The following is a 57,671-nucleotide window of genomic DNA, read 5'->3' on the forward strand; positions in this document are numbered from 1 at the left end:
AGTTATCGCGCAGCTGGCACTGTTTACCTTGCTGCTGCCTTTTGTGATTGTCGCCATCATAGGGGATGGACTCAAGGCGATACGGGGAGTGTTTGGCATTACGCTGGTATGTGGAATTGCAACACTGCTGCCGCAGTACTTTGTCGCCATTCATCTGGGAGCTGAGTTGCCCGCCTTTGCCGGCAGTTTGGTCAGTTTGCTGGTGGTGGCCTTGATGGCTAAAAAACGCCAAAAGCCCACCCCTGCCGCTTATCGTATCGACAATGACCAGTGCCGCATCACGGGCCACTACAGTGGCGGACAAATCTTCAAAGCCTGCGCCATCTATCTGCTGATCTTTGTGTTTATTCTGCTGTGCTCGCCGCTGTTTCCGGAAATCAAGAGCCTGCTGACTCAGGTGTCTTCCAAGCCGGTATTTCCGCTTGCCAATGGGGTGGAGCTGAGTTTGACCATTGACTGGATAGCCTCGCCGGGGGTCTTGATCATTCTGGCGACCCTTATCGGCGGCTCCCTTCAGGGAGCTTCATTGGCCAGCATGTTAAAGGTGTTCAGCGCGACGTTAAAGCAACTGAAAAACTCCATCATAGCCATCACCGCCATAGTGGCGATGGCAACCGTGATGGATGTCAGCGGTCTGATAACAGATATGGCCCATACCCTGGTGAATATTACCGGAGGGGCGTACCTGTTTATCGCCCCCTTGATTGGCGCGTTGGGGACTTTTGCCACCGGCAGCGATACCAACTCCAATGTGCTGTTTGGTAAGTTGCAGACAGTGGCTGCGGAAAAGCTGCAGGTGGATCCGCTGTGGCTGGCTGCCGCCAATACCTCCGGAGCCACGGGCGGGAAAATGATCTCGCCCCAGAGCATAGCCATTGCCGTGTCGGCGGCCCGGATGGAGGGCCAGGGCAGCGCTATCATGTCCGGTACCATCAAATACTGTATGGCTTACATCTTGATCCTGGGGCTTAAGGTGGGCCTGGTGTATTACCTGTTTATGAGCTGATGTCAGAGAGTTTCTTCGACGAGGAGTTTACGCGAGGAGTTATTGTCTCGCGTACTCTTTGTGCAAAGAGAGCTTGCCACTAACAGGCCTGAGTAGTGGCTGTATGCTTGTTACTTGCCCGCCTGCTTACAGCCAGCCCTTTTGTTTGGCGATTCGGGCGGCATCGATACGATTGGAGGCTCCCAGCTTGTTGATGGCTTCCGACAGATAGTTGCGCACTGTGCCTTCACTGATAAAGAGAGCGGCGGCAATCTCGCCGCTGCTCTTGCCCTCGGCGGCCAGTCGCAGGGCACGGCGTTCCTTGTCGGAGAGTGGGTCTTGCTCCCCAAGAGCCAGCATGGCCAGTTCGGGGGCAATGACTTTTTTACCCTGCATCACCTTGGCAATGGCCTCGACCAGTTCCTCCACCGGGGCATCCTTTAGCAGGAAGCCGCAGACACCGGCCTCCAGCGCCCGTTTGATATAGCCGGCGCGGCCAAAGGTGGTGATGATAATGGTCTTCAGCGCAGGTTGCTCTCGGGCGACCCAGGCAGCCAGCTCCAGCCCCGAAGTGCCGGGCATTTCGATATCTGTCAGCAGCAGTTGAAAATCCTCGGTCTTGAGCAATGCCAATGCCTGGTCGCCATCCGTGGCCTGGGTGACGCTGAAGTCCCCGGACAGTTGCAGCAGGCCGGCAAGCGCGCCGCGAACCATGGCCTGATCTTCTGCCAGCAATATCTTCATACCTGGCCCTCCTGGGGATTTTTATGTTGCTCTTGGGCGAGCTTGTCCATGTTCTCGGTACTCTCGGTCTTCACTGTGCTCTTTGCTTTCTCAATGCCCTCTCCCTGGGCCGATAACAGCTGTTGTCTGGGCAGCAGTAAAAGAGCGCTGAAACCCTTTGCTGTATCGATTTGCAGTTCGCCACCCAAGAGGGCAAGCCGCTCGGCTATGCCTTTGAGGCCGTTCCCCGGAGTGGGTTTGAGCCTTATCGTGCCGTTGTCTCGCAGGCAAATAGTAAGTTGAGGCTCCAGGGTAAAGCTCAAGTGTGCCTCTGTGGCATCACTGTGCCTGAGAATATTGCTCACCAGTTCGGTCAGGATCAGTATCAGTTGGCTTTCTGCCAGTGGCGACAGCACAGGCAGTTCCCCCTCCAGGCTGACCGCCAAGCCTTTTTCGCGCAAGCGCCGACAGAGTTGGGCGCAGCAGCTATCCAGCCCCTGATGCCGATAGTCGGCCACAGCCCGGCGAATTTGGCTCAGGCTGTCACGGGCAATCTGCGCCAGTTCAGTGAGTTGTTCCCGACTGGCTTGCAGATCATTTTTTTGCAGCAGCTTGTTTGCCAGCTCGGCCTTGAGGGCGATGGAAGAAAGTTGATGTCCCATGAGGTCGTGCAAATCTCTTCCGATACGCTCCCGCTCCAACATGGTCGCCAGGGCACGGATCTCCTCTTCGCTACGGCGGGCTTGTCGTTTGGCCTGTTGGCGTTTGCGTTCGGCGACCCCAAGCAGAGAGATAGCGGCTGTCAGGCCGCAGCCATAATAGACAAAATAGAGGCCGTTAAAACCCAGCAATAGATTCAATGCCAGTAGCACCAGGGCGATCAACAATAATGCCGGCAAGAGCAGCCTGAGAGGATAAAAAAAGCCGATAAAGAAGGCGGCGAAGGTAAACAGCGACAAAGAACCCGGATTGGCGGGGGTGATCAAGATAGCCAGTAGGATGATCCCCAGAATTGGCCAGTGCACTTTAGCCCTATCGGCGCCATAGGCGCAAAAATAACAGTAGATAAAGGGCGGCAAAACCAGCAGACTGGCGAGCCATTGCCAGGGCGACACCGGCATAATAAACAGTGGGATAAAGTAAAAGGCCAGATTGACCAGATAGTATTTGGCCAGTTTGAGTTCGGTTTGAGTCTGTGGATCCTGCATCGGTTGTCCTCGCATCTCCAGCGCAAATAATGGCGTGTATCGGTGCACAAGTAAACCGGATCCCCGGGCGGAGATCCGGTCGAGACCTTAAGGTGGTGCGAATAAGCCCCAGTGGCACTCTGGTTCGCACCTTCCCTTATTGCTGCGTTTGTTTTGACAGAAGAAAACCCGCCCAGGTGTAGTCAGGATCCAGTGCCAGCGCTTGTTGCCAACTCCGGCTGGCGGCTTTGGATTGCCCCAGCTGTTGCTGTATCACTCCCCGCCAGGTGTAAGCTTCGGCCTGACCCCAGCAGATATCGCTGCAGGGATTGGCATAGAGTTTCAGGGCGCGTTCAATTTCCTGCAGGGCTCTGTCACTGCTGCCACCATACTCGACAGGCGTATAGAAACTGGAGATGGCGCCAATGAGCGCGACTCTGGGGCTGTTGGGCGCCAGTTGTCTGGCATTTTGCAGAGACTTGCCTGCAGCTTTCCCCAAGGTTGCCGATTGGCTTGGATTGGCGGTTATCTGCATACCATAAACGGCAGACAGAAGTGCCAGAGCTTCGCCGTCATTGTTGAAGTTCGGTTGAGCCAGGCTTTCGGCCGCAGTGGCCAAGGCCTGATCCCGGGTCTGAAGCTGGCCAAGTATATTGGCGCTGACAGCCAAACGATAGTTGGCGTAGGCCTGTTGATATCCCTGACTGTTGTCGGCGTAGAGGCTCAAGGTGTCAATGTCGATTTGATTTGCAGCGGCATCAATTTCATCAATGGTGGCTGCCTGGGTTGAGAGGGCCAGACTCAGGCCCAATAACAGTGTGAGTTTACGCATCATTCGCTCCTTGGATGAACAGACTCGAATCTGAGTCGGGTTTAGTATTCCCGAGAGCCTGAATTGGCGGTATTCACAAAGGTCATAAGTTGCAGGTGACAAATGTCATCATTACCGGCAAGTCACCGGCCTTGGTGGATATGCCGGCCGATGCCGTCTTCAAGATCAATCATAAACTGGATAAGGAACTGACCACTGCACCGGTAAAACTGAGCCGTGCCAGCATGTCAGCCATAGATGACAATACCCTGGCGATGACGTTGAGCTATGAAGATGGCACCAAGCAGGTAATGCTGGGGCGCAAGCAGGGGGAGATGGTGGACTTCTACCTGGATCAGCAATTCATTGCCAGTGTCAGCATAGCTGAAATGGAGAGTTATCTAGCGGCTCGCTCCTGAGCGCTCTTGGGCTGCTTGAGCCCTTAACTTGATGATATCCCGGGTTTTTGACTATCCATTCTTGACGTCAAAACCCGGGATTTTTTTATGCTACTGCGGCTTGGCAACAAAGCTTTTCAGAAGCATTCAGTTGCCAGTGGCGTACTCAGATTCAGGCGCTGGCGTGGGTAACCAGATAGCCCATATAGCCGCAGTAACCCAGCAATAATATGGCGCCTTCGCGGCGACCGATACGAAAACCGCTCCAGGCAAAGGGCAACACCAACAGTGCCAGGGTTAGCATCACGCTGAAGTCCAGGCTACTGAAACCGGCTGAGCTGATAGGATGCACCAAGGCCGTGACCCCGAGGATCCCCAGCAGGTTGAACAGGTTGGAGCCAACCACATTACCTATGGCGATATCGCTCTGGCCCTTGAGAGCGGCCAGAATCGAGGTCACCAATTCCGGCATGCTGGTGCCTATGGCAATAATGGTCAGGCCGATCACTACTTCGCTGATACCGAAGGTACGGGCCAACTCGACCGCGCCATCGACAAACAGTATGCCGCCGCCCACCAACATGCCGATACCGGCGATGATAAACAGCAGCGACAACAGAGGGTTCTTGGGGCCTTCAATAGGCTCGTCAGTATCTTCGCCCTTGCTGCTGAAATAGCTGAGCAACAGGTAGCCTACCAGTAAGCTGGTCAGTACGGCGCCGTCAATCAGGCTCAGTTCACCGTCGAGTACCAGCAGCCACATCAAAATAGAGGCGCCTATCATCAGCGGAATGTCGCGTCTGACCATCTGTGACTGTACCCCTATCGGGCGGATCAGTGCGGTCAGGGCCAGGATCAGACCGATATTGGCGATATTGGAGCCCACCACGTTACCCAGGGCAATGCCTGGGCTACCGGCCAGTGCTGACTTAACGCTCACTGCCAGCTCGGGCGCGCTGGTGCCGAAGGCGACGATCGTCAGGCCGATCACCAGCGGGGTGATCCCCAGGCGCAGGGCGATGACGCTGGCGCCGCGAACCAAGGCTTCTGCTCCCAGAGTCAGGATCAAGAAGCCGCCGAGAATAGAGAGTGCAATCAACATTGAAAACCGCTTTTCCTGTCAGTAAGGTGCCATGCAGAACGGCACCGATGAATGTGTTTGGGCTGCCAGCATAAGGGTTTCCCCCCCGAAGGCAACCTCTTTTTGACAGAATATGTCACAAAAATCCCGGCCGAAGCCGGGATGATCAGATAAACCAAGGTGCGTCGGCTCTAGATTTCATCTTCCCAAACGACCTTGGCACCGCGGATGCCTTCCATCCGGCTGGCGTATCTGTTCTCCAACACATGACGCTTGATTTTCAGCGTTGGGGTCAGCACGTCGTTCTCTATGGTCCAGGGCTCCTTGACCACCAGAACCGCTTCCACGGTTTCATGGGATTCCAGGTTGGGGTTAACCGCATCCACAGTGGCCTTGAGCGAGGCGCGCACCTCTTCTCTGGCTTGCAGCGCCGCCCCTTCAGAGAGTTGCACCAAAGCCACAGGGTGAGGCAGTCCCAGGCCGATGACACAGATGAGTTCCACATGGGGATCCTGCGCCAGCTTACGTTCAATCGGCACTGGCGCCACATACTTGCCCTTGGCGGTCTTGAAGTTATCCTTGACCCGGCCTGTGATGCTGACGCAACCGTCGGCATCTATGGCGCAGAGATCGCCGGTGAGGAAGAAGCCCTCTTCATCGAAGGCGGCGGCTGTGGCTTCCGGCGCCTTGTAGTATTCACGCATCAATCCCGGGCTCTTCACCAGCAGTTCGCCATTGGCCGCCTGCTTGACTTCGCAGCCGATCACCGGCTTGCCGACAGTGCCTATCTTGCTGGCATCGAAGGGAAAGTTGATGATTGAGTAGGCGCAGTTTTCTGTCATGCCCCAGGCTTCGCAGATATCCAAACCTATGCTGTGATACCACTCCACCAGTGATGGCGGTATCGGCGCCGAACCTGAACCGAGCAAACGACACTTGTCCAGCCCCAGCCCTTTATGGATCTTGCGTTTGACCAGATGGCTGATGAGGGGGATCTTCAGCAGCAGATTGAGTCTGGCGTAGCCGACCTTATCGATAATGTTCTTCTGGAACAGGGTCCACAGCCGAGGTACCGAGAAGAACACCGTTGGCCGCATTCGCTGCACATCGGCAACAAAGCTGTCGAGGGTTTCGACAAAGGCAACGCAGGAGCCGGAATAGAAGGAGGAACCCTCTATCGCCACCCGCTCTGTGATATGGGCCAGCGGCAGGTAGGACAGCAGTCTGTCTTTCCCATCTGTCTTGAGATCGCGCACCACGGCATTACAGGTCCAGCCGTAGCTGCCGAAGGTTTGGATGGCGCCCTTGGGCTTGCCGGTGGAACCTGAGGTGTAGATCAGCGTCATCACCTGCTCGGCCTCGGGATAAGGGGCATCCACCAGAGGTGTACCGAGATTCAACAGCTGCTGCCATTGATACTGAGCCGGCATTGTGTCATAAGGCATTGCCAGGCGCAGAATATCACCGCCGACACCGGCTTCCTGATCGGCCCAGTGATCCAGCTTACCCAGCATGATGGCCTTACAGCCACTGTGTTCTAGCACGTAGCGTATGGTATCGGCATTGGCCGTGGGGTAGATGGGCACACTGATATAGCCGCCGTGCATCAGCGCCAGATCGGTAATGAACCATTCGGCGCAGTTTTTTGACAGCACGGCTATCTTGTCGCCGGGATGCAGCCCCAAGTGACGCAGGCCGCCGCAGAGTTGTTGCACCTTGGCCTGTACCTGACGCCAGGTCAGATCCTGATATTGGCCGTTGATCGGCTGCCTGAGATAGATCTCATCGCCTTGAGTCTCTACCCAGTGGTCGAGCATTTCCACCGGGCTCTTGAATGATGCTTCCATGGGGTGTCCCCTTTACTGTTCTTGTTATCTGCGTAGCTGCAGCTTCCCCCACGGCGGCTGCAACGATCTGATTATCTGTTAGTTTCGCTATGCAGTGGCCAAACCAGTATGGCGATAATTGTGATCTGGCGCAATATTTAATCGGTTGTTTGAAAAGCTTCACAGTTCGGGGACGGGTTCACGCATCCGTTGCCACCAGTCGGCAGCGGCGACTATTTGGCCCTGCGCGTCTATGGCCGGGTAGGGAATACCTTTGCGCCGACAGGCTTTGGCATAAATGGGGTGGCCTTGCTCAAACAACATGGTCTGGCAATAGTCATTGTCCAGCTTGCGGGCGCCATAGAGCCCGGCCTCCTGCCGCTGACGCTGCGCCTCATACAGCAGCAGCGCCGACGCCACCGAGACATTGAGGGATTGCACCATGCCGACCATGGGGATCACTACCTGCTCGTCGGCGGTGGCCAGGGCTTCGGCGCTGATACCATCACGTTCATTACCGACAATAAAGGCGGTGGGGCGGCGGTAATCCAGCTCCCTAAAGTCACGGGCCTGAGGGCCGAAATGGGTGGCGACCAGCTGCATCCCGCGCGCCTTGCAGGCCTTGGCAGCCGAGGCGAAGTCATAGTGTTTAATGGTTTTGACCCACTGCTGACTGCCGGAGGCGGTATTGCCGGACAGGCGCATATCGGCATCGGGCCAGACCGCATGGATTTCGTGGATACCCACAGCATCGGCACTGCGCAGCGCGGCGGAAATATTGTTGCTCTTGTGGACTCTGTCCAGGATCAGGCTCAGATCCGGCTGGCGCATGTCCAGCATTTGGTTGATGCGAGCGAAGCGTTCGGGGCTCATTGGCGGGGGATCCTATATGAAAAAGGGCGCCGTAGCGCCCTGTATTGGGGAGGGAACTCAGAGTTCCATCACACCGTCCATCTCGACCAGAGAGCCCTTTGGCAGCTCTTTCACGCCGATGGCGGCGCGGGCCGGGTAAGGCTGGTTAAAGTAACGGCTCATGATTTCGTTGACCGTGGCAAAGTTGCCCAGATCCAGCATATAGATATTCAGCTTGACGATATCGGCCATGGAACCGCCGGCGGCTTCACAGACGGCCTTGAGGTTGTCGAATACCCGTACAACCTGGGTTTCAAAGTCGTCACCGGCCAGTGCCATGGTGGCTGGGTCCAGCGGGATCTGCCCGGACAGGTAGACTGTGCTGCCCACTTTGACTGCCTGGGAGTAGGTGCCGATAGCGGCGGGAGCCTTGTCTGTTGCTATGATGATCTTCTCTGCCATAACGCTCTCTCTTTTTTCTGTTATCAACGGTTACGGGATGTACGCAGAACCTCGGGCAGTACCCTGATTCGGCGCATAACATTTGCCATGTGGATCCGGTCGCGAACCGAGATGCGCAGGTTGATCAGATAGACGCGGCCATCGCGCTCTTCGGTGCTGAGATTGTGAATATTGGAGCCTTCGGCGGCAATGATATTGGTGATCTTCGCCAGCGCGCCCTGATGGTTGACGATTTCGACCCTCAGGTTGGCCTGGAATTCGACGCCATCGACGGCATCCCACTGCACCGGAATATACTTGTCCGGCTCGCCCTGATAGCCGCGGATGTTGGCGCAGTTTTCCATGTGCACCACCAGGCCCTTGCCCGGGCTCACGTGAGCAATCACGGCATCCCCAGGAATGGGGCGGCAGCAGTTGGCGAAAGTAACCAGCATGCCTTCGGCGCCGCGGATCGGCATCAGCTTGTGCTCATCATGCTGCTTCTGCGGCTCTATCTTGTCGCCCTTGAGGCGTTGGGCTATGACTATGCTCATGGCATTGCCAAGACCTATGTCGGCCAGCAGTGACTGCAGATCGGCGTGTTTGGTGTCTTTGACTACTTTGTCTATTTGCGCCGGATCTATCTGTTCCAGCTTGGTTTCGCCCAGTGCATGGTTCAGCAGACGCCTACCCAGGGTGCTGGCTTCGTCCTGCTTGAGGCTCTTGAGCACCTGACGGATTTTGGCGCGGGCCTTGCCGGTAACCACGAAGTTGAGCCAGGCGGCGTTGGGGCGGGCACCCTTGGCGGTGATGATCTCGACCGTTTGCCCGGAAATCAGTGGCTGACTCAGGGGGTAGGCCTGGCGGTTGACCCGGGCGCCGACACAGGTGTTGCCTACATCTGTGTGCACCTCATAGGCGAAGTCTACCGCGGTGGCGCCTACCGGCAGTTCCAGAATGCGGCCCTCGGGAGTGAACACATAGATCTCTTCCGGGAACAGCTCTGTCTTGACGTTTTCAACAAATTCAAACGAGGTGGAAGCACTCTGCTGCAGTTCCAGCAGGCTTTGCATCCATTTGCGGGCGCGCAGCTGGGTAGTGGTACCCGAGGCGCCGGTCTGGCCACTCTTGTACATCCAGTGGGCAGCAACCCCTTTATCGGCCATCTGGTCCATGTCTTCGGTACGGATCTGAATTTCCACCGGTACCGCATGGGGACCAAACAGCGAGGTATGCAACGACTGATAGCCGTTGGCCTTGGGAATGGCGATATAGTCTTTAAATCTGCCCGGACGCGGCTTGTAGAGGCCGTGCATCACCCCGAGCACCCGATAACAGGTATCTATGGAGTCCACTATCAGGCGGAAGGCATAGATATCCATCACTTCCTGGAATTGCAGCTCTTTGCTGCGCATCTTGTTGTAGATGGAATAGAGGTTCTTTTCCCTGCCCTTGACCTTACCCTTGATACCCACATCTTCCAGGCGGGTACGAATGGCGGTTTCTATGCTTTGGATCAGTTCCTTGCGGTTACCGCGGGCGGCACGAACCACCTCTTTGAGTACCCGATAGCGCATGGGGTAATAGGCCTGAAAGCCGAGATCTTCCAACTCTGTCTTGATATTGTGAATACCCAGACGGTTGGCGATGGGGGCGTAAATTTCCAGGGTTTCGCGGGCAATGCGGCGACGTTTGTCGGGCCGCAGGGCGCCCAGGGTGCGCATATTGTGGGTGCGGTCGGCCAGTTTGATGAGGATCACCCGGATATCCTGAGTCATGGCCATCATCATCTTGCGGAAGTTTTCCGCCTGGGCCTCTTTCTTGTCGCGGAATTTGATCTTGTCGAGCTTGGAGACACCTTCCACCAGCTCCGCCACCGAGGCGCCGAACAGTTCGGCCAGATCCTGATGGGTAACTTGGGTGTCTTCTATGGTGTCGTGCAACAGGGCGGCCATCAGCGTCTCGTGGTCGAGACGCATTTCGGCCAGGATGCGGGCAACCGCAACCGGATGGGTAATATAGGGTTCGCCACTGGTGCGCATCTGCCCTTCATGGGCATCACGCGCCACCTGATAGGCCTGCTTGAGTAATTCTACCTGCTCCGGCTCCAGATAACTGGCGGCAGACTCCTTGAGACCTTCAAACAGATACAAGTGGCTGTTCTCCTAAGAATATGCCTTAGAGTGAAGAGTTACCTTCTGCAATCGCTGCCACGGCAGCAATTTCAGCTGCTTCGCGCTCACGTACGCTCTGACGCTCATCGGCATCCAGAGTCGCTGAGTTAACCAGTCCCTGTTCGATTTCGCGCAGTGCGATAACAGTGGGTTTGTCGTTTTGCTCTTCAACCAAAGGATCTTTACCCTGGACGGCGATCTGACGGGCACGACGCGCCGCAACCATGATCATATCAAAACGGTTGCCGATTTGTTTAACGGCGTCTTCTACAGTAACGCGAGCCATGTGTTGAAACTCCAGTGATTTGAATGGAAAAAATGACGCAAAATTGTACACGAAGGCAATTAATCTGCCAACAGACCCTTAAGCATATCATTGTGAGTATTAATTTGACTAGCACGAGTCAGGCGTTGCGAGCGAATGATCGCACTCAGATCCCCCAGTGCAGTCTCAAAATCGTCGTTGACTATGATGAAATCATACTCTTTGTAGTGCGACATTTCTGACACTGCCTGTGCCATGCGGGAGGCGATGACTTCGCTGCTGTCCTGACCGCGGCCGGTCAGACGGCGCTCCAGTTCTTCGCGGGACGGTGGCAGAATAAAGATGCCGATGGCCTCGGGCATCAGTTTCTTCACTTGCTGGGCACCCTGCCAGTCGATATCCAGGAATACATCTATGCCCCGTTCAAGCGTCTCTTCAATGACCTTGCGGGAAGTGCCATAAAAGTTACCGAAGACTTCGGCCCACTCGAAGAAGGCTTCTTCGGCAATCAGCGCCTTGAACTCCTCCACCGACACATAATGATAGTGCTGGCCGTGAACCTCTCCCGGACGGGGCTGGCGGGTGGTGTGCGATACGGAAACTTGTTTGTCGGCCGGTTTATTGGCCAGTAGGGCTGCAATCAGTGACGATTTGCCCGCTCCACTGGGGGCCGAGACAATAAAAAGGTTTCCGCGTGCACTCATAATATTTGGGTTCCAAGTCTTTGGCTGTAAAAAGCCGGTGGCTGATGAGGGAAGCTGCGAACTATGCCCTGTCGGCACTCTGGCTTGCGCCAGCTACAGGTGTTCAAAGCAGCTTCCTTAAGGGCAGCTATTATATAGGCAGGCAATGCTGCCATGCCAGTGGCGCTGACAATTGCCATCAAATTCGTTAGGCTGCCATCAATAAGTCGGTCGATTTTTTAAGGGGTTCTGTGCTGTATAAATCGCTCATCTGTATTCAGGGTTACGACAATGGTCTGCGACACGCGGCCATCAGTGGCGCCGTCTATCTTTTGTTACTCGTGCTGGGGTTGCTTTTTGGCGGCGGTAGTTTCATCTGGGTGCCCGGGATTTTACTGGCGCCCGTACTACTGCTCAGTTGCCGTCGTCGCTTGGGTGATGGCGGCCGTAACCCCTGGTTGTCACTGATAGCCCTGCTGCCTTGGCTTATTCTGCTGTTGGCCCTGAGTACCGACCAGGCTGGCAGTTATCTGATAGGTGCCCTGGTGCTGGCTTTGGCGCTGCATGCAGGTTTGGCGCTGTTGCCTGGTGGGAATCGCGGCCGCGGCGCCCGCAGCAAGCGAGACTATGTGCAGGGATACTGTGGCCCTGTGCCTTTGAGCGCCGAGCGTAAGAGCAAGATAAGACGGGTTGAGCCAACCCTGGGCAGTGATGTTCATGGCTATGCAGATAACCACGCTCAAGGCTATTCAGATGATCACGTTTATCAGAGCAGCGACCACGATGATAACAAACCGCATAACAGCGGCGCCGGATACAATGCCGCGGGGCAGCAGCCTGGGCACCCTCTGAGCCAAGCGCCTGAGCCGGCAAGCTTTGCTGCCGCCAATAGCGACCATGATATCAGTCATGAAGCCATATCCTATGGACCTGGCCGCAGCCGTTATTTCGACTCGGCGCCGACCGAGGGCGATATCTCAGCGATAGATACAGAGCCTGGCTGGCATACAGATAAGCAAGCCCGCCATAAGGTCAATAGCGCTGAGCCTGGGGTTGATGATGATGAGGTCGACCGCACCGGCTCCTTGTCTGTGTTGCTGCTCTCCTGGCGCGATGCCATATTGCAACTTTGGCAGCGGCTTGGCAGCCTCTCGGCCGCCCAGCGTAAGGGCCTTGCCATAGCCGCGCTGGTCACAGCGCTGTTTGGTTTAGGATTGATCATATGGCTGCTGTGGCCTCAGGCTGAGCCTAATGACGCATCAGGCCGTGAGACTACTGAGATTGCGGCCGAAACTTCCGACAGGGTGACTGTGCGCCTGCCGGACAGCTTCAGCCTGTCGCTCGATGGCGACTTGCTGCGTATGAGCTGGCTTGGCGATACTGACGCCCCTGGCCCCTTGTGGGATCTGGCTACCGCCAAGGGCGATCGCCGCTGCGCCGAGCTGGTGTTCAACAATGGCACTGGCTATCGGCCCATGTCGGTCGTTATCGGCGATAACGGCAAGGTCGAAGCAGCCTTCAGCCCTCTGGATAGTCAGGTGATTGTTCAGGATATGGCGCGGCGGGGCTCGGTTAAGCTCTGCGGTTATGACTTCAGCCTTAAGGGCAGTCAAGCGGCATTGGGTTCTGTTCCTGCCTTCCGGCAGCTTATTGAATAGGGCGCATGTTGGCGCACGGTTAACCACAGCTTTGGTTCATCAGAGCCGTGATTCTGTTATACTGCCTCGCTTCTTTCGGCTCGGCTTTCTTCGCGGCATATTCGACAGTTTATGGATACAAAATTAACTCTGGTGATTATGGCCGCCGGGCTGGGAAGCCGTTTTGGCGGTGATAAACAGTTGGCGGCATTGGGGCCCAATGGGGAAACCATGCTGCAATTGGCGTTAGGCTCGGCCATCAAGGCCGGGTTTGCCCGCGCTGTGTTGGTTATCCGCCCTGAGCTTGAAAGCGAGATCTGTCGCCAGTTAAGCGACTTCCTGCCTTCCGGGTTTGAGTGGCACCTTTGTTATCAGACGCTGGACGATCTGCCACAGCCGGTATCGGCAAGGCAGACAGGGGATATCACAAAGCGCCACAGTAACAGGCAAAAACCCTGGGGCACGGCGCATGCCCTCTGGAGTGCCAGGCATCTGGTCGATGGCCCCATGGCAGTGATCACCGCAGATGATTATTATGGCGATCATGCCTTTGTGCAGTTGGCCGAGGGGCTTAGGCAACATCCCAATGAATGGATGATGGTGGCCTGGCCGCTGGGACTGACCTTGTCCGAGCATGGCGGGGTGAATCGTGGCCTGTGTGAGGTCAATGGGAAGGGTTACCTGACTTCGGTGCAGGAGTGGCTCGATATTCGTCAAGGCACCCATGGCCTTGAGGGAGAGCTTCAGGGCGAACGCCGGCCGATAGCCGCCGATGCCTTGGTATCCATGACCTGCTGGGGCTTTTCGGCGAATATATTTACCGCACTGGAGCAGGGGCTCAGACGCTTTTTGGCAACCCATGGCGATGATCTTAAAGCCGAGTGTTATCTGCCTGCGATAGTGCAAAATGCAATTGAGCAGCCAGACCCAGAGCCGTGCCAACAACAGCAAAACCTTGCCACCCGCAGTGTCAGGGTGGAAACCGCCCGCGAGGCCTGGTTGGGAGTTACATATCCCCAGGACGCCGCCCGGGTGAAACAGCAATTACAGGAGTTAATGGGTGCTTGAGCTTATCCGGCAGCAGGTGCTGCCTCACTTCGGGATCCCTGACAATGCCAAAATCAGCCCACTGGGCAATGGCCATATCAACGACACTTTTCTGATCCGCAGCGCCGATAGCGAACTTGTGCTGCAAAAGATCAACACCCAAGTATTTCGCGCGCCCAACGCCTTGGTCAATAATGCGGCCAAGGTCAGCGAGCATTTGAGTCAGTGTGCTGCTGAAGGCGGCTATCAACTGCAGCTGATAAGGCCTGTGATGACCCGCGAGCAGCAGTTGGCGGTGGATCTCGGTGAACAGGGATTCTGGCGCGCCATCAGTTATCTGCCTTTCAGTCAGAGCATCGAAGTGGTGCGCTCTGAGGCCGAGGCCGAACAGGCGGCGCGTGCTTTTGGCCATTTCGCCCGCGCCTTGAGCCAAGTAGACCCCCATGAACTGGAAGATGTGATCCCTCTGTTTCACCATCTGCCGGGCAGAATCGAAGCGCTTTCCAAGGCAGTTGCCGAGGACCCGCTTGGGCGCCTGCAGCACTGTCGGCAGTGGGCCGAGTTGGCCTTGTCCCAGCAATCTCTGCTTGCGGAGCTTGAAGATACCTGTGCCGGTTTGCCGCTGCGAATTTGCCACAACGACACCAAGATCAACAACATGCTGTTCGACAAGCGTGATATGTCCAGCATGGCCATCATAGATCTCGACACCTGCATGAAGGGTTTCCTGATGTATGACTTCGGTGACATGGTGCGCACCTTCTGCTCGCCCGAGGCCGAAGACTCCACCGCACTCGATAAGGTCAGAGTCAGGCCCGAAGTGTTTGCCGCCATCTGCCGGGGTTACCTGGCAGAGCTGGGCGAGGTGTTGACGCCACTGGAGCGCCAGAGCCTATGGCTGGGTGCGCGGGTGATCTGTCTTATGATAGGTGTGCGTTTCCTCACCGACTATCTGTTGGGAGATAAGTATTTTCATATCCATCGCGAAGGCCACAACCTGGACAGAGCCGCCAACCAGTTCACCCTCTATCTCAGCTTATTGCAGCAAAGCGAGGCCCTAAAGGCGTGTTTGGTTTGAGGGTATTATCTTCTGCTGTGTGGAATCTGTAATTCAATGAGGTAGTGAAGTGGTGTGCTTTACTCACTAATTGTGATTTTGACCTCCAGGAACTTTCATTGGCAAACATTTGACTAAAAGTTGAATAAAGGCGACCTCAGAGTCGAGCTGCGGATAAAACAACAGTATTGTTACACTTGGTTGTTCAGGCACATTCAGCATCAATCAGGCAATGGCAGCCGTAGAAGATACCGGAGAAAAATAAGTATTACTTTGGCTGTGAAGGCTGAAGTTGTTCTCTTATAATTGCAGGATTTTTGAGTTGGATATTCCCCCAAAATGAGCCATAAACTGACTGCTATTGACCTTTTCTCCGGGGCTGGGGGGTTTTCGCTGGCGGCTCTTCAATGCGGTTTTGATGTTTTGGCTGCCGTTGAATTTGATTCCGCTGCTGCCAACACTTATGAACAAAACATCAAAAAGACATTTGGCAGCAACACTACCAAGGTCTATAACACAGACATAAATCTGATTACCGACCTTGATCAATTCATGTTGGAAGTAGGTGTCAAACCGGGAGAGCTTGATCTCCTGCTTGGTGGGCCACCTTGCCAAGGTTTCTCTACTCACAGGATTAATAACGCCGGTGTTGACGACCCTCGCAATAGCCTGCTGCTTAAATACTATGAGTTTGTTCATTCACTTCAACCCAAGATATTTTTGATTGAGAACGTGGCAGGCCTCCTGTGGAAACGTCATGAATCTTACCTTGCAACATTGAAGAAAAATGCAGAGGAGAACGGCTACACCATTAAGTTTTGTGATTTGCTGAATGCGCGAGACTATGGTGTTCCGCAAAATCGCAAACGGGTGTTCATACTGGGGATTCGCAATGACCTTGAATTTGAAGAGGTTTACTTTCCCCCAAGCCCCACTCATTTTGCGCCGGGGGCTGATTTTGGACCATCTTGGCGAACAGCTTCCTGTGTATTTGAAAGACCACCGAAAGCTATCCTTAATCGCTATTGGCCCGAGTATTTTTCGAAGAAGACCAAACTTTCGAAAAAAGAAACTGATAATCTCTTGGCAAATCTGGAATTTGGCGGCAAGTTAGACATGAACGATCCACTGAATTTCCATATGGGGCATTCGGAAGATATGGTAAAGGTTTTTGGGTCTACGCCAGTGAACGGCAGCCGTGCCGATTCAAATCGCATTTTAAGATGCCATGAAAAACACAATGGCCACAAAGATGTATACGGACGAATGATGATTCATCTTCCATCAAATACTGTGACAACCGGATGCATTAATCCCTCGAAGGGAAGATTTGTTCATTTGTGGGAAAACCACGGCATAACCATGCGCCATGCAGCACGGCTTCAGACCTTTCCTGATAACTTTATTTTTTACGGTAATGCCACTCAGCAAGCAAGGCAGATAGGTAATGCTGTACCTGTCACATTGGGTGTTAACTTAATCAATCATATTGCAGACATTTTGAAGTAGGAGGTACGGTATGGGAAACACGACGTTGGAGATGAGATTCGATCCCAAAACGATAGAACATCTTGGCGTGAAGATGTATTCCACTCTTCCTCCTGCTTTATCGGAATTGATCTCCAATGCCTACGATGCTGATTCTGGTGAAGTTACTATCAAACTAGTGCAATCATCAGGTGTCCCTAAATCTATCACCGTAAAAGATGATGGTGAGGGAATGTCTCTTGAGGAGATCCAAACAAAATTCTTGGTTATTGGTCGAAATCGCAGAGATGAAGTAGGCGATATTAGAACTAAAAAGTTTGGCAGGCTAGCTACAGGCAAGAAAGGATTAGGAAAACTTGCTTTATTCGGTTTGGCTAATAAAATCACGGTTAGAACTATCAAAGGAGGTTTGTTAAACTCCTTTGAGTTATCTTGGGAGGCTCTTCTTGGTTCTAGTGATACATATAAGCCAAATGTTAGTAAAGTTGATCATCCTACAACGGCTCCTGATGGTACTGAAATTAAGCTTTCAGAATTAAAAAGAAAGAGTGCATTTGATGTTGTATCTCTTGCTGACAGCTTGTCAAGAATATTTAATGTAGATAGTAAATTTAAAATCAATATTAAATTGAATGATGAAGAGCCGGTTGAAATTGATTTTTCTAGGCGATATTCGACCATTGAAAAGCAGTTTGAGTGGAATGTGGAAGATTTTTTAAGTGGTAGTTATTCTGAGGTGATTGGCAAAATAATTACATCTAAAACACCAATACCTCCTTCGACGGGGCTTCGTGGTGTTACAATTTTTTCAAGAAATAAAATGGTTAACTTGCCTGAATATTTTTCAGATAGTTCTTCAAGTCATTTTTATCAATACTTGACTGGTTGGATTAATGCAGATTTCATTGATCAGATAAAAGATGATGTAATTTCTACGAATAGACAGTCTATCAACTGGGATAACGATGAAATGGCAGTGTTTAGGGAAAGCCTAAAGATAATGCTTTCGCAAATTAGCAGTGACTGGCGTAAGCGTAGAAAAGATTTTAATAATCAGAATGTTAAAGAAAAAACTGGGGTTGATGTAGAATCCTGGTATCCAACGATGAAACCTGAAACAAGAAAAAATACTAAGAAGATAGTTGATGTCGTAACATCTGATGAAACTTTTGAACATGCTGAATCTGTAGTTAAAGCTCTGCATGAGCTTGTTCCTGAATACCCCGATCTTCATTGGAGACATCTCAATGAAAATATAAGAGATAGAGTCGCATTATATTATAAGAATGAACAGTATGGTGAGGCAGCTGATGCTGCTGTTAAAATATTTTGTGAACATTTGAGAAATATTACATCCCTTAATGATGATGGTGTTGAATTAACTGGTAAATGTTTTGGTAATAATGCCAAGGTTAAGGTTGCTGATGTAAGTACTGTTACAGGTAAAAATATGCAGGATGGACAGGAGGCTATGGCGAGAGGATTGATTCGTGGATATAGGAACCCAATTTCGCATGCGCCGATTGATAGTATTGTTCCAAGAATTTTTACAGAAAAAGATTGTTTAGATATATTAAGTCTAACTTCTTATTTGCTCTCCAGAGTCGATAGAAGGATTGAAGATTCTGTAGAGTAATTCATCTTCCTTGTAAGTCAATTCGGTTTAATGAAATCTCTTAGTAAAAGCCAACAAATGTCCTGCATTCGGGGTGAGGACACTCGCCCTGAGATGTGGTTGAGAAAGCGGCTCCACGCATTGGGATACCGCTTTCGTTTGCATGAAAAACGCTTGCCGGGAAAGCCGGATCTGGTCTTGCCCAAGTATCACGCCATTATTTTGGTTAATGGCTGTTTCTGGCATATGCATCAGTGCCGTTATTTTCAATTTCCCAGATCATCGTCCATTCAAAATAGAGGGCCTGAGTGGTGGCGGAGCAAACTCTTGGGCAACAGAGCCAGGGACTTGGCGGCACAGGACAAGCTGCGTGAGCTCGGTTGGCGGGTTCTGGTGCTGTGGGAGTGTGCTATCAAGGGTAAGGAAAGGCGGCCCGAAGCCGAAGCCGAAGTCATTCAGACAGTTATTCAGTGGTTACATTCAGATATCCATTATCTTGAAATACCTCCTGTTGAAACAGTACAAAAATCCTGAGTTTGGCTTCAAAACCCTCTCAATCCTGGTTGTTTTCTTCACACATTTTCCCCTGCTCTTTACTGCAAAAAGTCGATCATGACGTTGACATGGGTCGGCAAGTGTTCGCACCTTCCTTTGCTGTGCTTAAGATCAAATGCTTATCTAAAACTCTTGCCATTCGGGTAAAGGCAATTTCTTTTCCAGTCTAATTCAGGCAGAATCTCGCACTTGAATTTGAAGGGCTTTTGTCTTTAGCCCAATAGGATAGGACGTCTTTGTCTGCTCCTCATTCGTTGGCGGCGGGCATGAGAACAAGGACTGGAAATGGAACTCCCATTACAGGTAGTGCAGGACCTGGCCCCGGATCAGTCATCTCTGGGGGCTGCCAAAAAGCTGCTCAATACATCCAAGTGGCCCATGTTGGGCGTAGCCTCTGAACTCAATAGTATTTGGGGGCAGTGCCAGGGATCGGGTGCCAATCCCTACCTCACCATGGCAGATGTGGTCGACCATGGTTACAAGTGTACCTGCCCATCTAGAAAATTCCCGTGTAAACATGTGCTTGCATTGATGTGGATCTTCAGTGAAAGCCAAGACAGCTTCAATGAGTCAACCCCGCCTGATTGGGTTGGAGAATGGTTGTCCCGTCGTCGTCGCAGTTCTGCCACCGCAACTGAGGATAACAAGCCCTCGGTGGCGAAGAATATCGCCACCGCCGGTAACGAAGAACCAATGCTCAGCCCGGAGCAACTCGCCAAGAATGCCGCGCAAAAGCAAAAGCGGGCTTTGGCGGCGCAGCAAGCCAGCGAGCAAAGCATACGTGAAGGGTTGGCCGAGCTTGAGCTGTGGATCCGCGATCAACAGCGAACCGGTCTTTCCGGACTGCTTAAGGATTTACGCCCCAGGGTTCGACGCATTGCCGCAAGGTTGGTGGATGCTAAAGCGAGTGCCTTGGCATCCCGAGTCGATGAATTACCGTCCTTGTTGGCTGGACTGCCGTTTGAGCTGCAACTGGCCCGGCTGATAGAAGAGCTGGGGATCTGGGTCTTGCTTTCCCGGGCTTGGCGAATCAATCCGCAGGATCCCGATGTTCGCCGGGCGCTGGTTTGGGCGGAAAATCGAGAACAGCTGCTGGCCAATGTCGCCGCCGGGATCAGTGGCCGCTGGTTATGTCTTGGTGAGCGTATCGAAACCCGACGGGACGGTTTGGTTAGCCATGCGACCTGGCTTTGGCCACTGGATGGCCAGTGTAGCTCAGGCGCCATGTTGCTCGACTATTATCCAGCCACGGCAGGCAAACGTGAGGCCAGCCTCAGGGCCGGTACCTTGCTTGAAGGGGAACTGGTCTTTTATCCCTCCAGGGCGCCGCAGCGCGCCATATTGACCCAGTACCAGATTCTGGCACCAGAAGCCGTATCCTGGCCCGCAGCCTCGGCTGTGACACCAGAGCAAGCCTTGTTTATGCTGCGGCGCACCTTGCCATGGGAAACTTCAGTGCCCTTGGTGCTGGGCCCTTGCCGTTTGCAGCAGGCAGAGGACGGTGGTTATTGGCTCAGTGTCGAGGAGCAGCTAATTCCGGTGAAGGGGAGAGACTTGCCACCCTTGGCACAGGGAGACTTGCAAGGGGCCTTTGTCTGCTGGCGTGGTGATGGAGCCGAGCTTCTGTCTGTTTGTACCAGTGCCTGGGGGGTGATCTCATGCTAAATGCTGAAACCCTGGAACAGGATCTGGCGCAGATTGACGAACTCAAGCAGCGTTGGTTGATAGGTGATGGCGGCGCGCCGGTTTTGCTTCCTGAGCACTGGACAGTGCCCGCCGATGCCGACGATGACGAGCGCACCTTGATGGCGCTGGCCTATTGCAGCCAGTATCCCCTGTTGCAACAACCCCATCCCCCCGGGGCGCTTAAAACCTTGCCCGGCTTGCCGCAACTGAGTCTATCCCTATTGCCCGGCCAATGTCGCCCGGCATTCAGGCAGTTACTGGCGCTGACCACCACATCCGGTAGTCAATATCAGGCGCTGTTGGCGCTGCTGGTGAGTCGTGGTTTTTCCCCTCATCCCGAAGACTGGCTGCCCGGTCGACAGGATGCAGAGCTGCCGCCTGAGTTTGAACCTTGGGTTTGCTGGGTTACCGATGCCAGGGATGAACCGCTTACCGAAGAGAGCTGGCCCGATAAAAGCCCGGCACAGAGGCTGGCTGCGCTTAGGCTGCTGCGGCGCCGGTCGCCGGATGCCGCTCGTGATTTGCTGGCAAGCATGGCCGCCTCGGAAGCCGCCGATAAACGCCTGAATCTCTATCAGGTATTGGCAGATGGACTGAGCTCGGCAGACTTGCCCTTATTGGTATCTCTGGAAAAAGACAGATCCCAGAAAGTGAAGGAACTGGCCAATCAATTGCAGATGCGCTTAGGTCAGGGCAACCAGCAAGCGGAAGATGAGACACTCACAGAGCTGGTAACTTGGCTGTCACTGAAACCTCGGGGGCTGCTACGGCGCGAAACTGTGCTGCTTGCTCCTGTGCTGAAAAACAGTGTCCAGAATCGTGACCGCTGCGCCGCACTGAAGAGCATTTCCTTGCCTTTGCTGGCAACTGGGCTGGGCATGAGTCTGGAGCAGCTTTTGTGCCAGTGGTCCTTTGCCGACAACGCCGGTAAGGGGCTCAATAGCCCCAATCAGGCTTTGCTGCTGAATGTTGCTGCCAGCTTACCCGAGGAACAGGTGTTGTTGGTGGCCAATCGGCTGCTCGATTGGGCCGTTGAGGAAAATGAAAATCCCATGGCTGAACTGGGTTTATTGGTATCCAGGTTAAACGAGCAAGCCAAGGTCAACCTGGCTCAGACGCTACTGTCCAAGGCTCCCGGCGATCTGCTCCCCAATGCTCCGTACGCACTATTTAGCAGTGAATGGCACTGGCTGAGTGTCGCAGAGTTCAGCCGTTGCAAGGCCACGGCTGAACTGCTTAAACAACTTAAAACCCTAGTGCAAGCCAAGGATGCGGACGAGATGGAACGGCAACTCGCTTGGGTGATGCAGCAATTGGGTTTGTGCCTGAACCTCGAGTGTGCTCAGTGGCTGCTGGCCGAGACAAAGACGCTGGGGATATCGCCCATGCACCCAATACTCGACTATTTGAAATTTAACGTAAGTTTGCAACGAGAAGGATGAAAAGATGAGTGACGTATTAAGGCAACCGGCGGAAGTCATTTATCAAGCCGAGCTGGATGCTCTGAAAGAAGAAGATCATGGCCAAAAGCCTGAGAATTGGCAACTGACGCCTAAAAGTGTGGTCAAGTATCTACTCGGTGGCACTACGGATTCCGGGGTGTCTATCAGCCCCAAATACATAGGCAATCGTCGCCTTATCGAAACAGCGGTTGCGACTTTGGCCACTGACAGGGCGCTGTTGCTCCTTGGGGTACCGGGTACCGCCAAGTCCTGGGTGTCCGAGCATCTGGCTGCGGCTATTTCGGGCGACAGTACCCAGGTGATCCAATGCACTGCAGGCACAGATGAAAACCAAATTCGTTACGGTTGGAACTATGCTCAGCTGCTTGCCAAAGGCCCCAGTAAGGACGCCTTGGTGCCGACACCACTGTTCCGGGCCATGGAGTCTGGTACCTTGTGCCGTCTGGAGGAATTGACCCGCATGGGGTCGGATGTCCAGGATACCCTGATAACCGTATTGTCTGAAAAAATGTTGCCGGTGCCCGAGCTGAACGATGCTGTGTTTGCCAAGCGTGGTTTCAACATCATAGCTACCGCCAATAACCGCGATAAAGGTGTGAATGAGCTGTCTTCGGCACTCAAGCGGCGCTTCAACGTCGTAGTGTTGCCGCTACCCGATGATATGGAGCAAGAAGTAGAGATCATTCGTCGCCGGGTGGTCGAGATGGGTCAAAGCCTGTCACTGCCGGTGCCCGCCAGTGCCAGCAGTGAAATTGAGAAAGTGGTAACTATCTTCCGCGAACTGAGAAGCGGCGCTACCTTGGATGGCAAGATGGCGCTCAAGGTGCCTTCGGGGAATCTGTCCACTGCCGAGGCTATTGCCGTGATGGTTGGCGGCTTGAGTCAGGCAGCCTGGTTCGGCGATGGTCAACTGGGAGCTGCTGACGTGGGAGCCAATCTGGTGGGAGCCATAGTGAAAGACCCTGTGCAGGACAAGTTGGTACTCGAGGAGTATCTCGAGACTGTGCTGAAAAAACGCAGTGATTACAGCTCCTATTACCACAGCATCAATGAACTGCTGTGAGCCGTGACCGCCAGAGAACACTTGCTCATGAAAAATATCCATTATTTTGGCATTCGCCACCATGGTCCGGGCTCGGCCCGGCGGCTGGTGGCGGCGCTGGAGCGGCTGAAACCGACGTTGGTTCTGATAGAAGGACCGGCTGATTGCAGTGAACTGGTGCCATTTTTGGCCAGTGACGAGATGAAACCGCCGGTGGCTCTCTTGTCATTTGTCACCGATGAAACAGGCCACAGCCTCTATTATCCCTTTGCCGAATACTCGCCCGAGTATCAGGCGTGCCTCTGGGCATTGAACACCAATACCGAGGTGCGTTTTATTGATTTGCCTGTATCTGTGCAGTTGGCATCCAGGCTGCAGGATATTGAGCCTGAGCCGGAAGATGATGACGATACAGCAACAGAGGCTGACGATACAGATTTAGCCTCTCTTCCTGAAGATTCCCCCGCGCCTTACGAGGGCCGGCTCCGTCAGGATCCTGTCTCAGCACTGGCCTTGCTTGCCGGTTATGAGGACGGTGAAAGTTGGTGGAATCATGTCATAGAACAGGGCAGTGATGACGATCCTGAGCTGTTTGATGCGTTGGCCCAGGCCATGGCCGAGCTCAGGAGTGCCATGCCCAACGACAGCTTGAGAGAAGCCCAGCGAGAAGCCTTTATGCGGCTGCAAATTGCCGAGGCGGCCAAACAAAACGCGGGACCAATCGCTGTGGTTTGCGGTGCCTGGCATCTGCCGGGGCTGAAGACCAAGGTTAGCCAGAAAGAAGATAAGGCACAATTGAAGAGCCTCCCGGCAAAACTGGCGCCCAAGCGGGTGAGCTCAACCTGGATCCCCTGGACCAGCCCAAGGCTCGCCAGTGAGTCTGGCTATGGAGCCGGGGTGGCCGCGCCCATGTGGTACAGCCACCTGTGGCAACACGGTTATGACGAGGTATCTTTGACTCGCTGGCTAACCCAGGTTGCCGACATGTTGAGAGCGGCCGGGCTAATGGTTTCAACCGCCGCTGTGATTGAGACCCTGCGCCTGTGTCATAGTCTGGCGGCCATTCGCGCTCGTCCCAGTCCTGGATTCGAAGAGGCGCGGGATGCATCTATAGCCACTATGTGCGGCGGAGAAGCCAGGTGGTGGCAACAGATTTCGCAGCAACTCTTGCTCGGCTCCCGGGTCGGTGAAATACCCGCAGATGTGCCTTTGGCCCCCCTCTTGGATGACTTGCAGCGTTGGCAAAAGAAAACCCGTCTCAAGAGCGAGGCTTTGCCGCGGGAGCTTTCTCTCGACTTGCGCAGTGAGTCGGGCCAGCTGAAATCCTGGTTTTTGCATCGCCTGAGGCTGCTCGATGTGCCTTGGGGCGAGCAGGGCAGTGCCGGCGCCAGCCGAGGAACTTTCCGTGAGCGTTGGGTGATCGCCTGGCAACCTGAGTTTGCGGTGCAACTGGTTGAAAATCAAATCTATGGCAGTTCACTGGTACAGGCGGCAGCCGAACGTACTATCCAGCGCATGCGGGAGCAAAGGCAACTGGGTGAGTTGGCAAACCTGGTGTTGGAGGCCTTGGAGGCTGAATTGCCCCGAGCGGTAGAGCTGGGCTTCGAACTGTTGGCCGAGCGTGCAGCACACACAGCCGAGGGCTTGGATCTGCTGGATTGTTTGCCTCCTCTGGTGGATATCAGCCGCTACGGTACCTCGAGAAACCTGTCGCTGGCCCATGTTAATGAGTTGATTGAACGCTTGGCGGTGCAGGCATCTTTATCCTTGCCCATTGCTGTTCGCCAGTTAAATGAGGACGAAAGTAATCATTACCGGCTGGCCGTAGGCAGAGCACATGCCCAGTTGGAGTTGGCACAAGTGGCAGATTCTGTCATGGAGGGCTGGTGGCAGGCGTTAATCGAAGTGGTCAATACTGGCCTATGTGATGCGGGAGTCCGCGGGCTGTGCTGTCGCCTGCTGTATCAGGCCAAACGCCTGGATGAAGACTACCTGGCTCAATTGATGGCGAAAATGTTGTCACCGGCCAATCCGATTGCCGAAGCCAAGGGGTTCTTCGAGGGCTTCTTCAGCGGGGCTGCCGAACGCTTGCTTTACGACCCCAGGTTGCGACAGTCGGTGGACAATTGGCTGTTATCGCTTGAGGAAGAGGCGTTTGTCGAGAGTCTGCCGTTGCTGCGGCGGGTATTTGCCGAGTTGGATGCCATGGAGCGTCGCCGACTGCTGGATAGTCTCAATGCCAAAGCTGTGGCAAAAGGCACTGAGTATTCCGTTAATGATGCCTTGGTACCGCTCTGGTCTGCCCATCTGGAAGGGCTGGGCAAGTTGCTTGCAGGAGACAATCAATGGATGAATTGATGAGACAGCGTCGCTGGCAACTGGCCCTTGGCGCAGAATTGGAACAGGCGCCCCTCAATGGCAGCGACAAACGTTTGAATGAGGCGTTGTCGGCACTCTATGGTGACGGAAAACATTCAGATACACGTCGCGGGGGCTTGGGTGGCTCAGCACCCAGAGTGGCGCGTTGGCTTGGGGATATTCGCGAATTTTTCCCGGCATCTGTGGTGCAGTTGGTGCAGCGGGATGCCTTCGAGCGCTTGGGCCTGAAACAGATGCTGATGGAGCCCGAGTTCCTGCAAGCTATGGAGGCCGATGTGCACTTGGTTGCGGATCTCGTCAGCCTCGGGGGCATGATGCCGGCGCAAACCATGGAAACGGCGCGGCAGGTCATTCGCAAGGTGGTAGATGAACTCCTGGCCAGGTTGGAACAAAAAACTGCCGAGGCTATTCGTGGTGCCGTGGATAAAAGCAAACGCAGTTTTCGTCCCCGTCATGCCGATATCGACTGGCACAGAACCATCAGTGCCAATTTACGTCACTATCAACCTGAGCTTGGCACTGTGATGCCCGAAAAACTGGTGGGCTATACCCGCAAGCAGCGGCGACAGGTGGATCTGGACGAGGTGATCCTTTGCGTTGACCAGTCCGGCTCCATGGCGACATCTGTGGTGTACAGTTCCATTTTTGCGGCTGTGATGGCCTCCATTCCAGCGGTGAAAACCCGGTTGGTGTGTTTTGATACTGCGGTAGTGGACCTTACTGATGAATTGGCCGATCCGGTGCAAGTATTGTTTGGCGTGCAACTGGGTGGTGGTACAGATATTAACCAAGCGGTAGCTTACTGCGCCGACAAAATTGAGCGCCCATCCAAGACTCACCTTATCCTGATCACGGATCTCTATGAAGGGGGCAATGAAAAGGAGCTTAAGGCTCGGGTCGCTGAACTGCTGCGCCGTGAAGTGAATGTGATCACCCTGTTGGCGTTGAGCGACGATGGGCGTCCGGCTTATGACAACCAAATGGCCGCGGATTTTGCCGCCATCGGCAGCCCGGTGTTTGCCTGTACGCCGGACAAATTTCCCGAGTTGATGGCCACGGCGCTAAAAAGGGAGGATGTGCTGCAATGGGCGGCAGACGCCGGCATAGCCACGGTTAGAGCGACTGAGTAAATACCATGAAGAAGCAGGCTGATGCCTGCTTTTTTAATCCAAGGTTCAGGCCGAAGCTTTCCCTTATCTCACATCACAGCCAAGGACAAGCTGGGCGCTACTCGTGGATCCGTCACCTGCACCTCGGACAAGGCCACTGTCTTTCATGCTGCCATCACGGTAGCTTCGCGGTTAAAAAATCTATCATGGCGCAGACCTTGGCCGGCAGGTGCTTGCGCCTGGGGTAGACGCAGTAAATAGCGTGTCGGGGCAGCCGATACTCGGGCATCAGGGCGACCAGGCGGCCCTTGGCGATATCACCTCTTACAATAAAGTCCGGCATGTTGGCTATCCCCAGGCCTTGGAGAATCGCGCTGTGAATCGCATCGCTGTTATTGACCTCGAAGTTGCCTTTGGGCTCGATTCTGACTTCGCCGCCCGATTGCTGCTGGGGGCCTTGAAAGCGCCATTCGCTGCCACCGCGAAACAGCGAATAGAACAAACAGTTGTGTTGGCCGAGCTGCTCTGGCGTTTGCGGGGTGCCGTGGCGCTTTAGGTACTCGGGGGCGGCCACCAGGAAACTCTCGCATGGCGCGATGCGCTTGGCAACCAGGCTGGAATCTGCCAGTTCACCAATGCGCAGCGCCAGATCAAAACCTTCGGCAATCAGATCGGTATGGCTGTCGCTCAACTCAAGTTGCAGGCGAATATCAGGAAAACGCTGCAGAAATTCAGCCATCAGCGGCGCGACATAGCGGCGGCCATACACCATGGGCACAGACATCCTCAGCAGCCCCTTGGGGCTGTGTTGCAGCTCGCCTATGACATCTTCCGCCTCCCTGGCGAAACGCACCGCATGGCGCACAGAGTCATAGTAGCGCTCGCCTGCTTCCGTCAGGCTGAGCGAACGTGTGGTGCGGTACAGGAGTTGCACCCCGAGGCGCGTTTCGAGCTGGCTTATTCGCTTGCTGATTGCCGACTTACTGCTGCCGAGCTGCTTGGCAGCGGCCGAGAAGCTGCCGGACTCCACCACAGCGACAAACACCGGCAGGGCATTGAAGTGATCCATCTTGATAGTTGAGTTCTTGGAAACTGTATTGCGACATTATCGGTAATTATCCTAAATGGCAAAACAATGTAGAGTGGCGTCTGCTTGAAGGGCGGCGACAGACGCCCTGTCGAGCCCGAATAATGCCCGCCATTGGCTGGCCAAGATTGATTCGCACACGCCGGAGAAGAGAGATGCAAGGCAGCCGCAACCGAGAATCCAATATGCCGCTATCCTGGGGAGCCGCCCTGGTGGCATTCATTGCCGGTGGCTTACTGGCGCTGATGATCCAGCTTAACAGCCAGTTGGCCTCGGCCGGCTCACCCCTGCTGGCTTCCTGGATAGCCCATGGTGCCGGGGCGTTGACCGCCCTGTTGTTATGGCTATTTATGGGAAGGCGAAAGGTAGCCCCATCGCCAGGGGGGCCTGAGCAGAATAAGCAGCCAAAGCGCACCTTGCCACTTTGGGCCTGGCTTGGCGGTCTGCCCGGCGCCATGACTGTGATTCTGGCGGCCATCTGCGTCAACTCTCCCCTGGGGCTGGGCGGAACCCTGGCACTTCTGCTGCTGGGGCAGTTACTGTTCGGCGCCATCAGTGATTCTCGAGGCTGGTGGTTGTTGCCAAAGCGGCAACTGCATCCACTCGAGTGGCCGGCATTACTGCTGGTACTGGCCGGGGCGCTGTTGCTGATATTTTCCGCTCACGCTTAATTTTTACCTGGGGATAAGATGATGTTGTCACTGTTTTTGTTGTTGGCGCTGGCCAACGGCGTCATGGTCAGCCTGAGCCGCAGTTTTAACGGTGCACTGGCGGCAAATAAAGGCGCGCTGCAGGCATCGTTGCTGAACCACCTATTGGGTTTTTTACTGCTGACCTTGGTATTGGCGGTTTATACCCTGTTTCAGGGCGGCGCAGTATGGCAGCTGCAGGCTACGCCGGCTTACACTTGGCTCGGCGGCGTGATAGGCGCCTTGTTTGTTGCGACCAGCAGCTGGGCTCTGGCCAGGCTTGGCGCCATGGCCTGTGCCCTGTTGGTGATTTCCGGACAGATGCTGACCGGTGTCTGGCTCGACAGCCTTTCCCGTGAGTTGGGCTGGCAGGCCTGGCTGGGTGCGGCGCTGATCCTGGCTGGTGTGATACTGCAGCGCCTGGCGGCCAAGGCGCAAACCCGTCGAGTCGGCAGCGGGTTGGACGCCGCCGACGTCAAGGCGTAAAATTCGCAACTTGTGTCCTGTATAACGCTATGTTTTCGGGCTATGGCTTTTGGTTTAAAGAAGAATAGGGAAACAGGAGAGAAGAATGCCGTACTCTAATAGTCAGGCTTACCAGTGGGTATTGTTTGATGCCGATGAAACCCTGTTTCAGTTCGATGCGCCGCGGGGGCTCAAGTTGATGTTTTCCCGTCAGGGGGTGGATTTCAGCGATGCCGACTATGCCGAGTATCAGCAAACCAATGCGCCGCTGTGGGTGGCCTACCAGGACGGCAAGATCAGCGCCAGCGAGTTGCAGCTGACCCGTTTCAGCCATTGGGCCAAACGTCTCGGGCGCACACCTTTTGAACTCAACAGCGCCTTTATGACGGCAATGGCCGATATCTGTGAGCCGCTTCCCGGTGCTGCCGAGCTGCTTGATAGCCTCAAGGGCCGTGCCCGCTTGGGGATTATCACCAATGGTTTTACCGAGCTGCAGCAGGTGCGGTTGCAAAAGACCGGCTTTGCCGAACACTTTGATCTGTTGGTTATTTCAGAAGAGGTCGGCTTGGCCAAGCCGGATCCGGGTATCTTCGAGCATGCGCTGGCCAAGATGCAGCAACCCGAGCGTAAGCGGGTATTGATGGTGGGTGACAACCCCCATTCGGATATTCTCGGCGGCCTTCAGGCTGGTCTGGATACCTGTTGGCTCAACGTTAAGGGTGAGGCGGCACCCGAAGGGATTAAGCCCCATATCGAGGTGCGTTCACTGAGTGAACTGCAAAGGCAACTCTGTAGCTGATCCGCATCTTACTCAAAGCATTTTTAAACCCAAGGCCCGCCATTATGCGGGCCTTGGGCATTTCTGCACTGCCGAGAAAAACCGCCGTCCACCAGTTAATACCTTTAGGGGATGCTGATACACCTTTAGAGCGGCTGTTAAAAACATGATCCAAGTCAATTGATAATTATTCTCATTCGTATAATATTACGCAACTTTGTTGATTTGGGGAGATATCTGAGTGAAACCGACTTATCTGGCAGTTGTTTTGGCGGCTCTGTTGAGCCCGCAGTTGATGGCGGCAGAAACAGAAGAAGCGCAGGAGCCGGCTGCAGAAAACATGGAGCGCTTGAGTGTGGTAGGGGTCAGGCAGCGGCTGGAGCAAGCCGGCACCCTGGCCAACACCATAATGAAGACAGAGGTGATAGACGCCAGCATCATAGAAAACAAGAATGCCGTTAACCTGTCGGAAGCTATAGATAACTCTCCCGGGGTAAAAGTCTCCAACGAATGCTCCATGTGTGGTGTGAAACGCATCATGCTCAACGGCATGAAAGGGGAGCAAACCACGATTCTGGTGGATGGTTTGCCGGTGCATACCATGATTTCCGGTTATTACGCCGTCGATGCCATTCCTACCACAGGGATTGAACGCATCGAAGTGGCCCGCGGTGCCGGGGCTTCACTGATTGCCCCTGAGGCGATTGGCGGCACCATCAACATCATCAGCTATGAGCCGACCGAAAACGGTGCCGAGTTGGATATCGCCGCCGGTGAAAATGGCTATCGCAAAGTGGGCTTCCTCGGCAAGGGCGTCAGTGAAGACGGCCGCACCCGGGCGACGCTGGTGGCTCAGTATGACGACAGAGATCAGTTCGACGCCGATGACAACAAGGTCAACGAGGCGCCATTGCAGGAAAACCGCAGCGTAACCGCCAGAATTTCCCAGGATATCGGCGACTTTGACAACCTGGTGCTGCGAATTGCCAATATCCAGTCGGAGATCTTCGGTGGCCCCATGCTGGGCAGCAACTTTGCCGATGGCACAGCTTCCAGCATAGGCAGTGTACTCTCAGGTTTTGATGATAAGCCCAGTGAGCCGCAGCAGCTGTTTGAAGACGGTGATATCCGCAAGCGCTACAAGGGCAAGGCCTGGGAAACCACAGAGTGGATCAAGACAGAGCGCAACGAGGCATCGCTTGCCTGGCTGAAGGAGTTCAGTGACGACTGGAACATGCACCTGGCGGTAAGCTATGCCGAGCACAAGCAGGATTCCTTCTACGAGGGGTTCGATTATACCGCCGATGACAAGATGTGGTTCTTCGACGCCAGATTCAACTACCTGCTCAACGACAGCCATTTGTTGACCTTCGGCGCCGATCTGCGTACCGAAGAGATGCGCTCCCACTCCCGCGCCGGCAGCGCCAACCCTGACTATGTCTCCGACTCTTTTGACTATGACGTCAAGGGCTTGTACCTGCAGGATACCTGGCAGGTGACAGATGCCCTCGAAGTCGCCATGGCGCTGCGTTACGACAGCATCACTGCCGACTTTACCGACCCCAGCAAGCCGGGCACAGAGTTGGACGAGTCGATACTCTCGCCCAGAGTGGATATCCGCCTGCGTCACAATGAGCTGTGGACCTCGCGTCTGTCTGCCGGCCGTGGCTATCGGGCGCCGTTGTCATTCTTCGAGACTGATCACGGCATTCTGGATGGCTCATTGGGGTTTGATATCGATATCGACGAGCTGGAGCGTTCCAACTCGGTGAACTATGCCCTGAGCTACGAGGGTGACAGACTCACCTCTACCGCCTCCGTGGCCTGGACCGAAGTCGAGCATCTGGCGGCACTGACCACCAACGACCAAGGGATCCCATTGTTGACCCAGTTGGATGAGAAGGCCAGTGTGGTGACCACAGATATCGCCCTGGGCTATCGCCTGACCGATGACCTGACGATAAACCTCACAGGTGAGCACTTCGACTATGATTCGGTATTCAAGTCTTCCTATGCCGTGGCACCTATCGAGGAACGGGTGACCCTGAGCGTGGATTGGGACGTCAACGACTGGGAATTTTTCGCCAACCTGGTGTGGATTGGCGGCCGCGATCTGTCGCAGTACGGTTATGAAGGTTACAACCGCCTGGATGCCAACGGTAAGGTGGATCCCGACTCGAAGAAGCGTACCGATGCGCCGTCCTACTTTACCCTGGACTTGCGTGCCAGCTATCAGTTCAACGACAACCTGTCTTTCTATACCGGGGTCAGCAACCTGTTTGACTATACCCAGGCAGGTGACGAGGAAAGCCCCTTGTTCTATGACGCCGAAGGCGCCTTCGATGTGGGTTACATCTATGGCCCGCTGCGTGGCAGAGAGATCTATGCCGGCATGAAACTGGTGTTCTGATTATGAAGCGCCTGGCTCTGGGATTATTGCTGTTGTGTGCCATGCCGTTGCAGGCCTCACAGCTGACCCGCGACTATCAGTTTCAGCCCCTTCGCGGGCAGGAACAACAGACGCTGGCACATCTCGAGGGCCAGAGTGCTGTGCTGATGTTCTTTGAGCCTGAGTGCCCCTGGTGTGTCAAGCAGGCGGCGGTGCTGAAAAAGTTACATCAGCTGTGTCCTGGTCATCTGCAGCCGGTGGCGCTCGGCGTCAATGGTAATCAACTGGCCCTGAAACGGGCGCTGTTTCGCCTCAACTTTCCGTTTGAGGCCTATAGAGCGCCACTGGAGTTGGTCAGAGACATGGGCGGCATTCCGGCAACCCCTATCTTGTTGCTGCTGGACAGCAAGGGCAGGTTAATTAAGGGCTATCGTGGTTTGACCGGGGAAGCCGAACTGCAGGCGCAGCTCTGCCCGGCGGCCTGAGTGAGCCAAATTCAAACCTGATCCCATCGAGATAAAAATGCCCGGCATCGAGCCGGGCATTTTGTTGTCAATCTTAAACCCCTCCCATGGAGGTGGTGATGTCTGGTGGCTGTTTGGGTGCCCAATTTCAGGGCTGTCAAACTCAGGTGCTTTAATCGTTAATCCTTGACCGCCAGCAGCTCTCTTACTTGGGCGCCGACATCGCGCTGGAATTCATCGGCCTGATCGAATACTCCCAACATCTTGATAAAGCCGTGAATCGTGCCCGGGTAGCGCTGATAGTGTACGGCTACGCCGGAAGTCGCCAACTTGTCGGCGTACAGACGGCTGTCGTCGCACAGGGGGTCGCATTCGGCGCAGTAGAGCAAGGTTGCAGGCAGCTTGCTGTGGTCGGTTGCCAGCAAAGGTGAGCAATAGGGATGAATGGCATCGGCCGGGCTGCGCAGATAGTGGTTCCAGTAGTACTTCATGCTGTCCTTGTGCAGCAAAAAACCTGTGGCGTATTTCTCGGCCGAGGCCGTGTGCCAGCCGTACTGCACCGGCGGATAAACCAGCACCTGGCAGGCGAGATCTGCCGAGTCTTCATCACGGCACCTCAATGCCACCGCTGCGGCGAGATTGGCACCGGCGCTGTCGCCAAAGATACCGATTCGCTTGGGATCCAGCCCCAGTCTCTCGGCGTGTTTGAACACCCACAGGGTTGCCGCGTAGCAGTCATCCATGGGGATGGGGAACTTGTGCTCCGGCGCCTTTTGATAGTTGACGGCAATCACCACCACGCCGCAATTCTTGGCCAGTGCCCGGCTGAAAGGGTCGTTGATCTCTATGTTGGACACCATCCAGCCGCTGCCGTGAAAGTAGATCAGCGCCGGCTGGGGTTGTTCGCTGTGTTTCGGGCGGTAAATCCTAACCGGCAGGTCGGCGGTAGGGCCGGGAATAAATCTGTGTTCAACGGCGGCCATCTCTTCCGGTGGCCTAGCCGGGGGAATATCGCTGTGTTCCTGATGACGACCGGCCTCGGGCGCCAGATCTTCATAGGGGGTAAAGCCTGCGGCATAGGTTTGCTGCAGGAAGGTTTCAACCTGGGGATTGAGTGGCATACGGGTACTCCATTCAGCAAGGGGATCAGGCCTTGTAGGTCACCTCTGTGACCCCTTTGAGCCTGGGACGGTTGGCTTCGGCTTGTGTCAGCGGCCTCACTTCCCGAAGGGAGTTGTGGCAGCGCGGCACCAGTGCCTGATATTCCCGGGTATTGAGGCGTTTCCAGTGTAGATCCTGCTCTGTGACATCGCGGATATATCGGGCGGGAGAGCCTGCCAGTAACTGCCGCGGTTGGCCCTGAAAGCCGGCTTTGATAAAGCTCATGGCGCCGACTATGCTGTCTGGCCCTATCTCGGCGCCATCCATGATCACGCTGTTCATGCCTATCAGGGCATTGCGGCCTATGATGCAGCCGTGCAGCACGGCGCCATGGCCGATATGACCATCTTCGGCGACTATGGTGTCTTGATCGCAATAGCCGTGCATGATGCAGCCATCCTGCAGGTTGCTGCCGGCCTTGAGGATCAGCCGGCCATAATCACCGCGAAGGGAAGCGTGGGGGCCGATGTAGACATTGGCGCCGACTATAACATCGCCTATCAGTACGGCACTGGGGTGAACAAAGGCGCTGGGGTCGACAACAGGGATCAGACCTTCAAATGCATAACAGGTCATGGTATTTATCCTGGTGGGTTGCAGGGGTGGGACATCCTTGTCCCGGTTGGCGTGCTTTCCTTAAATTATTTGCCTTTCCAGACAGGATCGCGTTTTTCGGCAAAGGCCTGTGGCCCTTCCAGCGCGTCTTCTGAGTGCAATACGGATGGATAGTGTTTCAGTTGGCCGCTGCGGATAAAGCGATAGGCTTCTTCCACCGGCATTTCGCTGGTGGTGCGATAAACCTCTTTCAGGGCGGCGATGGCCAGAGGAGCACTCTGGGTGATCTCCTGTGCCAACTCTCGGGCGGTTTCCATCAGTTGGCTGTTGTCCACTACCCGGTTGACTATGCCCCAGCGCAGCGCTTCCTGGGCATCCATGCGGCGGCCGGTCATCATCATCTCGTTGACGATCGCAGGCGGGATCAGCTTGGGCAGGCGCAGCATGCCGCCGCTATCCGGTACTATGCCCAGTTTGGCTTCCGGCAGGGCGAAGCTGGCGTTGTCACTGCAGACTATCATGTCGGCGGCCAGGGCCAGCTCGAAACCACCACCGAAGGCATAACCATTGACGGCGGCGATAACTGGCTTGTCCAGATCGAACAGCTCGGTCAGACCGGCAAAACCGCCTGGACCAAAGTCGGCATCCGGGGCTTCACCCTCGGCGGCGGCTTTCAGGTCCCAGCCGGCAGAGAAGAAGCGCTCACCGGCCCCTGTGATAATTGCCACTCGCAGTTCCGGATCGTCACGGAAAGCGATAAAGGCTTCACCCATGGCAAAACTGGTCTTGGCATCTATGGCGTTGGCCTTGGGGCGATCCAGGGTGATTTCCAGAATATGGCCATTGCGGCGTATGTGTAACGATTCGTTCATGCTAATACTCCATCTGGATAAAAATTAAAATATCACTGAGTATGTGCGAAATACAGTTAACGCTTATCGCCAGCCTAAGGCCATAACTATTTATGGCTTAAGCAGATATTACCCAGCTACGACAATTTTGGTAATAAAGACATTACCAATTACTCTCTTGGTTTTTACGGTTTGCTTTTTAAGCCTTCGATATCTTGAAGGCTTAAAATTTAAATTCGGTTTATTGGTTTGGCTATTTATCAGCAAAGGCTCTTCTTTTTTATTTTACCCGAGCAGGTTCTCGGTAAACTTTTTCTGATTTCAAGGAAAGAAGGCACCTTGAATTTAGCCATATGTTCTTCGCAATATTCGAAGAATTCCTCTTCGGTAATTGTCTGGTTTTCATGCAAGACAATAAAGGCCTTGATCGCCTGATCTCGAATGGAATCCTTTACCCCAATAATGGCAACATCGGCAATTTTGGGGTGCTCTGAAATAATGTTTTCCAGTTCGACACAGGAGATATTTTCGCCGCAGCGTTTGATCATGTTGCAGCTGCGATCGATAAAGTAGAAGAAACCTTCCTCATCGACGTAGCCTGAGTCACCCGTGTGCAGCCAACCGTCGGCCGAGAGTGTCTTGGCGGTCTCTTCCGGCAACTTGTAGTACTCGCGAAACAGTGTCTTACCCGGTTCGCCCTTGATGCAGATCTCCCCGGTTTCACCGGTAGGTAAGGGGCGCCCCTGTTGATCGCGGATCTCCACTTGATAGCCCATGCCGACCCGGCCGATGGAGGGCCAGCGCCGCTTGTCACCTGGGCGGTCGCCTATGACGCCGACTATGGTCTCTGTCATGCCGTATGAGGTAAACAGGCGCACGTTAAAGCGCTCGACGAAGGCGTCTTTTTCCTGATCTGACAGATTGAGGTAGAACAATACCTCACGCAGGCAATGCTGTTTCTCCCAGGGCATTGTAGGCTGCATCATCAGGGTGCGGATCATCAGCGGGATACACTCAGTGACAGTGGCACGATACTTACATATCTGACCCCAGAAGGCGCGGGCGCTGAATTTTTCCAGCATCACAAAGGTGGCTCCCGCCGAAAAGGCCGCCATGGCTGCGGTGCACTGGCAGTCGATATGATAGGCGGGCATGGGAGTCAGGTAGATATCATCGTCCCTGAGGGCACATTGCCAGGCGGTGTAGTAACCGGCGAATCTGAGGTTGTAGTGGGTAATTACCACCCCCTTGGGGCGGGAAGTGGTACCCGAGGTAAACAGGATTTCGGCAACATCGCTGCTGCTCAATGGCACTCTGTGTTGCAGTTCATCGGGTTGTGCCAGCCTTAGGCGGTGGAAATTGAGAATGCTGGCCGGTGCAGTGGCCGACTCGTCGGCTATCAGCAGTATCTGCTGCAGCGGTGAACCGGGATCTTGCTGCAAGCCGCTGTAGAGTGATTGATACTCACTGCTGGTAACCACCAGAGAGATAGCGCACTTGTCCAGAATATAGGCGGTTTCTTCCTGCAGCAGATGGGTGTTTATCGGCACCATGATGGCGCCTATCTTGGCCAGACCGAACCAACAGAAGATGAATTCGGCACAGTTGTTGATATGCAGCGCCACCTTGTCGCCCTTGGCGACGCCCAGCGAATGAAACAGGTTGGCGGTGCGGTTGATCTCTTTATTGAGCCCGGCATAACTGTATTCCTGGGCCAGCCCTTGAAGGTTTTCGACGATAAGCGCCGTTTTCTCTCCATAGTTGAGGGCCAGATCATCCCAGGTCTGACGTAAATCTTGTCCAGCTATTATATCCATTTGACACCTTGCTCAATAAAACGGGTTATGCAGCGAAGGCCTGTAAATACCGGCCTTCGCACGACTTCAGGAGTTATTTTTCTCCCTTGATTTTGGCCAGCCCTTTATTCACCAACTCCTGGATAGCAGCTTCGTCATAACCGATATCTTTGAGAATGGCATCGGTATCCATGCCGTGGCTTGGCATGCCGCGCCAGATCTGGCCTGGGTTGTTTTTGAATTTGGGCATCACATTGGGACCCTTGCAGGTACGGCCGTCCATGGTTTGCCACTGGGTGATAGACTCACGGGCGATGTACTGAGGATTGGACTCGAGATCTTCGGCGCTGAGTACCTTGGCACAGGCAATTTTCAGCTCGGCGAAGCGCTCGCGCACTTGTTCTATGGTGCGTTGGCCTATGTAACGCTCCAGTGCATCTTCAATTTCCTGCCCATGTGGGCATTCGATGCGGTGGATAAGCTGGGTGCCTTCCGGTACCGCTTCCGTGTGCAGCAGGTGGCCAAGACCTATGTCTTTGAACAGCTCTTCAATCTGTGTGACGCCGACCATTTCCATCACTATGTAGCCGTCTTCACACTTGTACAGACCACAACCGGCATAGTAAGGGTCACGGCCCTTGTACTGACGTGGTGCCATCTTGCCACCGTTGAAGTAGTCCATCATGAAGTACTGGCCCATGCGTAACATAACTTCATACATGGCCACGTCGATGCTTTCGCCAACACCCGTTTGCTGCGCCTTGTAAAGGGCTGCCAGCGCAGATGTGGTTACTGTCATGCCTGAAAAATAATCAGCCGTATAAGGGAAGGCCGCCATGGGTTGGTCGACATCGCCGTTTTGCATCAGATAGCCACTGAAGGCCTGGGCTATGGTGTTATAGGCGGCCAGGTGAGTGTATTCCTCGGTGCCGTACTGACCAAAGCCTGATAAGTGAGCGATAACTAACTTTTTGTTGCGTTCCCACAAGACTTCATCCGTGATGCCACGACGGGCGAAGGCCGGACCCTTGCTGGCTTCGATAAAGATGTCTGTGGTTTCCATCAGCTTGAGGAAGGCTTCGCGCCCTTCATCCTTGAAGATATTCAGCGACAAGGCATGCAGGTTACGGCGTGACAGCTCAGGATAGTTGGGTTGCACCCGGATAGTGTCTGTGTAAGCCACGTTTTCAATCCAGATAACTTCGGCGCCCCATTCGGCAAACAGTTGCCCGGCAAATGGGCCGGCAATCTCTATGCCGGAGAACACGACTCTGACACCCGAGAGAGGGCCAAATGTTGGCATAGCTAAATGATGTGACATGATCTGTTCCTTCTATCGATTCTTGGCATTGATGGCGCAGATGGTGCTGCGCCATACCGACCGGCCGGTTTCACCGGGAGCAGGGAGATTAGGCGAACCCGGCCGGTACTCATGGGCAACTACCTGTTGCGATACTCTTTCAGCACAGCACGACCCAGAGTCAGGATCTGCATCTCGTCTGAACCGCCGGAAACTCTGTCTACCCGCAGATCGCGCCAGAAGCGGCTGATGCGGTGCTCACCGGCAATGGCGTAACCCCCGAAGACCTGCATGGCATGGTCAACCACCCGGAAGGCGGCATTGGCGCAGTAGTATTTACACATGGCTGCGTCACCTGAAGTCATGATGCCGTTGTCGGCTTTCCAGGCGGTGTGATAGATCATGTTGCGCATGTTGTTCAGCTCGATGGCCATATGGGCAAACTTCTCCTGGATCAGCTGGGTACGGCCGATGGCCTCGCCGAACTGTACCCTTTGGTTGGCGTACTTGGCGGCATCTTCGAAGGCGCAGTAAGCCGTGCCATAGTTGGTGCAGGCCACCAGGAAACGTTCGTCATCGAATTCTTCTTTCACCCGCAGGAAACCGTTGCCTTCGGTGCCGAAGAAGTCTTTCTCTTCCAGCTCAACATCGATGAATTGCACTTCGCAGCAGCTGTCCATCTTCAGGCCGAGTTTGGGAAGCTTGCTGACCTTGATGCCAGGTTTGGTCATGTCGACAAAGAACTCGGAGAACACAGGTTTCTCGGAAGCTGAGTCTTTGGCCATCACCACCAGGAAGGGGCAACCGGCGGCACTGGTGATAAAGCACTTGGTACCATTGAGGTAAATCTTGCCGTCGCGGCGGGTATAGGTGGTTTGCAGGCTGCCAACATCGGAACCGGCTGAAGGCTCGGTGATGGCGGAGTTCCACATCTGTTTGCCGGTACCCAGGAAAGCCATGATCTTGTCGATCTGCTCTTGGGTGCCGTGTTTCAGTACTGTGGTAAAGCCGGCCAGTTGGAACAGGACATAGGTGGGGGCACCGAGGCGGCCCAGCTCTTCCCAGATAACCGCCAGGGTCATCAGTCCGGCTTCGAAGCCACCAAACTCTTCCGGCAATAACAGACTATCTATGCCCATTTCTGCCAGTTCTTTTACAAATCTTTCTGGATATTGACTATTTTCGTCACACTCGGAGAAATATTGTTCCCAGTTTTCTCTCTCCATTAAGTCACGAACACCTTTAACAAATAATTCCTGCTCATCAGTTAAACGATAATCCATGAAAAGTCCCCTATATAAATACATTTGTTCAAAGTAAGGTGTGAGGTGAATCTATAATCCGATCAACTCTTCCAGTTATTTTTTCGTGAATCTTTCAAGAATGAGATAATGATCATTATGTTCACGAAAACGAGAGGTGCACCGCCGGCAATAATGGCTGTTTGCAGTGGTTTTAATCCGCCCAAAGCCAACAAAACAATACCGATAACACCGACCAATACAGACCAACCTACACGAACCCAAACCGGTGGTTCATTATCCGCATCAACCCCTTTACAAGTAGACATGGCCAAGGTGTAAGAACAGGCGTTAATTAATGTTACTGTTGCCAGGAAACACAGAATAAAGAACATCCACATGGTAATGGTGCTCATAGGTAAAGCGGCCCAGGTTTCAATAATGGCCCTGGCGGCACCATACTGTTCAATCAGGGCAGGCATATTGACGATATTTTCGTTCATCAAATTAAGTGTGTTACTGCCGAGTATGGTCCACAACAACCAGGTGGAAGCTGTTAGGCCGCCTACCATGGCCAGACACAGCTGACGCACGGTTCTGCCGCGGGAGATCTTGGCCAGGAAGATACACATCTGGATGCCGTAAACTACCCACCAGGCCCAGTAGAACACTGTCCAGTCCTGAGGGAAGCTGCTGTCACTGACAGAGGCTGTGTAGAACAGCATGCGGCCCATGTTCATCAGCAATACCCCGATGGAATCGGTGAAGTAGTTCACTGTGAACGTGGTGGCACCAATGATGAGTACCCAGGCGAGGATGATAATGCTCAGGTAGCTACGCAGGTCACTGGCAATCTTGATCCCTTTTTGCAGACCAAAGGCCACACAAATGGCGTTGAAGATGATCCAGGCTGAAATAATGGTGGCATCCACTTCTATGGTGCGCGGAATACCGAACAGATACTGAATACATTCGGTAACCAGAGGTGTCGCCAGACCCAGACTGGTACCCATGGCCAGGATCAGCGCGACGACATAGATGTTGTCTATTATGGTGCCTATGATGCCTTCACACTTCTTGCCCATGATGGGATAGAGGGTGCCGCTTGGGCGTACCACGTCCATCTTCTTCACGAACAGGAAGTAACCCAGAGCCACGGAGAAGAAGGCGTAACCGGCCCATGGCAGCGGTCCCCAGTGGAACAGACTGTAAGCCAGTCCAAGTTCTTTGGCCTGTACCGACAAAGGTTCCAGTTCAAATGGGGGATAGCTGACATAGTAGTAGATTTCCAACGAGCCCCAGAACAGCACTGCGGCTGAAGTACAGGAGGCAAACATCAGGAAGATCCAGCTTCCGGTACTGAATTCAGGTTCTTCATTACCGAGGCGGTTGTTGGCATAAGGACCAAACAGCAACCAGAGCCAGCCGGCCAACATGACTATCATGTACCATTCAAATGCCCAACCCCAGCTGTGGGTTAAGTAATGGAAGACTGCACTGATTACTTCATTGGCGGCATCAAGGTCTCTCACAGTAAAGTAGGAGAGAAGGATCACTACCAATAGTGAAGGGAAAAATATCTTCGCTTCAATACCGGCCTTTTTGATCTTTTTATTTTCACTCATCAAAATTCTCCATACCCAAAAGTCTTTAACTGATTTTCAGGAAAGGTGAGCCCGTGAGGTTTAATTAAAAACCCCAGATTAATAAAAAATGATTTGGGTTTGAGCTACTGGCTAAATAGCTCAGTTATTAAAACCAATACTGCAAGTGAATGTTGAATCGACCATTCCACTCCTTATCGCTGTCTTTCAGGCCCAGACTATTGTCACCCAGCCACACAACGTTTTTGGCATGATAATAATCGACGTACACAAAGAATTGTTTGTAAGAAAGTGAGACCCCAGTGCTATTCAGTACTGAGTCGTCAAAGTTGGATTCATCTGGTGTCAAAATACTGAAGTCGTTGTAGAAGGTGAATTGGCCACCCCATTGGGTATCGACCACTTTTGACAGGTTGAATGTCATGATGTCGCCTTTGGCTGCCACTTCATAGAAGCCATTAACTGCGCCAACACCAATTTTTGAAGTATCTATTTGGCCATCATCATATGGATCAAAGTCATACTTCAAATATTGAAGTTGCACACCCCAACCACGATATTTTGCATCCAGGTGTACGGCATAGTTGAGGTTGTCTCCTGATTCATCGGCCACCGGATTATAAAGTTGGCCGTATTCAACGGAGGCTCCCAAGAGCACTTGCCAGTTGTCATTTTCCCATCTGTAGCTTTCGCGCAAGCTGACAGTGTTGTATTCCTTGTTATTATAGGTTGTGCCGTCTATGGTGCCCGAACCTATGGTACCTGCGAAGTTACGATAGTCGCTGCCCTTGTAGAGAGAGCTCTGGATGAAGGAAAAGTCTGTTTCGAAGTTATTGAATTTATGGTTGATATTGAAGCCAACACCATAGTCATCTTCGAAGCCAAGGTAGTAGTTGAGACTGTACCACCAGTTATGGGAAGCAAAGTTCTTGTTACCGAATGCCTTGCTGACCACACCGAGCTGCAGGGTCAGATCTTCATTGGCATTCCAATAGGCATAACCGTTTTTAAGATAGTCGTAACCATCGGCAAAACGATATTCGGCGACAAAACCATAGTTTTCAAAATCCTGGGAGAGTTTTATTCCCAAGGTGTTGAAATCGAAATCACCACCCGTAGCTTTTGAAGCGTCACTAAAATCTTTAATGCTGTAGTTCGCTCTTATTGAACCACTGATATCCACCGCCAAACTTGGCGCGCTAAGCGTTAATCCTAATAACATCAAGCTTAGGTTTTTTAGCTTAAACTTATTCATTAACCACCCTCCGTTTTTAATTTGAACCGATTATGGTTTCGGTCATGAATAAAAAAACATTCCCGCATCACACTTTTGGTCAATGGATTGTTACCTTGCTCGAAAATGTGTGATGCAAATCAATAAAAATGGTAAAAATGAACCATTGAAGGTCGTTATATAATCAGGGTTTGTTTAATTTGGTTGAAAAATTGGATATTGCTCACAAAAAGTGGCTCAACAAACGAATTTGTTTGGTCTTAATTGAAAATAGCTTGTATTAATAAAATGACGCTGATGGATTGTGAGAGGTTTATTTAATTAATCTGATAATCAATTAAGCAACTCTAAATTTGGTTAAGGTGAACTAATCTATTATCCATATTGATATTTAAATGGGTGTGGACTTTTATTCCCTTTCGTTACCCAGGAGGGTGCGACTTTGTGTGATGCAAGCCTGAAATTTTATTAATTATGGGTTTCCGATCACCAATGTTGAGGAATGTAAACCAGTAGAGACGAATGTTTATAGTGATACTTAGACTGGAGATAAGATGAAGATCATTGCATGTTATAAGCTTGTCCCGGAAGAGCAGGATATCAAAGTCATTCCCAACCTTCCTGTAGATACAAGTAATGTAAACAAAAAGATAGGCCAATTCGATCTGTGTGCCGTTGAAGCTGCGGTACAAATCAAGGCAACCCAGAGCGATTGCAGCATTACGGCGTTGAGTATAGGCGCAGATGCACTGGCCGCCCCCAAAGCTTGCAAAGATATCCTCTCAAGAGGCCCGGACGCGCTGACCCTGGTTTGCGATCCCAAGCTGGAGCAGGCGCTGCCCCATCAAACTGCCCGAGTCTTGGCTGCTGCTGCCAAGCAGGAAGGGTTTGAGCTGATCCTCTGCGGTGACGGTTCGGGTGACCTCTATGCCCAGCAGGTAGGTTTGCTGCTTGGTGAATTGCTGCAAGTACCTTGCATCAATGGTGTCAGCAAAATTCTGGAAGTCGCCAACGGTATGGTCAGGGTTGAGCGCGAGCTGGACGACGAAGTTGAAGAGTTGGAGTTGTCGCTCCCTGCCGTGTTGGCCGTTTCTGCCGATATCAACGAACCTCAAATCCCTTCAATGAAAGCCATTCTGGCGGCGGGCAAAAAGCCGGTCAACAAGTTGGCTTATGCCAAACTGGCGCTGGAAGAGATCCCGCAGCTGGTGGAGCTGGTGTCTATTACTGCGCCAGAGCAGAAGGCCCGCAAGCAGATCATTATCGAGGGTGATGATGAAGGCCAGGTTGCCGAGTTTGTCGGCCATATTGGCAATGTGTTGAATTGAGGGGGATGAAATGAACAAGCTAGCAAATGTTTGGGTTTTCAGCAGCGAGGCTGCTCGTCTGCCCGAAGTAATGGCCGCCGGTCTGCAACTGGGTGACAGTGTCTCTGTATTCGTCTTGGGTGGTGCCGATGAGGTTGCCAGGGCTGCAGCATTGGGCGCAAACAAGGTGTATCACCTGGGCGAGAAGGACTCAAGCCGCATAGTGGAAGAGTACGCCTTGACCATGGCCAAGGCGATTGAAGCCGAAGCGCAGGCGTCCCTGGTCTTGCTGCCAGCCAGCCGTCGTGGCAAGGCGTTGGCCGCCAAGCTGGGTGTGTGCCTGAGTGCCGGGGTTTTCAATGATGCCGCCGAACTCACAATCGATGGCGAAGGCCATGTCGGTGCCAAGCACCTGGTCTACGGTGGCCTGGCCATCGGCGCAGAGAAGATCACCTCTCAAATTGCTGTGGTGACTCTGGCCGCCGGCGCCTTCAAGGAGTTGCCAGCCGAAGAAGCAGGCCGCAGCGCCGAAACTATCACTCTGGAATTTGTTGCCCCAGCCAATGGGATTCGTTGCCTGGCACGTCGACCAAAGGAAAAATCCAATATCGACCTGGGTAAGGCCAAGCGCGTTATCGGTGTGGGCAATGGCATAGGTTCGCAGGATAACCTGAAGCTGATTGAACAGCTGGCCGCCAAAGTTGGTGCTGAACTGGGCTGCAGCCGTCCGATTGCCGAAACTGAAAAGTGGATGGAGCGTGAGCGCTACATTGGGGTTTCAGGTGTGATGATCAAGCCTGATGTCTATATGGCCATAGGGATTTCCGGTCAGATCCAGCACATGGTTGGCGTCAACGACTCCCTGACCATTATTGCTGTCAACAAAGACAAGAATGCCCCCATCTTCCAGTATGCGGATTACGGCATTGTCGGTGATATCAACAAGATAGTTCCAGCCCTGCTGAACAGTTTCAAAGGCTAACTGTCTGGCCCGGCTACCGGCTCAAGGGGCCGGTAGTCTCGAATTCAAGAGAGGATCAGCATGTCAGAAGATGCATTTGACGCAATCATAGTGGGAGGCGGGCTCGCCGGCTGCGTTGCTGCCTATGTCCTGGCCAGTCAGGGCGCCGATGTTCTGGTGATTGAACGCGGCAACTATGCCGGGGCCAAGAATATGACTGGCGGTAGACTCTACGCCCACAGCCTGGAAAAGATTATGCCCGATTTTGCCAAACGGGCGCCGCTGGAGCGTAAGGTTACCAAGGAAAAAGTATCGTTTCTCACTGATGATACTGCAGTAACCCTGGACTATCACAACGGCCGTGGTCAGGAGCCGGTAGAGGAATCTTATACTCTGCTCAGGGGCACTTTCGATCAGTGGCTGGCCGAACAGGCCGAGGAAGCCGGGGCTCAGTTTATTACCGGTATTCGGGTTGAAAAAATCCTCAAGGAAGACGGTAAGGTCATAGGGGTGGAGGCCGATGGCGACTCACTGCTGGCCAAGACAGTGATTCTGGCTGAAGGGGTCAACCCTCTTCTGGGGGAACAGCTCGGCATGGTTAAGCCCAAGGTGCAATCCAGTGCCATGGCGGTCGGAGCCAAGGAGCTTATCGCCCTGTCAGAGCAGCAGATACGGGATCGTTTTAATGTCAGTGGTGATGAAGGCGTTGCCTGGCTGTTTGCCGGTTCACCCTCCAATGGTCTCTTGGGCGGGGGCTTCCTTTACACCAATAAAGACACTGTTTCTTTGGGGATTGTTTGTGGCTTGCACCACATAGAAACCTCTTCCAAGACAGTGCCGCAGATGTTGGAAGACTTCAAGAATCATCCGGCGATCAAGCCTTTGATTGAAGGCGGCAAGTTGCTTGAGTACTCAGGCCACGTGGTTCCCGAGGCCGGACTGAACATGCTGCCCAAGCTGGTGGATGACGGTGTCTTGATTGCCGGGGATGCCGCAGGTTTCTGTCTCAACGTGGGCTATACGGTCCGCGGAATGGACTTGGCTATCGCATCCGGTGAGGCCGCCGCCAGAGCCGTGCTCGCCGCCAAGGCCAAGAATGATTTCAGTGCCGCCGGGCTCGGTGCCTATCAAACACTGCTGGACAACAGCTTTATCATGAAAGATCTCAAGCTGTACCAGAAATTACCCGCCTTTATGGAGAACCCAAGGATCTTCAATCAGTATCCCAAGCTGGTCGCCGACATTATGCAGGAGATGTTCACCATAGATGGCAGCGCCTCGCAACCTCTGCGCAAGACCCTGATGAAGCATGCCAAAGAAGTGGGTTATATGAATCTGATTAAAGATGGTATTAAGGGGATGACAGCGATATGAGCGAGCCAGTCAATGTTGATGTGAAATTGGGGGTGAACAAGTTCTATGTCGATGAAGGGCATCCACATATTGAGCTTGTTGAAAACCCGGATATCAATGAATTCCGTAAGTTGGTTAACGCCTGCCCAGCAGGACTCTATAAAATTCAGGACGACGGCAGCCTTAAATTTGACTCTGCCGGTTGTTTGGAATGTGGCACCTGTAAAATGCTTTGCGGTGAAAGCATTATCAAGAAATGGGAATATCCCAGAGGTACATTCGGTATTGAATATCGTTATGGCTAGTGCCGCTTGAAAACCTTAAATCTGAATTTAAGTTAGTTTTCTAACGAGCTCGATTGTGCAAAATGAGAGCATACACTTTTAATGTTGTTAGATCTGTTTAATAAACAGATTTTGATAATTCTTAACTTGAAGCGTTGTGCTCTTATTTTTAACTCTTAACCTGTTTAAATATTTGTCTGCGACTTATGTAGTTTGCTAACTGTAACCGTTTTCTCACTTTTGAGCTTCAGATTTGTTTTAGTCCCATTTTTTATTCAGTATTTCTCGACTGAGAAATCAGGCTGAAGATTAATGGCACATTTTGTGAACGAATAAATCAACCATGTTTATTGGTTTAATATAAGAGATTAGCATATGAAAGCTAAAAAGTTCGATGAAATGGAGTTTACGCCATTACATAAGAAAATCATGTTTTGGGGCAGTGGTGGTCCCTTCCTCGACGGTTATATTCTGGTCATTATTGGCCTGGCGCTTGAGCAACTGATCCCTGAAATGCAGCTGGATGCCAACTGGATAGGCCTGGTTGGGGCATCTACCCTGGTGGGCCTATTTGTCGGTACCGCACTCTTTGGTTACATCGCCGACCTATTCGGTCGTAAGTTAATGTTTCTAATAGATATCATAGCGATAGCCGTGTTATCTGTCGCCACTATGTTCGTTTCATCGCCGATAGAGTTAGTGGTGATGCGCTTCCTTATCGGGGTAGTGATAGGGGCCGATTACCCCATTGCCACCTCCATGGTGGCCGAGTTTTCCCCAACCAAGAAGCGGGCCTTTACCATGGGCTTCATAGCCTTGATGTGGTATGTGGGCGCTACTGCGGCCAATGCGGTAGGTTATCTGCTTTATGACGTTGAAGGGGGCTGGCGCTGGATGCTCGGCAGCGGCCTGATCCCTTGTCTGGTAATCCTGCTTGGGCGTTTCCATCTGCCCGAGTCTCCACGCTGGCTACTGCGCAAGGGCCGTATCGCTGAGTACAAACAAGTTATGCAACAGTACTTTGGCGGCAATATTCATATTGAAGCGGAAGAGAAGATCGATACCCAGTATCGTAAGCTGTTCGAAAAACGCAACTTCACCATGATCATCTTTATCGGCACAATTTGGACCTGCCAGATCATTCCCATGTTTGCCATCTACACCTTTGGGCCGCAGATAGTCGGGGCCTTGGGTTTTTACGATGGCAAAGACTCGGCGCTTGGCAACATTATTATCAGTACCTTCTTTATCATAGGTTGTATTCCGGCCATGTATTGGCTGGATTCCATGGGCCGTCGACCACTGCTTATCATCAGCTTTGCCATGATGACCTTGTCGCTGGCCATGCTGGGGCTGGTTTCCTCGCCTGGTATCTGGGTCGTGATTGCGGCCTTTGGCATGTACGCCTTCTGCTCCGGAGGCCCTGGGATCTTGCAGTGGCTCTACCCCAATGAGCTGTTCCCTACCGATATCCGCGCTTCGGCCGTGGGTGCCGTGATGTCTTTCAGCCGTATAGGCACCATACTCTCGACCTATGCCTTGCCTGTGTTTATGAACGCTTATGGTGTTTCCTGGACCATGATGGCCGGTGCCGGTATTTCACTGTTGGGCTTGGTGGTTTCCATCTTGCTGGCACCGGAAACCCGTGGCATGACCCTGGCGGACACCAGTGTTGCAGGATTTGTAAAGCACTGATTATAAAATACTAATCATCTATCGTTAGTTATCAATTACTGAGAAATCGCCGCCTCATGGGAGGCGGCAACAGCTTCAACGGTCGGCGACATAAGGGTTGTGGCGCCGCTCTTCAGCAAAAGTGGACATGGGGCCATGACCGGGAATAAAGCAAGTATCTCCCCCCAGCGGCCAGAGTTTGTTCTTGATGGAATCCAGTAGCGCCGCGTGATTACCGCCGGGAAAATCGCAGCGGCCTATGGAGTGTCTGAACAGCACATCGCCAACCCAGGCCAACTTGGCCGCTGGGGCAAAGAATACCAGGTGGCCTGGTGTATGGCCCGGGCAATGAATCACCTGAAGTTGTAACTCGCCGACCCAAATAGTGTCATCCTGCTCAAGAAAGCGGTCTGGATAAAAGACATCACAGTGGGGAAATTGATATAGACGACATTCCTCCGGCAACATATCAAACAGAAAAGTATCATCCTTATGAGGGCCGAGTATTTCGGAAGATGAACTCTTGGCCAATAATCTGGCCGCGCCGATATGATCTATATGGCCATGGGTCAGGAGTATCTTATCCAGCTCCAGTTTATTGTCTTCAATAAAACTTGTTATCTTTTCTACTTCACCACCTGGGTCTATTACAGCAGCCTTGTTGCAACCATCTTGCCAAACAATACAGGTATTTTGTTTGTAATGAGTTACAGGAATAATTTTGAAGTTTACATTTTTTGCCATTTATATCTCCACAATTATATAACTATAAACTGAGTTTACTTGTCGATGGATTCTATTGGTTGATATTGCTCAATAAATCAAAAATTATTTTCTGTGATTTTATATTTAAATTAATTAAATGGATTGCTTCAGGCTTTAAATTTATACCTTATTGTTCAATAATCTATTTCACTTGGATTATTGTGAAATGGCTCAAAGGGATTGCGGGCTAATTTCTATAATATTGACCATGTTCCAGCATTTCTATCTGGATTGACTCGAATATGCCTGGGGTTATACTGCCGTAGGTACCTGTCACAGAGTTTAGACAGGCGTCCTGCTTACTGATGAAAACTTGCTGAGGTATCGATGAACTATCGACTGACAAACGAACAAGAAGCATTTATTGCAGGAGTAAGAGACCTGATGTCACAGGAGGACTGGGAGCGCTATTTCTCCGCCTGCGATGACAACAATGAATATCCTGAACGTTTTGTCAAAGAGCTGGCCAAGCTGGGGCTGGACAGTTTGCTGCTTCCGGAAGAATACGGTGGCAGCGATGCCGGTCTGGTGACTCTGGCCTTGATCTGGGAAGAGTTGGGCCGTCTCGGTGCGCCAACCTATGTGCTTTATCAGATGGCGGGTTTTCCCACTATATTGCAGGAAGGCACCCAGGAGCAGATCGACAAGATCATGGCCTATATAGGTACCGGCAAACAGGTGTGGAACTCGGCGGTCACCGAGCCGGATGCCGGCTCGGATGTTCGCAGCCTACAGACCACTTATACCCGAAAGAAGGGCAAGGTCTACCTCAATGGCACCAAATGTTATATCACCAGTGCCGCCGAGACCCCTTACCTGGTGGTGATGGCCAAAGATTCCGCCAGCTTCGAACCAATTTTCTCCGAATTTTTTGTCGATATGAGTAAACCGGGAATCTCTGTCAGCCACTTGCCCAAGCTGGGACTGAAGATGGACAGTTGCTGTGTGGTGGAGTTCGACAACGTAGAGCTGGAGGAAAAGGACTTTTTCGGTACCGAAGGCAACGGGTTTGCCAGGGTGAAGAAGGAGTTTGATCTGGAGCGTTTCCTCATTGCCTGCAGCAACTATGGTTGCGCCTATTGCGCCTTCGAAGATGCCGCCCGTTACGCCAACAAGCGGGTACAGTTTGACTTGCCGATCGCCAAGACACAGCTGATCCAGGAAAAGTTTGCCTATATGTCGGTGCAGCTCACCAACATGAAGAACATGATTTATCACACCGCCTGGAAGGCCGACAACGGCCAGATGACCCCGGGCGATGCCGCCAAGTGTAAGCTCTACTGCTCCAAGGCGGCCTTCGATGTGGTTGACAATGCCATGCAGGTGTTTGGCGGCCAGGGGATCACCGGCGAGCATCGCATCAGCCGTTTCTGGCGCGATCTGCGGGTCGACAGAGTTTCCGGCGGCTCGGAAGAGATGCAGGTGCTGACGCTGGGCCGGGAAGTGCTCCGGGAGTATGTGTAGTCTTTAGGTAAAGACAGATACCGCCCACAATGTGGCCGAGTTGGTCTTCCTGTTGGCCAAGCTGCAACCGTTACCTATCTGAAGCCTTACTGCAGTTGGTACTGGATAACTCCGTCCTGGGTCAGGCGGAAGATCCACAGGGAGTCGCCTTCGCGGTAATACCAGCTGTTGGCCAGGCCTTCTTCGGCTTTTAACTGAGAAGTGAACTCGCTCATTGCCGCGGCGGGCAGACGGAAACTGCCGCTGGAGCTGTTGTTGTCCAGATCATTGTTGACCTTTATCTCCGTGGCCGAGGGCGGCAATATCGGTGGCAGCCAGCCTCGCTCGAATACTCCTTCAGCCCGTGCTTCGGCCTCGGTGGGGTATTGTTCGCTGATGACATCGCTGCAACCCCAGAGTAAGGCGGTTAATGTCAGCATGGAGCTGATGGAAAGGGAACGCATCAGTGGTTTCATCTTGGGCTCCTTGTCAGTGAAATGGCGTTTTACTGTAACAAAGGCGGCCTGTACCTAGTCTGAAGCCAAGTGAATTGATGGGTGAGCACTGAACTCAGTGTCCACCCATCGGCTGGTTAATGCTTACCACAGCTTGGATGTATAACACCTTCAGTGTTGTTGCCAAGCCCGAGGAAATCGAGGATATGTGGGGTCACTCCATCGACCTGCGTCATGGCGGTTTGGCTTAAATCTCCCTGGCAATAGGGGCTAATGCCCGGGTTATCCAGGCTGTTGTTGAGGATCAGAAAGGTATTGCGCTCGCCGGCACTCTGGCCGCCATGACCGGTTCCCAAACCGCCGTGATCTGAAGTCACCAGAATCAACCAATCTTCGTCCTGATAGTTGGGCCTTGAGGTCAGCGCTTGCAGCACTTGGGCTATCTGCTGATCTTCGTCGCGTATCTTTTGCTGATAGGTGGGATGCAGTGGTGCATAGGCATGGGTATGAATATCTGTGTTATGCAGATAGTAGAAGATGGCCGTGGGTGGGTTTTGCCAGCCCAGCCACTGTTTGACCGTGTCTGTAGCCTGTTGTGAGTTCTTGTTGGCATTGCTGACCACGAGATCGGCCTTGGCGGGTTTCAGGTTGTGGGTCAGATTGAACCAATCGGCAACCAGCGCCGTGGTTGCGGTAGGGTAGGCCTGCTTTATCAGATCAAAGACATGAGGTTTTTGCAGCATCAGGCTGCTGTCGTTGGAGTGGACGCCGTGTTTATCGGCCCAGAATCCGGTGAAGACGCTGGACCAACCTGGCCCACTGAAGGTGGACTGGTGTCCACCGGCCAGCAGATTGTTGTGAAAGGCGCCTGTTGCAATCAGGCTATCCAGTGCCGGCGTCTCGGCGCAATCCTCACATTGGATGGCATCGCCCCTCAAACCGTCCAGTCCTATCACCAGAATGTGTTTATTACCGGGTATCGGGTTCTTGATGCCGTGGCTGTCGAAGCGCTCATAATAGTCCATCGGCTGTTGCCCCTTATTGAGCTGCAGGCCACCTACGTCGGCGGCTCTCTGGCTGCTGAGGCTGCAATTACCGCTTTGGGTGTGGTAGTTGAATGACTGACACCAATAGCTTCTCTGATCATCGACACAGGCATCGGCACAGGCCTCTGCGCTCAGGCCGGGCAGCTGTTCGCTGTTGTACCCGGGTAAAAAGGCTTGCTCCACATGAACAAACTGTTCGAGTGAACTGGGCTTCAAGCTGTAATGGGCATAGGGGTTACCGGGATAATCTGTCTTGAGTCCACCGACATCGGCCGCGCGTTTGTCGCTGAGATCGCAGGATTGATTCTGTTTGTGATAATCAAAAGAGACGCACCAACTGCGTCCTTCCTCAAGACAGGCACTGGCACATTGAGCCGCGGTTACCCCGGACAACTTCTCTGAGTTGTAACCGGAAATCGCAGCATTGTCTGTCATCTCAAACCTGGACAGCGGATTGTCGCTCGCCTGGGCGCCGGCCGCGACCAGCAGCAATAGGCTGAGACTCAGGGGTGAAGTTTTCATTGTTAGCTCCTTGCTTTATAGGGAAGGCAAGTGGGTATCTGCCTCTTCCCCGGTTATGGGTTCCCGGTTTATTTCAGTGAAAGCTAATGACGGGGCTGTGAATCCTGATTCAGTTTTAGTTAATTACGGCTAGGCAAAAGCAAGCCCCGGGTCACCCGAGTGTCATTGCCTCTGTTGAGAATGGCTGCATTCGAACACAGACGAGGACCTATGAAATGCGCTCCACCTTAGCTTGCCTGTTGCTGCCCATGATGGCGGCGACTCCAGCCCTGGCCGAAGAATCGGCTCCGTTGCAATTTACTCTGAATACTGATGGCGGCATCAAGGTCGCCAATCACGACAAATCGGCCACTTTTCAGTTGGGTGGTCGCTTGCAATTCGACTATGACGCCACCGAATCAAAAGATAACCAGCTCGATACCGAGGACTTCGATGTGCGCCGGGCACGTTTGTATGTCAAAGGGCATGTCGGTGACTGGGGTTACAAGGCGCAGTTCAACATTGCCGAGAGTGACGGTGGCAAGGGGGGCAATGCCGAAGACCTCTATCTGAGCTACCTGGGATTTGGCAAACAGGCGCAGATCACCATAGGTAAACAGGCCGAGCCTTTCGGCCTGGAACGCCTGATGAGCTCCAAGGATATTTCAGCCCTTGAACGCAGTGCCATGACTGAACTGCACAGTCCGGGCCGGGCGCTCGGGGTCAAACTGCACGGTGTCGGAAGCAACTGGACCTATGCCCTGGGGGTATTTGAGTCAGATGGCGACGGTGGCAACGACTTCGAACATAAGGCGATGACAGGTCGCTTTACTTATACCCCCTACCAAGTAGGTGATGCCGTTATTCACTTAGGCGCCAGCTACACCCAGCGTGATGCCGATGTCAGCGAAGACGAGGTCAAGGGCTATGGCCTGGAACTGGCTGCCAGTAGCGGCCCTTTGCATTTGCAGGCGGAATACTTCGGCAGCGAGTTCGGCGATGAAGATCTCGACGGTTTCTATGTTCAGGGCGGCTGGGTGATTACCGGGGAATCCCGTCCTTACAAGCAAGGCAACTTCGGCCGGGTCAAACCGGGCAATGCCTATGGTGCCTGGGAGCTGGTATTGAGGTTCGAACAGGGCGACGGCAACTATGGTGATATTGGCCTGGACAAGAGCACTCAACTGTACGACGGCAATATGTACACCCTGGGGGTGAACTACTACGCAGATAAAAATGTCCGTTTGGGCCTCAACTACTCCAAGGGTGAAGCCGAGGACCTGCTGGGGAACGAGTTCAGCGGCAGTGAACTGCGGGCCAGGTTCCAGTACGCCTTTTAATTCAATGGCTGCGCCTGGGGTTGTCACAGTTCTGTCTTGATATGACGTAATAATGACGTTTCTGTTACGCCGGCAGGCGCAGGTTCAATAGCACAGCGAGGAAAACAAGATGAACAAGCTCAATCAACTGCTGCTCACTCTGAGCCTTAGCGGGGCGGCTCTTTTCAGCCAAAGCGCGCTGGCATTGGAGTCGCTGAAAATAGCCTTGATCCCATCGGAAGATTCCCGAGCCATGATCAAACAGTCACAGGCGTTGATGGATGAACTGGGTAAACAATTGGGGGTTAAGGTCGAAGGCTTTGTTGCTACCGACTACAACGGGGTGATAGAAGCGCTGAGAGCCAAGCATATTGATATCGCCTATCTGGGTCCCTTCTCTTATGTCAAGGCGACTCAGGTCACGGATGTTGAGGCCTTTGTGGTGGCCGAAACCAAGAAGAAGGGCGCTGTGGCCTATCACAGCCAGATCATCGCCAGAGCTGATTCAGATATCAAAGGTATTCAGGATCTTAAGGGTAAAGATTTCGCCTTTGTCGACCCCACTTCCACCTCAGGTTATGTGTTTCCTATGGTGGGATTGAAGCATGCCGGTATTGAACCCAAAGACGACTTTGCCAACCTCATCTACACAGGGGCTCACGATGCCAACATACTGGCAGTGAAACATCGCCGGGTGGATGCTGCGACTGTGGCCGACAGGATCCTCAGTGCCGCCGTCGACAAAGGCATGATCGGCAGTGAGGAATACCGTGTGGTTTGGCGCTCGCCGGCTATCCCCGAGTCTCCCATGGTTTGGCGTAAAGACCTGGCCGAAGAAGACAAGCAGAAGATCCGCACTGCCTTCCTGAGCCTGAAGAATCTGCAGTTCGGCGATCAGGGGGAGGTCAATCGCTATGTGGCTACAGATGATGCCGCATACGATGTTGTCCGCGAAGCGGCCAAGTTGGCACGGCAGTAATGGCAGGGTCAGAAAGATGATTGAAGTCAGAAACTTGAGTAAAGCATACGGCGAGACCCGGGTATTGGAAGATATCAACTTCAAGGTCGAAGCCGGTGAGTTTGTCGTGGTACTCGGCCCCTCGGGGGCGGGAAAGTCCACGCTGCTGCGCTGCATCAACCGCCTGACGCCGCCTTCCAGCGGTGAGGTGTTGATCGACGGCGAGTCCTATCCTGTGGGAGACAAGCATGCCTACCGAATATTATCTCAGCGAATTGCGATGGTGTTTCAGCATCATAATCTTGTTGATCGTTTATCTGTAATCAAAAACGTGCTCACCGGGCGCATGGCCAAGATCCCCTTCTGGGCCTGTCTGTTGCAGCTGTTTCCCAAACAGGATGTGGAGGCGGCATTGAACGCCATCGCCCAGGTTGGACTGGAGGAGAAGGCCTGGAATCGCGCCGATAACCTCAGCGGTGGCCAGCAGCAAAGGGTTGGCATCGCCAGGGCGCTGGCCCAGGAGCCTGACCTTATATTGGCCGACGAGCCAGTGGCCAGTCTCGATCCCAAGACCTCAAGACAGATCCTTGGGTATATCCGCGAAGTGAGCCGCAAGAACAATATCGCCGTGCTCTGCAACCTGCACCAGATAGATTACGCCATGGAATTCGGCCAAAGGATCATAGGGATCTCCGGCGGCCACATAGTCTTCAACGGCAAGCCCGAGGAGCTGACCCCCGAGATAGTGGCGCAAATTTATCCCGGCCTGGAAGATGAAGGCATTGCCAAGTTGGTCAGTCGCACCGCTGAGGAACTGCGGCGCAAGAAGGCCGGCGCACCGGTGTTGAAGGAGGCCCTATGTTGAAACAGTATCGATTTGTGGCCAATGCGCCACGTGGCCCCATGGGCTGGTGGGTGTTGCTGCCCATAGCTTTGGTCTCGCTGGCCACACTCAGCTGGACGGTGACAGGCACAGACACTGAAATTGGCAAATTAGTGCAGGGACTGCCCTGGATAGCCGACTTTATCGGCCGCATGTTGCCTCCCAATCTAAGCTATATCACTGACAACTTGATAGGCCCTGCGCTGCAGACCTTGCAAATTGCGCTGTTGGGGACTCTGTTGTCCATAGTGTTGGCCGTGCCGGTCAGCTTGCTGGCTGCCCGTAATCTGTCACCCAACGCCTGGCTCTATCACAGCAGTCGTCAGGTGCTGAACGTGCTCAGGGGCATAAATGAAATTATTCTGGCACTGATCTTCGTAGCCGCCGTTGGCCTTGGGCCCTTTGCCGGTGTGCTGGCGTTGGCAGTGCATGGTGCAGGCATGGTGGGCAAGTTCTTCTCTGAAGCGATTGAAGAGATTGATCAGGGCCCGATAGAGGCGATGCGCGCCTCAGGTTGCTCTACGCCGAAAATCGTGCTATTCGGCATACTGCCGCAGGTATTGCCGGCATGGATCGGGGTGGTGCTGTACCGCCTGGAAGCCAATATCCGTATCTCCACTATTCTGGGAATGGTCGGCGCCGGAGGCATAGGCTTTGAGCTGATGACCACCATGAAGTTATTCGAGTATGAGAATACCGCCGCTTGTGTGCTGGTTATCCTCTTGCTGGTGTTTGCTACCGACATCATCTCCGCCAGATTACGCAGTTTTATTCGCTGATTTCAGGACCACAACAAGATGTACAGATATCACAATCCTGTAGAGATAATTACAGGGCTGGGGGCCCTGCGCGCCCTTGAATCCCGGGTGGCACAACAAGACTACGTGCTGCTGACCCACCCAGGGCAGACGTTTACGACCATGGCAGAGCGGGTGATTGCCGCAGCCGGTAGGCCACCACTGGCTTGCTTGACCGATGTGGAAGACAATCCTTCACTGGCCAACCTGCAGCGTCTGTGTCGGCAATTACAGGCTCTGCCGGCCAAGCCAGCGCTGCTGTTGGCGTTGGGCGGTGGCTCGGTGATAGATGCCTGCAAGGTACTTTGTGCCACAGGGGGCGATTTTGACCGCCTGAGAGCCATGCTCAATGGAGCCGAGCCCGTGGCGCCCTTGCCCTATATCGCGATTCCCACCACCTCGGGTACCGGCAGCGAAGTGACCTGCTGGGCCACGGTTTGGGATCCCGAGACGCAGCGTAAGCACTCCTTGGCGCACCCGGCGCTTTATGCCCGGAGCGCCTTGTTGGAGCCCGAGTTGACCTTGAGTTTGCCACTGAATCTCAGCATTTCTACCGCACTCGATGCCCTGTCTCATGCGCTGGAAAGCCTGTGGAATCACAACCGGAATCCGCTGAGCAGTCAATATGCAGTGAGAGCAGCACAGATGATTTTATCTCAGCTACCTAGGCTTAAGCTTTGCAGTCATGAACTGGCACTACGGGAGACACTGCAGCTGGCCTCCCTGTTTGCCGGATTGGCGTTTTCCAATACCAAGACCTCACTGGCACATAACATCTCCTACCGGGTGACGTTGGAAAAAGGGGTCAGCCACGGCCAAGCATGCAGCTTTACTCTGCCGATGATCATCCGCGCCATGAGTGGCGATACCCAAGTACAGCCGCTGTTGGAGCAGGTTTTTGGTTGCCCGCCACTATTGGCCGCAGAGCGGTTGGAACAGCTACTGCTCAGGCTGGGTATCGATGTTGACCCCAGACGTTATGGTTATCGGCCCCAGCAGTGGCTGGCACTGGTAGCCGAAGCGGCCGATGGTCAGCGAGGGCGCAACTTCAGCGGCGACCCGCAGCGCCTGTTGGCGCTCTATCAACAAAGTTTTCAGATGGATGAGGTAATTTCATGTCAAAAGTAGCAGGTGTGATATTCGATTGGGCCGGAACCACAGTGGACTTTGGTTCCTTTGCACCGACCAGTATCTTTGTCGAGGCCTTTGCCCAGGCCTATGATTTCGAACTTTCACTCAAGGAAGCCCGTGGCCCCATGGGGTTGGGTAAGTGGGACCATATTCGCGCTCTGGGTGATATTCCTGCCATCGCCGAACGCTGGTTGGCGCAATTTGGCCGTACCATGAGTGATGAGGATGTCGATGCTATCTACCGGCGTTTTATGCCGTTGCAAATTGCCAAGGTCGGCGAGTTTGCCGACCTTATCCCGGGGACGCTGGAGACAGTAGCCTGGCTCAGGCAGCAAGAGATCAAAATAGGTTCTTGCAGCGGTTATCCGAGAGAAGTGATGGCTGAGTTGTTGCCGGCGGCCAAGGCGCGCGGCTTTGTTCCCGACTCTGTGGTCGCTACCGGTGAACTCAGTGCCGGTGGCCGTCCCGGCCCCTGGATGGCGCTGCAAAACGTGCTTAATCTGGGGATTAACGATGTTGGACATTGCCTCAAGGTGGATGATTCGGCGCCTGGCATTCACGAAGGGCGCAGTGCCGGCATGTGGACTGTAGGTCTGAGTCTTTCCGGTAACGAATCCGGTATGACACTGGCAGACTTTCTGGCTGCTACCGAGGCCGACAAGGTGTTTGCCCGCCG

General features: G+C 53.4%; 52 protein-coding genes (2 of these 52 cut by a window edge). 30 read left to right on the top strand and 22 right to left on the bottom strand.

The features are described from left to right. Positions 1–1,006, top strand: partial view of an L-lactate permease gene (locus N512_RS0108705; RefSeq protein ID WP_028780072.1) — the 3' portion only. It extends 548 nt beyond the left edge of the window; only the last 1,006 of its 1,554 coding nucleotides appear in the window; its start codon lies off the left edge, out of view; its stop codon occupies positions 1,004–1,006. Between the two features lie 126 nt (positions 1,007–1,132). Here N512_RS0108705 and N512_RS0108710 read toward each other — a convergent pair whose 3' ends face one another. The 3 genes from N512_RS0108710 to N512_RS0108720 all read right to left on the bottom strand — a co-directional run bounded on the left by N512_RS0108710 (position 1,133) and on the right by N512_RS0108720 (position 3,727). Then, on the bottom strand, positions 1,133–1,729 hold the full coding sequence (locus N512_RS0108710; RefSeq protein WP_025010119.1) for a response regulator transcription factor: 597 nt from the start codon (positions 1,727–1,729) through the stop codon (positions 1,133–1,135). After that, on the bottom strand, positions 1,726–2,916 hold the full coding sequence (locus tag N512_RS22615; RefSeq protein WP_081737119.1) for a sensor histidine kinase: 1,191 nt from the start codon (positions 2,914–2,916) through the stop codon (positions 1,726–1,728). Before N512_RS22615 ends, N512_RS0108710 begins: the two co-directional genes overlap by 4 nt. A 136-nt stretch (positions 2,917–3,052) precedes the next feature. Continuing rightward, on the bottom strand, positions 3,053–3,727 hold the full coding sequence (locus N512_RS0108720) for a tetratricopeptide repeat protein (RefSeq protein WP_028780073.1): 675 nt from the start codon (positions 3,725–3,727) through the stop codon (positions 3,053–3,055). 89 nt (positions 3,728–3,816) lie between these two features. Between N512_RS0108720 and N512_RS22620 the strand changes: the two genes are divergently transcribed. After that, on the top strand, positions 3,817–4,125 hold the full coding sequence (locus N512_RS22620) for a DUF3332 family protein (RefSeq protein ID WP_051472723.1): 309 nt from the start codon (positions 3,817–3,819) through the stop codon (positions 4,123–4,125). A 151-nt stretch (positions 4,126–4,276) separates the two neighbouring features. On the opposite strand, the gene N512_RS0108730 is transcribed toward N512_RS22620, so the two are convergent. The 7 genes from N512_RS0108730 to gmk form a co-directional block, all read right to left on the bottom strand. Further along, positions 4,277–5,206 carry a calcium/sodium antiporter gene (locus N512_RS0108730; RefSeq protein WP_028780074.1) on the bottom strand — a complete coding sequence of 310 codons (930 nt, stop codon included), beginning with the start codon at positions 5,204–5,206 and terminating at the stop codon, positions 4,277–4,279. 170 nt (positions 5,207–5,376) lie between these two features. After that, positions 5,377–7,032 carry an AMP-binding protein gene (locus N512_RS0108735; protein WP_028780075.1) on the bottom strand — a complete coding sequence of 552 codons (1,656 nt, stop codon included), beginning with the start codon at positions 7,030–7,032 and terminating at the stop codon, positions 5,377–5,379. Positions 7,033–7,191: 159 nt separating this feature from the next. Further along, on the bottom strand, positions 7,192–7,884 hold the full coding sequence (gene trmH, locus N512_RS0108740; protein WP_028780076.1) for a tRNA (guanosine(18)-2'-O)-methyltransferase TrmH: 693 nt from the start codon (positions 7,882–7,884) through the stop codon (positions 7,192–7,194). Positions 7,885–7,941: 57 nt separating this feature from the next. Beyond that, positions 7,942–8,325, bottom strand: a complete 384-nt coding sequence (locus N512_RS0108745; RefSeq protein ID WP_025888534.1) for a RidA family protein — start codon at positions 8,323–8,325, stop codon at positions 7,942–7,944. Between the two features lie 23 nt (positions 8,326–8,348). Next, complete coding sequence (spoT, locus tag N512_RS0108750; protein WP_028780077.1) at positions 8,349–10,457, bottom strand: bifunctional GTP diphosphokinase/guanosine-3',5'-bis pyrophosphate 3'-pyrophosphohydrolase; 2,109 nt, start codon at positions 10,455–10,457, stop codon at positions 8,349–8,351. A 25-nt stretch (positions 10,458–10,482) separates the two neighbouring features. Continuing rightward, a complete protein-coding gene (gene rpoZ / locus N512_RS0108755) occupies positions 10,483–10,764 on the bottom strand; it encodes a DNA-directed RNA polymerase subunit omega (RefSeq protein ID WP_025010112.1) in 282 nt (93 codons plus the stop codon). Positions 10,765–10,823: 59 nt separating this feature from the next. Further along, positions 10,824–11,447, bottom strand: a complete 624-nt coding sequence (gmk, locus tag N512_RS0108760; RefSeq protein ID WP_025888535.1) for a guanylate kinase — start codon at positions 11,445–11,447, stop codon at positions 10,824–10,826. Between the two features lie 230 nt (positions 11,448–11,677). Between gmk and N512_RS23745 the strand changes: the two genes are divergently transcribed. The 11 genes from N512_RS23745 to N512_RS0108815 all read left to right on the top strand — a co-directional run bounded on the left by N512_RS23745 (position 11,678) and on the right by N512_RS0108815 (position 26,525). Further along, positions 11,678–13,084, top strand: a complete 1,407-nt coding sequence (locus N512_RS23745; protein WP_028780078.1) for a hypothetical protein — start codon at positions 11,678–11,680, stop codon at positions 13,082–13,084. Between the two features lie 111 nt (positions 13,085–13,195). Then, on the top strand, positions 13,196–14,131 hold the full coding sequence (locus N512_RS0108770; RefSeq protein ID WP_028780079.1) for an NTP transferase domain-containing protein: 936 nt from the start codon (positions 13,196–13,198) through the stop codon (positions 14,129–14,131). Then, positions 14,124–15,188 (top strand): phosphotransferase enzyme family protein, encoded by a 1,065-nt coding sequence (locus N512_RS0108775; RefSeq protein ID WP_028780080.1) that lies wholly within the window; start codon positions 14,124–14,126, stop codon positions 15,186–15,188. Before N512_RS0108770 ends, N512_RS0108775 begins: the two co-directional genes overlap by 8 nt. A gap of 318 nt (positions 15,189–15,506) precedes the next feature. After that, positions 15,507–16,676 (top strand): DNA cytosine methyltransferase, encoded by a 1,170-nt coding sequence (locus N512_RS0108780; RefSeq protein WP_231473548.1) that lies wholly within the window; start codon positions 15,507–15,509, stop codon positions 16,674–16,676. Between the two features lie 10 nt (positions 16,677–16,686). Continuing rightward, positions 16,687–18,291: a TIGR02391 family protein gene (locus N512_RS0108785; protein ID WP_028780082.1), complete on the top strand. Its 1,605-nt coding sequence runs from the start codon at positions 16,687–16,689 to the stop codon at positions 18,289–18,291. Between the two features lie 30 nt (positions 18,292–18,321). Next, entirely contained in the window at positions 18,322–18,804 is a 483-nt protein-coding gene (locus N512_RS0108790) for a very short patch repair endonuclease (RefSeq protein ID WP_028780083.1), read from the top strand. Positions 18,805–19,110: 306 nt separating this feature from the next. Continuing rightward, positions 19,111–20,490, top strand: a complete 1,380-nt coding sequence (locus N512_RS22630) for an SWIM zinc finger family protein (protein WP_051472724.1) — start codon at positions 19,111–19,113, stop codon at positions 20,488–20,490. After that, a complete protein-coding gene (locus N512_RS0108800) occupies positions 20,484–21,953 on the top strand; it encodes a DUF5691 domain-containing protein (protein ID WP_028780084.1) in 1,470 nt (489 codons plus the stop codon). Before N512_RS22630 ends, N512_RS0108800 begins: the two co-directional genes overlap by 7 nt. A gap of 4 nt (positions 21,954–21,957) precedes the next feature. Then, on the top strand, positions 21,958–23,037 hold the full coding sequence (locus N512_RS0108805) for an ATP-binding protein (protein ID WP_028780085.1): 1,080 nt from the start codon (positions 21,958–21,960) through the stop codon (positions 23,035–23,037). A gap of 27 nt (positions 23,038–23,064) precedes the next feature. After that, positions 23,065–25,374 (top strand): DUF5682 family protein, encoded by a 2,310-nt coding sequence (locus tag N512_RS22635; RefSeq protein ID WP_037474557.1) that lies wholly within the window; start codon positions 23,065–23,067, stop codon positions 25,372–25,374. Continuing rightward, positions 25,362–26,525, top strand: coding sequence for a VWA domain-containing protein (locus N512_RS0108815; protein WP_028780120.1), 1,164 nt, complete (start codon positions 25,362–25,364; stop codon positions 26,523–26,525). Before N512_RS22635 ends, N512_RS0108815 begins: the two co-directional genes overlap by 13 nt. A 154-nt stretch (positions 26,526–26,679) precedes the next feature. Here N512_RS0108815 and N512_RS0108820 read toward each other — a convergent pair whose 3' ends face one another. Beyond that, positions 26,680–27,573, bottom strand: coding sequence for a LysR family transcriptional regulator (locus tag N512_RS0108820; protein ID WP_028780086.1), 894 nt, complete (start codon positions 27,571–27,573; stop codon positions 26,680–26,682). Between the two features lie 173 nt (positions 27,574–27,746). On the opposite strand from N512_RS0108820, the gene N512_RS0108825 reads away from it, so the two are divergent. The 5 genes from N512_RS0108825 to N512_RS0108845 all read left to right on the top strand — a co-directional run bounded on the left by N512_RS0108825 (position 27,747) and on the right by N512_RS0108845 (position 32,397). Continuing rightward, a complete protein-coding gene (locus tag N512_RS0108825) occupies positions 27,747–28,262 on the top strand; it encodes a DMT family transporter (RefSeq protein WP_197021444.1) in 516 nt (171 codons plus the stop codon). An 18-nt stretch (positions 28,263–28,280) separates the two neighbouring features. Next, positions 28,281–28,766 (top strand): DMT family transporter, encoded by a 486-nt coding sequence (locus N512_RS22640; protein WP_223828871.1) that lies wholly within the window; start codon positions 28,281–28,283, stop codon positions 28,764–28,766. Positions 28,767–28,851: 85 nt separating this feature from the next. After that, positions 28,852–29,544, top strand: coding sequence for a pyrimidine 5'-nucleotidase (gene yjjG / locus N512_RS0108835; protein WP_028780088.1), 693 nt, complete (start codon positions 28,852–28,854; stop codon positions 29,542–29,544). Positions 29,545–29,764: 220 nt separating this feature from the next. Further along, entirely contained in the window at positions 29,765–31,933 is a 2,169-nt protein-coding gene (locus N512_RS0108840) for a TonB-dependent receptor plug domain-containing protein (RefSeq protein WP_028780089.1), read from the top strand. Between the two features lie 2 nt (positions 31,934–31,935). Continuing rightward, complete coding sequence (locus N512_RS0108845) at positions 31,936–32,397, top strand: TlpA family protein disulfide reductase (RefSeq protein WP_028780090.1); 462 nt, start codon at positions 31,936–31,938, stop codon at positions 32,395–32,397. Positions 32,398–32,555: 158 nt separating this feature from the next. Here N512_RS0108845 and N512_RS0108850 read toward each other — a convergent pair whose 3' ends face one another. The 8 genes from N512_RS0108850 to N512_RS0108885 form a co-directional block, all read right to left on the bottom strand. After that, on the bottom strand, positions 32,556–33,497 hold the full coding sequence (locus N512_RS0108850) for an alpha/beta hydrolase (RefSeq protein WP_028780091.1): 942 nt from the start codon (positions 33,495–33,497) through the stop codon (positions 32,556–32,558). Between the two features lie 25 nt (positions 33,498–33,522). Then, a complete protein-coding gene (gene caiE, locus N512_RS0108855) occupies positions 33,523–34,113 on the bottom strand; it encodes a carnitine operon protein CaiE (protein WP_028780092.1) in 591 nt (196 codons plus the stop codon). A gap of 65 nt (positions 34,114–34,178) precedes the next feature. Then, positions 34,179–34,964: a crotonobetainyl-CoA hydratase gene (caiD, locus tag N512_RS0108860; RefSeq protein ID WP_025010097.1), complete on the bottom strand. Its 786-nt coding sequence runs from the start codon at positions 34,962–34,964 to the stop codon at positions 34,179–34,181. A 239-nt stretch (positions 34,965–35,203) separates the two neighbouring features. Next, positions 35,204–36,760: a crotonobetaine/carnitine-CoA ligase gene (gene caiC / locus N512_RS0108865; protein WP_025010096.1), complete on the bottom strand. Its 1,557-nt coding sequence runs from the start codon at positions 36,758–36,760 to the stop codon at positions 35,204–35,206. 73 nt (positions 36,761–36,833) lie between these two features. Continuing rightward, positions 36,834–38,060 (bottom strand): L-carnitine CoA-transferase, encoded by a 1,227-nt coding sequence (gene caiB, locus N512_RS0108870; protein ID WP_025010095.1) that lies wholly within the window; start codon positions 38,058–38,060, stop codon positions 36,834–36,836. A gap of 119 nt (positions 38,061–38,179) precedes the next feature. Next, complete coding sequence (gene caiA, locus N512_RS0108875) at positions 38,180–39,322, bottom strand: crotonobetainyl-CoA dehydrogenase (protein WP_025010094.1); 1,143 nt, start codon at positions 39,320–39,322, stop codon at positions 38,180–38,182. 62 nt (positions 39,323–39,384) lie between these two features. Beyond that, entirely contained in the window at positions 39,385–40,905 is a 1,521-nt protein-coding gene (gene caiT, locus N512_RS0108880) for an L-carnitine/gamma-butyrobetaine antiporter (protein ID WP_025010093.1), read from the bottom strand. Between the two features lie 127 nt (positions 40,906–41,032). Then, a complete protein-coding gene (locus tag N512_RS0108885; RefSeq protein ID WP_156029130.1) occupies positions 41,033–42,139 on the bottom strand; it encodes a hypothetical protein in 1,107 nt (368 codons plus the stop codon). Positions 42,140–42,672: 533 nt separating this feature from the next. Here N512_RS0108885 and fixA point away from each other — a divergent pair. From fixA to N512_RS0108910, 5 genes are all read left to right on the top strand, one after another. Beyond that, positions 42,673–43,446, top strand: a complete 774-nt coding sequence (fixA, locus tag N512_RS0108890) for a putative electron transfer flavoprotein FixA (RefSeq protein ID WP_028780094.1) — start codon at positions 42,673–42,675, stop codon at positions 43,444–43,446. 10 nt (positions 43,447–43,456) lie between these two features. Then, complete coding sequence (locus tag N512_RS0108895; protein ID WP_028780095.1) at positions 43,457–44,407, top strand: FAD-binding protein; 951 nt, start codon at positions 43,457–43,459, stop codon at positions 44,405–44,407. A gap of 60 nt (positions 44,408–44,467) precedes the next feature. Continuing rightward, positions 44,468–45,760: an FAD-dependent oxidoreductase gene (locus N512_RS0108900; RefSeq protein ID WP_025889642.1), complete on the top strand. Its 1,293-nt coding sequence runs from the start codon at positions 44,468–44,470 to the stop codon at positions 45,758–45,760. Next, a complete protein-coding gene (locus tag N512_RS0108905; RefSeq protein ID WP_028780096.1) occupies positions 45,757–46,044 on the top strand; it encodes a 4Fe-4S dicluster domain-containing protein in 288 nt (95 codons plus the stop codon). Before N512_RS0108900 ends, N512_RS0108905 begins: the two co-directional genes overlap by 4 nt. A 354-nt stretch (positions 46,045–46,398) precedes the next feature. Beyond that, positions 46,399–47,718, top strand: a complete 1,320-nt coding sequence (locus N512_RS0108910; RefSeq protein WP_028780097.1) for an MFS transporter — start codon at positions 46,399–46,401, stop codon at positions 47,716–47,718. Positions 47,719–47,793: 75 nt separating this feature from the next. On the opposite strand, the gene N512_RS0108915 is transcribed toward N512_RS0108910, so the two are convergent. Then, a complete protein-coding gene (locus N512_RS0108915; protein WP_028780098.1) occupies positions 47,794–48,441 on the bottom strand; it encodes an MBL fold metallo-hydrolase in 648 nt (215 codons plus the stop codon). Positions 48,442–48,789: 348 nt separating this feature from the next. On the opposite strand from N512_RS0108915, the gene caiA (N512_RS0108920) reads away from it, so the two are divergent. Beyond that, entirely contained in the window at positions 48,790–49,926 is a 1,137-nt protein-coding gene (caiA, locus tag N512_RS0108920; RefSeq protein ID WP_028780099.1) for a crotonobetainyl-CoA dehydrogenase, read from the top strand. An 86-nt stretch (positions 49,927–50,012) separates the two neighbouring features. Here the strand turns inward: caiA (N512_RS0108920) and N512_RS0108925 are convergent, their stop codons facing one another. Together N512_RS0108925 and N512_RS0108930 are read right to left on the bottom strand one after the other, a co-directional pair. Beyond that, positions 50,013–50,381: a hypothetical protein gene (locus N512_RS0108925; RefSeq protein ID WP_051541835.1), complete on the bottom strand. Its 369-nt coding sequence runs from the start codon at positions 50,379–50,381 to the stop codon at positions 50,013–50,015. A gap of 116 nt (positions 50,382–50,497) precedes the next feature. Beyond that, the gene (locus N512_RS0108930; RefSeq protein ID WP_028780100.1) at positions 50,498–51,928 is read right to left on the bottom strand and encodes a PAN domain-containing protein; all 1,431 of its coding nucleotides are present in this window, start codon (positions 51,926–51,928) and stop codon (positions 50,498–50,500) included. Positions 51,929–52,143: 215 nt separating this feature from the next. On the opposite strand from N512_RS0108930, the gene N512_RS0108935 reads away from it, so the two are divergent. The 6 genes from N512_RS0108935 to phnX all read left to right on the top strand — a co-directional run. Continuing rightward, entirely contained in the window at positions 52,144–53,247 is a 1,104-nt protein-coding gene (locus N512_RS0108935) for an OprO/OprP family phosphate-selective porin (RefSeq protein WP_028780101.1), read from the top strand. Between the two features lie 109 nt (positions 53,248–53,356). After that, positions 53,357–54,205 carry a phosphonate ABC transporter substrate-binding protein gene (gene phnD, locus N512_RS0108940; RefSeq protein WP_028780102.1) on the top strand — a complete coding sequence of 283 codons (849 nt, stop codon included), beginning with the start codon at positions 53,357–53,359 and terminating at the stop codon, positions 54,203–54,205. Between the two features lie 16 nt (positions 54,206–54,221). Continuing rightward, positions 54,222–55,049, top strand: coding sequence for a phosphonate ABC transporter ATP-binding protein (phnC, locus tag N512_RS22645; RefSeq protein ID WP_025010083.1), 828 nt, complete (start codon positions 54,222–54,224; stop codon positions 55,047–55,049). Continuing rightward, on the top strand, positions 55,043–55,846 hold the full coding sequence (gene phnE / locus N512_RS0108950; RefSeq protein WP_028780103.1) for a phosphonate ABC transporter, permease protein PhnE: 804 nt from the start codon (positions 55,043–55,045) through the stop codon (positions 55,844–55,846). Before phnC ends, phnE begins: the two co-directional genes overlap by 7 nt. 18 nt (positions 55,847–55,864) lie before the next feature. After that, positions 55,865–56,992, top strand: coding sequence for a phosphonoacetaldehyde reductase (locus N512_RS22650; protein ID WP_037474562.1), 1,128 nt, complete (start codon positions 55,865–55,867; stop codon positions 56,990–56,992). Beyond that, on the top strand, positions 56,980–57,671 hold the 5' portion of the coding sequence (phnX, locus tag N512_RS0108960; protein ID WP_028780104.1) for a phosphonoacetaldehyde hydrolase. 118 nt of this gene lie beyond the right edge of the window; 692 of the gene's 810 nt are visible here — the first part of the coding sequence; the start codon lies at positions 56,980–56,982; its stop codon lies off the right edge, out of view. The genes N512_RS22650 and phnX overlap by 13 nt, the downstream gene beginning before the upstream one ends.

The sequence above is a fragment of the Shewanella sp. 38A_GOM-205m genome (assembly GCF_000518445.1).
Taxonomy (GTDB): Bacteria; Pseudomonadota; Gammaproteobacteria; order Enterobacterales; family Shewanellaceae; genus Shewanella; species Shewanella algae.

Coding starts and splice junctions, on each gene's coding strand:
- N512_RS0108710 (WP_025010119.1), bottom strand. CDS start 1,729: ATGAAGATATTGCTGGCAGAAGATCAGGCCATGGTTCGCGGCGCGCTT.
- N512_RS22615 (WP_081737119.1), bottom strand. CDS start 2,916: ATGCAGGATCCACAGACTCAAACCGAACTCAAACTGGCCAAATACTAT.
- N512_RS0108720 (WP_028780073.1), bottom strand. CDS start 3,727: ATGCGTAAACTCACACTGTTATTGGGCCTGAGTCTGGCCCTCTCAACC.
- N512_RS0108730 (WP_028780074.1), bottom strand. CDS start 5,206: ATGTTGATTGCACTCTCTATTCTCGGCGGCTTCTTGATCCTGACTCTG.
- N512_RS0108735 (WP_028780075.1), bottom strand. CDS start 7,032: ATGGAAGCATCATTCAAGAGCCCGGTGGAAATGCTCGACCACTGGGTA.
- trmH (WP_028780076.1), bottom strand. CDS start 7,884: ATGAGCCCCGAACGCTTCGCTCGCATCAACCAAATGCTGGACATGCGC.
- N512_RS0108745 (WP_025888534.1), bottom strand. CDS start 8,325: ATGGCAGAGAAGATCATCATAGCAACAGACAAGGCTCCCGCCGCTATC.
- rpoZ (WP_025010112.1), bottom strand. CDS start 10,764: ATGGCTCGCGTTACTGTAGAAGACGCCGTTAAACAAATCGGCAACCGT.
- gmk (WP_025888535.1), bottom strand. CDS start 11,447: ATGAGTGCACGCGGAAACCTTTTTATTGTCTCGGCCCCCAGTGGAGCG.
- N512_RS0108770 (WP_028780079.1), top strand. CDS start 13,196: ATGGATACAAAATTAACTCTGGTGATTATGGCCGCCGGGCTGGGAAGC.
- N512_RS0108780 (WP_231473548.1), top strand. CDS start 15,507: ATGAGCCATAAACTGACTGCTATTGACCTTTTCTCCGGGGCTGGGGGG.
- N512_RS0108785 (WP_028780082.1), top strand. CDS start 16,687: ATGGGAAACACGACGTTGGAGATGAGATTCGATCCCAAAACGATAGAA.
- N512_RS0108790 (WP_028780083.1), top strand. CDS start 18,322: ATGAAATCTCTTAGTAAAAGCCAACAAATGTCCTGCATTCGGGGTGAG.
- N512_RS22630 (WP_051472724.1), top strand. CDS start 19,111: ATGGAACTCCCATTACAGGTAGTGCAGGACCTGGCCCCGGATCAGTCA.
- N512_RS0108800 (WP_028780084.1), top strand. CDS start 20,484: ATGCTAAATGCTGAAACCCTGGAACAGGATCTGGCGCAGATTGACGAA.
- N512_RS0108805 (WP_028780085.1), top strand. CDS start 21,958: ATGAGTGACGTATTAAGGCAACCGGCGGAAGTCATTTATCAAGCCGAG.
- N512_RS22635 (WP_037474557.1), top strand. CDS start 23,065: ATGAAAAATATCCATTATTTTGGCATTCGCCACCATGGTCCGGGCTCG.
- N512_RS0108815 (WP_028780120.1), top strand. CDS start 25,362: ATGGATGAATTGATGAGACAGCGTCGCTGGCAACTGGCCCTTGGCGCA.
- N512_RS0108820 (WP_028780086.1), bottom strand. CDS start 27,573: ATGGATCACTTCAATGCCCTGCCGGTGTTTGTCGCTGTGGTGGAGTCC.
- N512_RS0108825 (WP_197021444.1), top strand. CDS start 27,747: ATGCAAGGCAGCCGCAACCGAGAATCCAATATGCCGCTATCCTGGGGA.
- N512_RS22640 (WP_223828871.1), top strand. CDS start 28,281: ATGATGTTGTCACTGTTTTTGTTGTTGGCGCTGGCCAACGGCGTCATG.
- yjjG (WP_028780088.1), top strand. CDS start 28,852: ATGCCGTACTCTAATAGTCAGGCTTACCAGTGGGTATTGTTTGATGCC.
- N512_RS0108845 (WP_028780090.1), top strand. CDS start 31,936: ATGAAGCGCCTGGCTCTGGGATTATTGCTGTTGTGTGCCATGCCGTTG.
- N512_RS0108850 (WP_028780091.1), bottom strand. CDS start 33,497: ATGCCACTCAATCCCCAGGTTGAAACCTTCCTGCAGCAAACCTATGCC.
- caiE (WP_028780092.1), bottom strand. CDS start 34,113: ATGACCTGTTATGCATTTGAAGGTCTGATCCCTGTTGTCGACCCCAGC.
- caiD (WP_025010097.1), bottom strand. CDS start 34,964: ATGAACGAATCGTTACACATACGCCGCAATGGCCATATTCTGGAAATC.
- caiC (WP_025010096.1), bottom strand. CDS start 36,760: ATGGATATAATAGCTGGACAAGATTTACGTCAGACCTGGGATGATCTG.
- caiB (WP_025010095.1), bottom strand. CDS start 38,060: ATGTCACATCATTTAGCTATGCCAACATTTGGCCCTCTCTCGGGTGTC.
- caiA (WP_025010094.1), bottom strand. CDS start 39,322: ATGGATTATCGTTTAACTGATGAGCAGGAATTATTTGTTAAAGGTGTT.
- caiT (WP_025010093.1), bottom strand. CDS start 40,905: ATGAGTGAAAATAAAAAGATCAAAAAGGCCGGTATTGAAGCGAAGATA.
- N512_RS0108885 (WP_156029130.1), bottom strand. CDS start 42,139: ATGAATAAGTTTAAGCTAAAAAACCTAAGCTTGATGTTATTAGGATTA.
- fixA (WP_028780094.1), top strand. CDS start 42,673: ATGAAGATCATTGCATGTTATAAGCTTGTCCCGGAAGAGCAGGATATC.
- N512_RS0108895 (WP_028780095.1), top strand. CDS start 43,457: ATGAACAAGCTAGCAAATGTTTGGGTTTTCAGCAGCGAGGCTGCTCGT.
- N512_RS0108900 (WP_025889642.1), top strand. CDS start 44,468: ATGTCAGAAGATGCATTTGACGCAATCATAGTGGGAGGCGGGCTCGCC.
- N512_RS0108905 (WP_028780096.1), top strand. CDS start 45,757: ATGAGCGAGCCAGTCAATGTTGATGTGAAATTGGGGGTGAACAAGTTC.
- N512_RS0108910 (WP_028780097.1), top strand. CDS start 46,399: ATGAAAGCTAAAAAGTTCGATGAAATGGAGTTTACGCCATTACATAAG.
- N512_RS0108915 (WP_028780098.1), bottom strand. CDS start 48,441: ATGGCAAAAAATGTAAACTTCAAAATTATTCCTGTAACTCATTACAAA.
- caiA (WP_028780099.1), top strand. CDS start 48,790: ATGAACTATCGACTGACAAACGAACAAGAAGCATTTATTGCAGGAGTA.
- N512_RS0108925 (WP_051541835.1), bottom strand. CDS start 50,381: ATGAAACCACTGATGCGTTCCCTTTCCATCAGCTCCATGCTGACATTA.
- N512_RS0108930 (WP_028780100.1), bottom strand. CDS start 51,928: ATGAAAACTTCACCCCTGAGTCTCAGCCTATTGCTGCTGGTCGCGGCC.
- N512_RS0108935 (WP_028780101.1), top strand. CDS start 52,144: ATGCGCTCCACCTTAGCTTGCCTGTTGCTGCCCATGATGGCGGCGACT.
- phnD (WP_028780102.1), top strand. CDS start 53,357: ATGAACAAGCTCAATCAACTGCTGCTCACTCTGAGCCTTAGCGGGGCG.
- phnC (WP_025010083.1), top strand. CDS start 54,222: ATGATTGAAGTCAGAAACTTGAGTAAAGCATACGGCGAGACCCGGGTA.
- phnE (WP_028780103.1), top strand. CDS start 55,043: ATGTTGAAACAGTATCGATTTGTGGCCAATGCGCCACGTGGCCCCATG.
- N512_RS22650 (WP_037474562.1), top strand. CDS start 55,865: ATGTACAGATATCACAATCCTGTAGAGATAATTACAGGGCTGGGGGCC.